Below are 57,004 nucleotides of genomic sequence, written 5' to 3'. Positions count from 1 at the left end.
GGTCTGGCCGCGCCGGCCGAAGCCGCCGCCGGGCATCACCTTGTGCACGTCGCACTTCTCCGCCGACAGGCCCGATGCTTCCAACGTGGCCGCGAAGGCCGCCTCGCCATTCTGCGTGCCGCACCAGACCTCGCACTTGTCCGCCGTGTAGACCGCCGTGGCGTTCATCGGCTCCATGGTGGCATGGTTCTGGTAGGGATAGCTGTAGACGGCCTCGACCTTCTTGGCGGCGCTGGCAATCGCCGCCTTCGCGTCGCCGTTCTTGTTGCCGACATAGGCCGGCTGCCCGTTGTCGAGGCCCTCGGTCAGCCATTTCGCGATCGACTCGCTCGAGACCTTGGCGTTGTTGCCCTCGTCCCAGACGATCGGCAGCGCCTCCAGCGCGGTCTTGGCGTGCCACCAGGTGTCGGCAACGACCGCGACCGCGGTGTCGCCGACCTTGACCACCTTCTTGACGCCTTTCATGCCGGTGATCTTGGCTTCGTCATAGCTCTTCAGCTTGCCGCCGAACACCGGGCAGTCCTTGATCGCGGCGTTCAGCATGCCCGGCAGCTTGAGGTCGATGCCGTAGATCATGGTGCCGGTGGTCTTCTCGGCGGTGTCCAGCCGCTTCACGCCCTTGCCGATCAGCTTCCAGTCCTTGGGGTCCTTCAGCTTGACGTCGGCCGGCGGCGTCAGCTTGGCCGCGGCCTCGGCGACCTTGCCGTAGGTGGTGGTCTTGCCGGACGGCGTGTGGGTGATGACGCTGTTGGCGGCCGTGCATTCCGACGCCGGCACTTTCCACGCCTCGGCGGCAGCCTGGATCAGCATCACGCGTGCGGTGGCACCGCCCTTGCGGACATAGTCTTGCGAAGAGCGGATGCCGCGGCTGCCGCCGGTCGAGAAATCGCCCCAGACGCGCTTGCGGGCGACGCTCTGGCCCGGTGTCGGATATTCGGTCGAGACCTTCGACCAGTCGCATTCGAGTTCCTCGGCGACGAGCTGGGCGAGGCCGGTGAGCGAGCCCTGGCCCATTTCGGAGCGGGCGACGCGGATGACGACGGTGTCGTCGGGCCTGACCACGACCCAGGCGCCGATCTCGGGGGAGCCGTCGGCCGCGCGGACCACGCCGGGGCCGCCAAAGGGGATATCGAGGCCGACTGCGAGACCTGCGCCGACCGCGGCGGCGCCGACAACGAAGGCACGGCGGTTCATCTTGGGAGAGACATGCTTGTTCATGGGGCGGCTCCTTACGCGCTTGCGATCGTGTGGATCGCTTCGCGCACCTGCTGAAAGGTGCCGCAGCGGCAGATATTGGTGATGGCCTCGTCGATGTCGGCGTCGGTCGGCTTCGGCTTCTCGCTCAGCAGCGCCGCCACCGCCATGATCATTCCACTCTGGCAATAGCCGCATTGCGGCACGTCCTGGGCAATCCAGGCTTCCTGCACCTTGTGCAGTGCGTTGCCGGAGGCGAGCCCTTCGATGGTCGTGATCTTCTTGCCTGCGGCCTCGGCGACTGAAACGCCGCAGGAGCGGGTGGCGACGCCGTCGATGTGAACGGTGCAGGCGCCGCATTGTGCGATGCCGCAGCCATATTTGGTGCCGGTCAGGCCCGCATTTTCGCGGATCGCCCAGAGCAGCGGCGTATCCGGCTCGACGTCGAGCGTGAAGGTTTTTCCGTTGATTGTTAGGTTTGCCATCGCAGTCCCCTGATTGGCCCAATCCACCAATTGGACTCAGGGGCGCAATGTGTCCGGCAAATTGGAAAGGTTCAAATCAATAGTCCGAGGGGTAGCCGGCGGGGATTCCTTCCCTGAGCACCCGCGGCATGGCTTGGGGCGACGTCTACCGGCTTCCGCGGGACGCCCATGGAACCGAGAGCGACAGTTTGTCCCTTTTGCCGGGGTGCAAGTCGACAATGCTCTGCTACAGTGGAATCAGCCAAAAAGAGGTTCCATGAACGTACCGCAGCCTTGCAAAGTCCTGATGCTCTATCCGCTGTTCTCGGCAGAGTCCTTCTGGAGCTTTGGCGAATCCTGCAAAGTGTTGGGCGTGAAGCGCCCCGCGGCCCCTTTGGGGCTGATCACCGTTGCCGCGATGTTGCCCGAGCACTGGACGGTCCGGCTGATCGATTGCAACACGGAATCCTTCAGCGACGAGGATCTTTCCTGGGCCGACGTGGTGTTCACCGGCGGAATGATGCCGCAGCAGGCCGACACGTTGCGCCTGATCGAAATTTGCCGTGCCGCGGGCAAGCCGGTGGTCGTCGGCGGTCCCGATCCCACCTCGAGCCCCCATATCTATGAGAGGGCCGACTTCCAGGTGCTCGGCGAGGCCGAAAGCGTTCTCCACGAATTTATCGCGGCATGGGACAGCGGCGCACGCTCGGGCGTCTTCACGGCGCCGAAATTCCAGGCCGACGTCACCAAGACGCCGGTGCCGCGCTTCGACCTGCTCAAGTTCGAGGACTACCTTTATCTCGGCGTGCAGTATTCCCGCGGCTGCCCGTTCACCTGCGAGTTCTGCGACATCATCGAGCTCTATGGCCGGGTGCCGCGAACCAAGACGAATGAGCAAATGCTGAACGAGCTCGACAGGCTCTACGCCATGGGCTACCGCGGCCATCTCGACTTCGTCGACGACAATTTCATCGGCAATAAGAAGTCGCTGCGGCTGTTCCTGCCCCAGCTCGCCGAATGGCAGCGCGCTCACGGCTATCCGTTCGAATTGTCGACGGAAGCCTCGGTCAATCTGGCCGACGATCCCGAACTATTGGAGCTGATGGGCGCGGCGAATTTCTTCGCCATCTTCGTCGGCATCGAAAGTCCCGATCCGGCGACGCTGGTCGCGATGCGGAAGAAGCAGAACACGCGGCGGAACATCGCCGAGAGCATCCACAAGATCTACGCCGCGGGCATGCTCGTCACCGCGGGTTTCATCGTCGGCTTCGACAATGAGAAGCTCTCGATGGCGGATGCCATGATCGACTTCATCGAAGAGGCGGCGATCCCGGTCAGCATGGTCGGCCTGCTCTATGCCTTGCCGAACACGCAGCTGACGCGCCGCCTGGAGCGCGAAGGCCGGTTGCATCCGGGCCACGATTTGGCGCCGACCATCGGCGCGGATCAGTGCACCGCCGGGATCAACTTCGATCCGGTGCGCCCGTTGCGCGACATTCTGACGGACTACAAGCGCGTGCTGGAGCACATCTACAGCCCGGCCGCCTATGCAAGGCGCATCGACCGTCTGATGACGCTGCTCGACCGCTCTCGCCAGCGCCAGGAGCTCGCGGAAGGCGATATCCGCGCCCGGATCGGCGCGATGGAAACGGTGCACAAGGTGGTCACGGCCCTTCCCGAGGCGCGCGGGCCGCTGTGGCAGACCTTCATGAACTGCGCCAAGCGCGACACCACATCGGCGCGGATCGCCGTGCAGATGATCGCGGCCTATGCGCATCTCGGGCCGTTCTCGCGCAAAGTCATCGCTGCCATCGATGAGCGTCTCGCTGCGCTCGACGAGGAGACGGTCGTTCCGGTGGCGACTGTCGAGGTAACGGCGGCCCGACATCTGGCCTGACGGTCTACTTCACCGCCAGCCGCAAAAAGCTCATCACGCTGCCGAGCGCGGCAAAGCCGGCGCCGAGTGCCAAGGCCACGACTGCGCCGTCGTGACCGGCCAGCGAGAAGCAGGCTGCGGCGAGCGCCGCCCCCGTCGTCTGCCCCGTCAGGCGCGCGGTGGCGACAATGCCGGAGGCGCTGCCGCTGCGATGCGGCGGCGCGCTCGACATCACCGCCTTCATGTTCGGCGCCTGGAAGAAGCCGAATCCCATGCCGCAGATCACCATCCGCCAGATGATGTCGGGGATCGCAGGGTTGGCTGGCAGCATCGCCAGCAGTGCCATGCCAAGGCCGAGCATCACGAGGCCGATGCCGCCGAGCAATCCCACCGCGTGCCGGTCGGAGAGGCGTCCGGCGATCGGCGCCATGATGCCGACCACCAGCGGCCACGGCGTCATGAAGAAGCCTGTCTCGACCTGCGAACGTCCCAGCACGTCCTCGAAATAGAACGGCAAGGAGACGAAGGCGAGGCCCTGCACCGCGAACGAGCACACGGCCGTTGCCGCCGACAGTGCGAACATCGGCCGGCTGAACAGGTCGATCGGCAGCATCGGCGCGGGATGGTCGGCGTGGCGGCGCGTCAGGATGAAGCCGAGCGCGAGAGCCGTGACCAGCTCGATGCCCACGACCACCGGTGAGAGATTATGCGCGGCACTGCCGATGCCCGTGATGAACAACCCGAGACAGGCCGACGCCAGGATCGCGCCGAGGAAGTCAAAGCCGTGATCGGCGCGCGGCGTCTTCGGCAGCATCGCAAATCCGATGCCGATCGCGACCAGGCCGAACGGGATGTTGACGGCGAATAGCCATGGCCACGGGCCGACCGCGAGGATGGCGGAGGCGATCGACGGGCCAAAAGTGAAGGCGGTCGCGACCACCAGCGCGTTGTGGCCGAAGCCGCGGCCGAGCATCCGGCCGGGATAGACGAAGCGCACCAGCGCCGTGTTGACGCTCATGATGCCGCTCGCACCCAGCCCCTGCAGCGTGCGCGCAACCAGCAGGCTCTCCAGCGACCACGCCACCGCGCAGAACAGTGAGGCGATGGTGAACAGGATCAGGCCGCCGAGATAGATGCGCTGGTGCCCGACGATCTCGCCGAGTGCTCCCAACGGCAGCAGCGTCGCCACCAGCGCGATCTGGTAGACGTTGACCACCCAGACCGATTGCTCCGGGCTGACATGCAGGTCGCCGGCAATGGCGGGCAGCGCGATGTTGGCGATCGCGGTGTCGAGCGAGGCCATCGCCAGCGCGGTGAAGATCGCGGCAATGGCCCAGCGCCGCTGTGCGGGCGGAAGGCCATCGGCAATGGGGTGGTCGGGCTTGCGCGCGGTGGCAGGTAACGTGATTGTCATTGCGTGGGCGCGTTGCTCCGGCGGCCGGCTCCAGGGGACTTTGGCATGTACTACGGCGCGGCCGCCTGCCACAGGCATATGCTTGCATGCAGTGTATGCGCGAAGGCTGGGCGATGATTCCGGGCGCCGGCGTATGATCACGCGAACTGCTGCAATGTCAGGGGAGCGCCATGCACATCGTCGTTTTGCCCGGTGACGGCATCGGGCCCGAGATCACGACCGCGACATCAGGCGTGCTGCGCGCGGCCTCCGAGCGCTTCCAGCTCAATCTGCGCCTGGAGGAGCACGCAGTCGGCCATGCGAGCCTCCAACAATTTGGCACGACGGTGCGCCCCGAGCTGCTCGGTATCGTCCGCGCCGCCAACGGCCTGATCCTCGGGCCGACCGCGACTTTCGACTTCAAGGACGAGGCCCATGGCGAGATCAACCCGTCGCGGTATTTTCGCAAGAACTTCGACCTTTACGCCAATGTCAGGCCCGCGCGCACCTATGCGGGGCGGTCCGGGCGGGTCGGCGATTTCGACCTCGTCGTGGTGCGCGAGAACACGGAAGGGTTTTACGCCGACCGCAACATGGAGCAGGGCAATGGCGAGATGCTGGTCACATCAGACGTCGTGATTTCGCTGCGCCGGATCACGCGCCTTTGCTGCGAGCGCATCGCGCACGCGGCGTGCCGGCTGGCGATGAAGCGGCGCAGGCATCTGACCATCGTGCACAAGGCCAATGTGCTCAAGCTCGGCGACGGCATGTTCCTCGAGATCTGCCGCGAAGCGGCGAAGGCCTATACTGGTCTTGGGGTCGACGACATCCTCGTCGACGCCATGACGGCGCATGTGGTGCGCAACCCCGACCGGTTCGACGTCATCGTCGCCACCAACATGTTCGGCGACATCCTGTCCGATCTCACCGCCGAGCTCTCCGGCAGCCTCGGCCTCGGCGGCTCGCTCAATGTCGGTCACAGCCACGCCATGGCGCAGGCCGCGCATGGCTCGGCGCCCGACATCGCGGGCCAGGATGTCGCCAATCCGGTGTCGCTGATCCTGTCGGCGGCGTTGCTGCTGGCCTGGCATGGCGAGAACAGCGGCGCGGTGCGCTACGAGGAAGCCGCACGTGCGATCGAGGCGGCCGTGGCGAAGGCGATCGGCGAGGGCAGGGCAACGCGCGACGTCGGCGGCGAGCTCGGCACGATCGCGGCGGGGGCGGCGATTGCGGAGATCTTGCAGGCGAGGTGAGTGGTCATGCGGGGTCTTGCGTGTTTTTTTAGGCGCCCAAAACAAAAAACGCGAAAACAACCCCATGCACAGTAGAAGGCCCCTTGATCGATAAGGGATTTTCGAATCGCGTCACGACGACATTTGCCGCTGCCGCGACGTTGACCCGTCGGGCAAAACACTGGCAGGATGTCAGGATTGCACCGGTCGGCAAAAGTCTATTGTCGGCTTCGAAGTGCTGAGTTTCATTTTTTCTTTTCCGCTGAATTTACTCGATCCATTTGCAGAGGTTTATTGCCATGAAGATGTCTGTGCCGATTTTGTGGGCAACCGTGATCCTCACCGCGACCGCTGCCTTGGCCCAGAATGGCCTTCCGGCCTGGGCGTTCTTGTGGGACCCGACCGTCAAGGTGCCCCCGGCTGACGACAAGCCCAATCAACTCGCCGGCAGTAGTGCCGCATTCAGCTGGAAGCAGGCGCGCGACCTTTTCTTTGCGCCTGATTGGCATCCGGATGACCATCCGGCCATGCCGGAGATCGTTGCCAACGGACGAAAGCCGGATGTCCGCGCTTGCGGATCGTGCCATCGCGTCGAGGGCACCGGCGGTCCTGAAAATGCGAGTCTGGCGGGCTTGCCGGCGAGCTATCTCGTTCAGCAGCTAGCCGATTTCAAAAGCGGCGCGCGAAAGATGTCGGGGCCGGAGAGGCCCTCCACACAATTGATGATGGCGTCAGTCAAAGGCATGACGGACGCCGAGGTGCGCGCCGCGGCAGATTATTTCTCTGCGCAGAAGCCCAAGCAGATCATCAAGGTCGTCGAAAGCGAGAGCATTCCAAAGACGGGCCCGTCCCGCTTGTTCTACGTCAAGAGCCCGGAGGGCGGCTCCGAAACTCTCGGCCCGCGCATCGTCGAGGTACCGGACGATGTAGATCAGTTCGAGCTTCGAGATTCCCGGGCGACCTTCACGGCCTATGTGCCGGTTGGAAGCCTGGCGAGGGGAGAAGCACTCGCCAAGACGGGCGGATCGGGAACAACCGTTGCCTGCGGTAGCTGCCACGGTCCGGAGTTGAAAGGCGTCGGTGATATTCCGGCAATTGCCGGGCGCTCGCCGACCTATATCGTGCGCCAGCTCCATGAATTCCAAAGCGGGGGGCGCGTGGCAAGCACAAGCTCCCTGATGCAACAGACTGTCGAAAAGCTGTCGCAGAACGACATGATCGCGCTGGCTGCCTACGTGGCGTCGCTCTCCCCATGATCCGAGCCGCTGCTGCGGGGGATAACGTCGCTCCTTGGCCCTAAGCGTCGGTTGGCGTGGGGCATCGGCAGGTCCGGAGTCTGGTAGAGCAGATGTCATCGCTCCGGTGCAGACTGCCGCCTTTCACCCGACCCGGTCATCGGCTCGCTTGGACCAACGTAGAATAATGGCTGTTCTCAGCCGGGTGTATGAGATTGGATTGGTAATGAAACGACGAGAATTCCTGACTCTGGTTGGTGGTGCGTCTGCGTTGCCTCTGGCAGCGCGAGCACAGCAAGCGAAGCGAATGCCGCGAATTGGCCTTCTCCTCCCCCCACCGCGGAATTTGGAAGTCGACGCGTTCCTCAAGGGGCTCAGCGATCTCGGTTGGGTTGACGGCGTGAACGTTCATGTCGAATACCGGGACGCCGGTGGCGACGACGCCAGGCTGCCGGCGCTTGCGAATGAACTTGTCGCTCTTGATGTTGACGTTCTCGTCACAGCCACATTTCCCGGGATTCTTGCCGCTCACAACGCGACGACAAAAATTCCGACGGTGATGATCGTGGGCCCCGATCTGGTGACCATAGGCCTTGCAGCCAGTATGGCTCATCCAGGCGGCAACATCACGGGGCAAACCTTTTTCCTGACAGAACTGGCTGCAAAGCGCTTGGAGATTCTCGCAGGCTTGGCTCCCTCGACGCGACGCGTAGGGGTGCTCATGCAGCGAGGAAATCCACTGAACAACGCTACAATGAGCACCATGAGGAACGCCGCGCAGGCATTGAAGATGGAGCTACTAGCTATCGAGGTCGACGTCCCCGGCGATGTCGAAAGCGCGCTGTCACTCGTCGGCTCTAACCCGATGGACGGCCTCGTGATCACGGACGCAAACGCGTTTGTCACCAACACGTCCATGGTGGCCGCGATTGTGGACAAGTGCCGCGTGCCATCGGTTGCCGCACCCATCGTCGCCTCCCGGGGGGCGGCCCTGATGGGTTACGGTGTGGACTTCACCGCAATGTTCCGCCACGCCGCTGTTTTCGTCGACAAGATATTGAAGGGTGCCAACCCCGCCGAGATTCCCATCGAGCAGCCGACGCAGTTCAAGACCGTCATCAACCACAAGACCGCAAAGGCGCTCGGCGTGGAGATACCTCCGTCGTTGCTGGTGCGCGCGGACGACGTGATCGAATAACAGTGGGGCCGCGGCGGCTCGCTCAATGTCGGTCACAGCCGCGCCATGGAGCAGGCCGTGCACGGCTCGGCGGCTGACATCTCGCCAATCCGGTCTCGCTGATCCTGTCGGGCGCTCTGTTGCTCAGCTATATGCCCGATTTGGTAAGTCGAGCCAGCGTAGCGAGTTGCCGCATCCATTGCATTCTAGGCCGGGCTGGATAGCCACCCCAGGTCGTTCCCGGGGGAACGTTGGTCATAACTCCCGATCCCCCTGCCACCCTTGCACCCTTGCCTATCGTGACGTGAGGAGCAATCGCAACTCTGCCACCAAGGACGACAAAATCTTCAATCGTAACGCTGCCACTAAGACCCGATTGTGCGACGATGATACAATTGCGGCCAATGACTACGTTGTGACCGATCTGACAGAGGTTGTCGATCTTTGTGGCTTCTCCGATGATCGTGTCTCTTATGCCGCCCCGATCAATCGTCGTGCCGGCCCCGATCTCTACGTCGTCACGGATAATGACTCGCCCGGTCTGCGGGACTTTTTGCCATCGGGCACCGGCGACATAGCCAAAGCCGTCCTGCCCAATATGGGAACCCGGATGGATCACGACGCGCTCGCCCATAAGCGTATGTGTAATCGAGCAGCCCGCGCCAATCGTGCAGTTGCGGCCTATCAGAACATCCGGGCCGATCACGGCCGTTGCGGAGATGATGCTTCCCGCTCCAATCTCAGCTCGGGGTCCGATCACGGCTCCCGGATCAACCGTGATTCCGCCAGCAAGGCGCGCAGTTGGATGGATCGTCGAGCCGGAAGCTATATCGCTGGCTTCGTAAACGGAGGTGGGCCGAAGAGATCGGGGGTAAAGTTCGGTATGGACGTCGACAAATGCTTGGTAGGGCTGCTTCGCAAGCAGCGAGATGAGAGTGCTTGGGGCGCGGCTTTCGAAGCGATGAAGCATCAGGCAGGCCCCGGCGCCCGTTCTGGTCAGCGCGTCGGCATACTTGCCGCTTTCGATAAAAACGAGGTCATTCGGCCCGGCGAGTTCGAGTGGCGCAACGTTTGTAATCAGATGTGAAAGTCGTGTCGCGTCGTGACATTCGGCGCCGGTTAGCGAGATAATTTTGGCTACCGTCAAGCCTGCGGGGCTATCGAAGAACTTGCCGTCTCGCATATCCCCTCCCTCATTGCAGAACGATCGCGAATAGGGTGAGGCGATATCGCTGCAACCTGAATCGCCGCTCTTGTTGGTCTTGCGTCCAACCTTGAAAAGCTCCGTAAGGGCAATTCAAAGGTTACGTACCAAGTCTGCTTCATCCTTTCTCCAATTGAAGCTCGATCGGTCGATTTCGGTACGATTGCTATGACCAGCGATTCGTTTGAGAGGAGAACGAACCGACCTGTGGTCGGTTGATTTAGATCAATGATCAAGGATCATCCGTTGTGGGGCCTCCAAAGAACTCGAAATGCTGCGTGTTGGGTAACTCGCTGGCGATACGGTTCCATCGCTGTCCAAAAGGCGAAGCTGCATTGCGACGGCATTGATCAGTCGCGGGCCGCTAGCTATGGCTTACGTTGGTTTCGGCCAAGCGGCGATGCCAAACGGGAACTATCCTGTCTGGCAGGACCTCACGCCGCACCATTCCAAGGCTGCTACCGGGCAGGCCGCTAGATCCTTTTGAGGTATGCAGATGATTGCGGCGGGTTCGTCTGCGCTCTGCTGGTGTCCTTAGCCAGCTCCTCAGAGCGAACTGGCACTTTCCGCTCCTCCTGAAGACAGTCCGGATAGGACTGCCTTCGGGGCTGATGGAGTCCGGGGATGATAGCTTCAGAACTGATACCTCCGCAGTCCCCCATCCACCGGGATCACCGTGCCCGTGATGTAGCGCGCCACGGGTGACGCCAGAAACACCGCGAGTGCGGCGAGATCTTCCGGCTCGCCCCAATAGCCGACGGGAATCTCTTCCTCCGCAAAGCGCTCGCGATAATCAGGCGCGTAGTTGCGGCGGATCTGTTCGCTCATGATGCGGCCGGGCGGGATGCAGTTGATGGTGATGCCGTGCTCGCCGATCTCGCGCGACAGGCCCTTGGCCCAGGCGTGCACGGCTGCTTTGGCGGCGAACGCGGCGTTGAGGCCTTCCGGCTCGGACTTGCCGGTGATGTTGACGATGCGGCCCCATTTGCGTTCGATCATCTGCGGCAGCAGCGCATGCGCGATGCGGCGGTAGCTGGTGAAATTCAGCGCGATCGCTTCGTCCCATTGGCTGTCCGGCGCATCGACGGGGAGGGGGCGGCTGCCGCCGGCATTGTTGATCAGGATGTCGACATGGCCGAGCTCGCTCACGGCGAAGGCCGAAATCCTCTCCGCCGCGTCCTTGGCCATCACGTCCTGCTCGAATGGCGTGATCAGACCGGAGCCGACTTCGCTCACCAGTTCGGCGAGCAGGTCGGTGCGCCGTGCCACGGCCACGACGCGCACGCCTTCGGCAGCCAAGCCCTTGGCGATGGCGCGGCCGATGCCGACGCTCGCTCCGGTGACGACGGCGGTTTTCGATGTGAGCCCGAGATCCATGGTGACACGCCCTCTTGTTTGCTTTTCTGCTTGTCGCTGTTGGTTTGGCTGATCGTTTTTCTGTTCGTTTCCTGCCCTGTCCCCGTCAGCCTGATTTGCCCGACCGGGACGAGCAGTGGTAACCAAGAGCCGCGTTGAAGGAAACACGAAAAAGAAAAGGCGCCGAGCGATGGTCTGGGATCCGCAGCAATATCTGAAATTCTCCGGCCACCGGCTCCGGCCCGCCGTCGACCTCTTGATGCGGATTCCGGATTCTGGTCCGCGTGCCGTTGCCGATCTCGGCGCCGGCGCCGGCAACGTCACCAAGCTGATCAAGGAGCGTTGGCCGGACGCGACGGTGACCGGTGTCGAGGGCTCAGCCGAGATGGTCGCCGCCGGTCGCAAGGCGGCGCCGGACGTGGAATGGTCACACGAGGACCTCGGCCATTGGCGCCCGACGAAGCAATATGACGTCGTCTATTCCAATGCCGCGCTGCACTGGCTGCCCAATCATGCGGCACTGTTTCCGTCGATCATGGAGAAGGTGACGCCTGGCGGGATGCTCGCGGTGCAGATGCCGCGAAACTTTCTAGCGCCCTCGCATGTGCTGATCGGCGAGACGGCGCTGAACGGTCCCTGGCGGTCGAAGGTCGAGCATCTCGTCACGCCGCCGCCGGTCGAAGCGCCGGCCTATTATCACGGTCTTCTTGCTCCGATGTCGGCCAATATCGACATCTGGGAGACCGAATATCTGCAGGTGCTGGAAGGCGAGAATCCCGTGAAGGAGTGGACCAAGGGGACCTGGCTCACGCGCTATCTCGATATCTTGCAGGGCGACGAGAAGGCCGCGTTCGAAGCCGCCTATGGGATGCGGGTCGCGAAAGCCTATCCGAAGAACGCCGCGGGACAGACGCTGTTTCCGTTCCGGCGTCTGTTCATGGTCGCCCAGCGCAACGGCTGATCGCACTACCGCAATGCGACATAAGCGCTCGCTTCCGGGAACGGCAGCAGGAGCCGGGTTGCGCAAGATAGCTTGGCTACGGCAAATTGGGCTTAGGTCTAGTTGTTCGGGTGGCGGATTGCTGTCAGTACTGAAATCGGAAAACAAAAAAGACCCGGTTTTAGAGGTTGTTGGGAGGTTCGTTCATGCGCAAGCTGCTTCTTGCGGTCGCCGCCGCAGCTGTTCTCCTGTGTCCCGCCGTCGTCGAGGCCCAGAGTCCGATCGTCATTAAATTCAGCCACGTCGTCGCCAACGACACTCCCAAGGGCAAGGGCGCCCTGAAGTTCAAGGAACTTGCGGAGAAGTACACCGACGGCAAGGTCAAGGTCGAAATCTACCCGAACTCAACGCTGTACAAGGACAAGGAGGAGATCGAGGCGCTGCAGCTCGGCTCGGTGCAGATGCTTGCCCCCTCGACCGCGAAGTTCGCACCACTCGGTATCAAGGAATTCGAGGCGCTCGACCTGCCCTGGTTGTTCAAGGACGACCAGACCTATTCGAACGCGATGAAGGGCACGATCGGCAAGTGGCTGTTCGAGAAGCTCGAGACCAAGGGCATCACCGGGCTCGCTTACTGGGACAACGGCTTCCACATGCTCTCCGCCAACCGTCCCCTGATGAAGCCGGCCGATTTCCAGGGTCTCAAATTCCGCATCTCCGGATCGAAGGTCGCCGACCAATATCTTCGGATCATGGGCTCGATCCCCCAGATCATGGCGTTTTCCGAAGTCTACCAGGCTTTGCAGACGGGCGTGGTCGACGGCTGCGAGAACACCGCATCCAACTACCTGACGCAGAAGTTCTACGAGGTGCAGAAGGACATCACCGTGTCCTATCACGCGCACCTGCAGTATGCCGTCATCGTCAATTCGAAATTCTGGTCCGGCCTGCCGCCTGATATCCGCGCCCAGCTCGAGAAGGCGATGAACGAGGCGACCGACTACACCAACCGGATCGCGCACCAGGAAAACGAGGATGCGCTGGCCGAGATCAAGAAGACGGGCAAGACCACGCTGCATTATCTGACTGACGCCGATCGCAAGGCGTGGCAGGAAGCGATGCAGCCGACTTACAAATGGGCGAAGGGGCGGGTCGGGCAGGAGGTGCTCGATCTCGTCGCCAAGGAACTCGACGTCAAGATGAACTGACGCGGGCGCGTTTTGAGAACAACCATGAACGGTCGGGGGTGATCGCACTCCCGGCCGTTGCTCTTGAATGATGAGCCAAGCTGAGGGGACCAAGTTGCTGCGTGCATTCAATCGTGTGCTCGATCATCTCGAGGAATGGCTGATCGCGACGATGATCGCGGCCGCGACATTGCTCATCTTCGTTGCCGTGCTGCACCGATATGGCGCCGGGCTGTCGATCGACATCGCCAAATGGGCGGAGGCGCGCAACCTGGCCTTGCTGGCCGTCCCCGCGCGAGCGGCGTTCGTCTGGCTTGCCGCTCTCGACCTGTCCTGGGCGCAGGAACTCTGCATCTACATGTTCATCTGGATGGCGAAGTTCGGTGCGGCCTATGGGGTGCGCACCGGCATCCATGTCGGCGTCGACGTCCTGGTCAACATCCTTCCCGGCGGATCGCGCCGCCGCGTCATCACGTTCGGCCTGATGTGCGGCGCCCTTTTTACGGCCATCGTGTGCTATTTCGGGGCCGCGTTCGTCGGCCAGATGTGGCAGACCGGCCAGCAATCCAACGATCTGGAAGCGCCGATGTGGCTGGTGTATCTCACCATCCCGCTCGGCTCCGGGCTAATGTGCTTCCGCTTCCTGCAGGTCGCCTGGTCGTTCTATCACACCGGCGAGCTGCCGCATCACGACATGGCCGGCGTCGAGGGCGTGGAAGTAGACCCGGTCCATCCGGCCCCGGTCACGCGCAGTCAAGTCGTCCGCGACGAACGCAGCCCGCTCGGCTGGGTCCTGATGTTGTTGCCGGTTCTGATCGTCGCCGTGTGCTTCGCCCATTCCGCGCACGTGATCACGCTGCCGCAGGGCCTGCGTGTCGCCGTCGTCTTCGGCCTTCTGCTGTCGTTGATGCTCACGGGCATGCCGATCTCGATCGCGCTCGGCCTGACCGTGCTCAGCTTCATGTTCACGTTGACCGACGTGCGAACGGAATCGGTGGCGCTGAAGCTGTTTACCGGCATCGAGAGCTTCGAGATCATGGCGATCCCGTTCTTCATCCTTGCCGGCAACTTCCTGACCCATGGCGGCGTCGCGCGCCGGATGATCGCGTTCGCGACTTCGCTGGTCGGGCATTGGTACGGCGGTCTCGCGCTCTCGGGCGTGGTCGCCTGCGCGCTGTTCGCCGCGATTTCCGGCTCGTCGCCGGCCACCGTGGTGGCGATCGGATCGGTGATCCTGCCCGCGATGGTCGCGCAGGGATTTCCGAAGAGGTTCGGGGCGGGCGTGATCACGACCTCGGGCTCGCTGGGAATTCTCATTCCACCCTCGATTCCGATGGTGCTTTTTGCCGTCTCTACCAACACCTCCGTCGGCAAGCTGTTCATCGCCGGCATCGTGCCGGGGCTCGTGCTCGCCATGCTGCTCGGCGCCACGACGTTCTATCGGGCCTGGCGTAACGACTATCCGAGGATGCCGAAAGCAACCTTCTACGAACGCTTCGATGCGTTCCGCAAGTCGATCTGGGGTATCCTGCTGATCGTGATCGTGATTGGCGGCATCTACAGCGGCCTGTTCACGCCGACCGAAGCTGCCGCCGTCAGCGCCGTGTACGCCTTCATCGTCGCAGTGTTCATCTACAAGGATCTGAAGCTGCGAGACGTGCCGCGCGTGCTGCTGTCGTCGGCAAATCTTTCGGCGATGCTGCTCTACATCATCACCAACGCAGTCTTGTTCTCGTTCCTGATGACCTACGAAAACGTGCCGCAAGCGCTGGCGCAATGGATGATCGACCAGGGCCTCGGCTGGATCGGCTTCCTCCTCCTCGTCAATCTCCTGCTGCTGGTGGCGGGCAACGTGATGGAGCCGTCCTCGATCATCCTGATCATGGCGCCGATCCTGTTTCCGGTTGCGATCAAGCTCGGCATCGATCCGATCCATTTCGGCATCCTGATGACGGTCAACATGGAGGTCGGGCTGTGCCATCCCCCGGTCGGCCTCAATCTCTACGTCGCCTCAGGCATCGCCAAGATGGGCATCACCGAGCTCACGGTGGCGGTGTGGCCGTGGCTGCTGACGATGCTCGCGTTCCTCGTGGTCGTGACCTACTGGCCGGGTCTGTCGCTGTGGCTGCCGAGATTGCTGGGCATGTAATCGGGCACAGGCGATGCATGGCTAACGCGCGGTAAATCCGCTCGCTCAAATGCCACTGCTGTGCGGTGCACGCATTTTTACGGATCTGCGGTAGAACCGTGCCAGCGGATGGGGCTGGCATGTTGTTCAACAGAATGGAATCCGGACGGGCGTCGATTTCCGACGCCGTCTACATGGAAGTGATCACGGGGCTGCACGGCACGACGGTGCCCACTATTCTCGCCGCCGTCTGCCAGGTGATGGTCGGCGCGATCACGACCTACGAGACCGGTGACGCGGTCACGGCAGTCCTTACGGCCGCCGGCGTCGTGGTGGCCATGATCCGCCTGTTCGAAATCGCGGCGTTCCGCCGTCGCCTCTCGCAGCCGCCGCAGCTGGATCGGGCCGAGGCCGCGCGTTGGGAACGGCGGTACATTTCCGGCACGGTCATGACGGCCATGGTGCTCGGCGTGTTTGCCGCGCGCAGCATCGTGCTGGGCGATGCGCTCTGCTGCGTGATGGCGGTCGGCATCGGTTTCGGCTTCGGTGCCGGCGTGGTGGCGCGGCTGGCGCTACGCCCGGTCGCAGCGCTGCTCGATCTGGTCGCGATCGCCGCGCCCGCCGCGATCGTGACGTTCATGCAGCCCGATCTGCGTCATGTCGGGCTCGGGCTCCTCATCCTGATGTATGTGGCCGCGAGCTTCGAGATGGTGCGGCTGAGCTTCAATGCCTCGATCAGACAGATCACGCTCAAGCGACAGTTTGAGCGGCTCGCGCGCTCGGACTCGATGACCGGCGTCTTCAACCGTTCGGTGCTGGCGGAGGATCTGCCGCGAATGCTGGCGGACGGAAATTCCAGCATGATCGCCATCCATGCGCTCGATCTCGACCGCTTCAAGGAGGCCAATGACCGCTTCGGCCATCCTGTTGGCGACGCGCTGCTCAAGCAGGTGGCCGGGCGGCTCAAGGCGCTCGCCGCACCTCATGATCTCGTGGTCCGGATGGGCGGCGACGAGTTCATCCTGGTGCAGCGCGCGGCGGCCGATGCGGAAGCGATGGCACGGCGGATCGTGCAATCGATCAGCGCGCCTTATGATGTCGACGGGCAGGTGATCGGGCTCGGCGTCAGCGTCGGCGTTGCCGTCGCGCCGCAGGATGGGCGCACTGTGGAGGGGCTGTTGTCACGCTCCGACCGGGCGATGTACCGCGCCAAGCAGGATGGCGGCGGCTACGTGCTCGCGCGGGAGCTGCGGATGGCGGACATGCGCGTCTCCGATAAGTCGGTGGCCGGAGGTTTGGCCGCGTAAGGACTTGTTGGAACCGCAATCGAGATGCGGTTAGATACCTCCCAAGAGACGAGCCGGGAGGGCATTATGAGCAGCATCGAAGCCAGCGACACGCCGAAGGGCGCAACGCCGTCCGTGATCGCGCAGCAAACGGCGATGCTGAACGCGCTGCCATTCTCCGACACGCGGGATTTCGACGACGCCGCGCGCGGCTTCCTCGGCACGATCGAGAACGCGGCGATCACCAACCCGCAAGGGCGGACGGTCTGGAGCCTCGAGCCGTACGGCTTTCTCGCCGCCGAGCAGGCGCCAGCCACGGTCAATCCGAGCCTGTGGCGGCAATCGCGACTCAACATGCAGCACGGCCTGTTCGAGGTCGTGCCCGGAATCTACCAGGTGCGCGGGCTCGACATCGCCAACATGACGCTGATCGAAGGCGACAGCGGCGTCATCGTCGTCGACACCCTGACCTCGATCGAGGGCGCGCGCGCCGCGCTCGATCTCTACTACAAGCACCGCGGCCAGCGGCCGGTTGCGGCCGTGATCTTCACCCACACCCACACCGACCATTGGGGCGGTGCGCGCGGCGTGCTGGAGGAGGATGCACTCGCGACCGGCCGCGTGCCGATCATCGCGCCGAACTTGTTCATGGAGCATGCCGTCTCCGAGAACATCATCGCGGGACCTGCGATGTTGCGCCGGGCGCAGTACCAGTTCGGGCCGCTCCTCGCCAAGGGCGCGCGCGGGCAGGTCGATTGCGGCCTCGGCAAGTCGATGGCGGCAGGTTCGGTGGCGCTGCTGCGGCCGACCGATTTGATCATGGCGACCGGCGACAGGCGCGTGATCGACGGCGTCGAATTCGAATTCCAGATGGCGCCGAACAGCGAAGCGCCGGCGGAGATGCATTTCTTCATCCCGCGCTACAAGCTGTTGAACCTCGCCGAGAACTGCACCCACAATTTCCACAATCTGCTGCCGTTCCGCGGCGCCGACGTGCGTGACGCGCTGGCCTGGTCGAAATATCTGGGCGAGGCCCTGCAGCTCTGGGACGGCAAGGCGGAGGCGATGTGTGGCCAGCATCACTGGCCGGTGTGGGGACGCGAACGCATCGGCACGATGATCCGGCAACAGCGCGACCTCTATAAGTTCGCGCATGACCAGACCATTCGCCTGATGAACCACGGCCTCACCGCAGCCGAGATCGCCGAAGCGATCCAGCTGCCCAAGAGCCTGGAGGGCGCCTGGCACGGCCGCGGCTATTACGGCCACATCCGGCACAATGTGAAGGCGATCTATCAAAAGTACCTGGGGTGGTACGACGCCAATCCGGTCAATCTCGACCCGCTGCCGCCGGTCGAGTCGGGCAAGAAGTATGTCGAGTACATGGGCGGCGCCGGCGCCATCCTCGCGCGGGCGCGTGTCGATTTCGACAAGGGCGAATTCCGCTTCGTGGCGCAGGCGCTCGGCCATCTCGTCTTTGCCGAGCCGGACAATCAGGCTGCGCGTGCGTTGCTGGCGGATACGCTGGAGCAGCTCGGCTACGCCGCCGAAAGCGCGACCTGGCGCAATGCCTATCTGTTCGGCGCGCAGGAATTGCGCCAGGGCATGCCGAAGGTGCCTTCGCGCCCGCCGATGCCGCGCGAGACGCTGGCGGCGCTGCGCACCTCACAGCTCTGGGACGTGCTCGGCATCCGCCTCAACGGACCGAAGGCGGAAGGAAAGCACATCGTGCTGAACTGGAGCTTTTCCGACACCGGCGAGACCTTCGTGCTCAATCTGGAGAACTGCGCGCTGACTTACACGGAGGGCATGCAGGCGGACAATGCCGATGCCAGCTTCACGCTGGCGCGGTCGACGCTCGATGAGGTGATCGCAAAACTGACCAGCTTCCCGGAGGCCGTGACTGCCGGCAAGGTCAAATTCGCCGGCAACCCGATGCGCCTCGCCGAGCTGATGGGCCTGATGGACGAATTCCCGCGCATGTTCGAGATCGTCGAGCCGAAGCGGGCGGTGGTGAGGTAGGGCAGCCGTCAGCGCGTTCTCATTGTCATCGCCCGGCTTGACCGGGCGATCCAGTATTCAGTGACGCCGCTGATCGAACCGAGAAGCCGCGGCGTACTGGATGCCCCGCCTGCGCGGGGCACGACAGTGGCTACTCCGCGCTGCTCACCAGCTTGATCCGCGGCGCCTGTTCCTCGCCGAGGCTGCGATAGGCCGCGAGATAATCCAGCGCCATGCGGCGCGCCGTGAAGCGCGTCTCGAACTGCTTGCGGATAACGGAGCGGTCGAGTTGCGGCAGGCGACCGACGACGCCGGCCGCGCTGAGGACGTCCTCGACGACGAAGCCGGTGAGGCCCTCGTCGATGATTTCCGGCACCGAGCCGCGGTTGAAGGCGATGACCGGCGTTCCGCAAGCCATGGCCTCGATCATCACCAGTCCAAACGGCTCCGGCCAGTCGATCGGCAGCAGCAAGCCCAGCGCGCCGCTCAAAAACTCCGACTTCTCGTGATCGCTGATCTCGCCGATGAATTCCACCAGCGGATTGTTCTCGATCATCGGCCGGATCAGCTCGTCATAGTAATCCTGGTCGGCCCGATCGACCTTGGCGGCGATCTTGAGCGGAATGCCGCAATGCGTCGCGATCTTGATGGCGCGGTCGACGCCCTTTTCCGGCGCGATGCGGCCGAGCACGGCGAGATATTCCTGTTTCGCCGGCTTCGGCGTCAGCAGGTTCTCCGGGAGGCCGTGGTGAATCGTCCTCACCCAGTTCGCCTGCGGCACCGGCCGGCGCTGCGCATTCGAGATCGAGACGACGGGGACCTTCGAGAAGGTCTTGAAGACCGGCTGATGCTCCGGCAGATCGAGCCGACCGTGCAGCGTGGTCAGGAACGGCGTCGGCTGCCGGTAGAACAGCGACCACGGATAATAATCGAGATGGAAGTGGAGGAAATCGAACTCCTCGTCGTCACATTTCTGCCGCACCCGCTCCAGCATCACCATGTGCAGCGCATTGGGATCGCGCACGGAACCGTCGAGGCGGAGCGCCCGCGGCCACAGCGCATCCAGCTTTGCCGAGGTTTGCGAGTCGCCGCTGGCGAATAGCGTTACGTCATGCCCAAGGGCCACCAGCTCTTCCGTCAACCAATGCACCACCCGCTCGGTGCCGCCATACAGCTTGGGTGGAACAGCCTCCGTCAACGGAGCTACCTGCGCGATGCGCATCTCACCATCTCCTCTGTGCGATCATGTGTAGGAAAGCCCCCGCCTGTTCAGCACCGGCATGCCAATCAAGGGAACGTTCCCGCACTTGCGAAGTTCCTCCCTCCGAACGTTACTTATTCGACACGTCGGATGCCCGTCGCGATGCTGCCATCACATCATCGCAGAACGCCCGCATCCGCATGTCGTGATGAGTGTGCCCGGGAACCGAGGCGAGTGGTCGATGTTCAGTCGGCTAACAACAAAAGTCTGAATCATCACGACGGGGTCGATAGTCACATGGATCATCTTTCTGGATATGCGCACCGGCCGTTTGCCTTTGTTTTGCGCTATCTTCGGCGTCGCCTCACGTCGCATCTCGTGATCCTGACCGCTGTGGTAGCGGCCGTCGCCTGCTCCGTAGGCACGCAGTATGGCGTCAAATCCCTCGTCGACAGTTTGTCGGCCGGCGCTTCGCATGGTGGAAGCGTATGGCTGGCATTCATATTCCTCATGACGCTGATCGCCGCTGACAATTTCCTCTGGCGGATTGCGAGCTGGACGGCCAGCTTCACCTTCGTCCGTGTCACCGGTGATTTACGCCGTGACATCTTTCGTCATCTGACCGGCCACGCGCCGAGCTACTTCTCCGACCGCATGCCCGGCATGCTGACGAGCCGCATCACGGCGACGTCCAATGCGGTGTTCACGGTCGAAAACATGTTCGTCTGGAATGTGCTGCCGCCGTGCATCGCAACGGTTGCGGCAATCGCGCTGATTGGAACCGTCAGCCCTTACATGGCACTCGGCCTGATGGTAATTGCCGGCGGCATGGTGCTTGCGATGTTCCGCTTGGCTGCCGCGGGCAAGCCGCTGCATGACGACTTCGCCGACAAGGCCGCCGTCGTCGACGGCGAGATGATCGACGTCATCAGCAACATGCCGCTGGTGCGCGCCTTCTGCGGCATCGGGCACGAGCATGAGCGGTTCGACGCGACTGTGAACCGGGAGCTCACCGCGCGCGGCCGCAGCCTGCGCTATCTGGAGAAGCTGCGGCTTATCCATGCCGGCGTCACAGTCGTGCTCACGATCGCCCTGATGGCCTGGGCGATCATGCTCTGGCAGGATGGCCGGGCGACCACGGGCGACGTCGTGCTGGTCTGCACCCTCGGTCTCTCCATTCTGAACGCGACGCGCGATCTCGCGGTGGCGCTGGTCGACGTCACCCAGCACGTTGCGCGGCTGACCGAGGCGATCGCCACGCTGCTGGTGCCGCACGAATTGCGCGACCACCCCGAGGCCGAGCCGCTGGTGAAGAGCGGCGCCGCGATCGCGTTCAACAATGTCACTTTCGGCTATCCCGGCGGCGAAAAGATCTTCGAGCGCTTCAGCCTGCGCCTGCAGCCCGGCCAGCGCGTCGGCCTGGTCGGCCAGTCCGGCGGCGGAAAGTCGACGCTGTTCACGCTGCTCCAGCGCTTCTACGACACCGACGAGGGTAGCATCACCATCGACGGCCAGGACATTTCCAAGGTGACGCAGCAGAGCCTGCGCGAGGCGATCTCCGTCGTGCCGCAGGACATCTCGCTGTTCCACCGCTCAATTCGCGAGAACATCCGCTATGGTCGCCCGAACGCGACCGACGACGAGGTGCTGCGTGCGGCGATCGCGGCGCGCTGCGATTTCGTCGAAAGCCTGCCTGGTGGTCTCGACACCATGGTCGGCGACCGCGGCGTCAAGATGTCCGGCGGTCAGCGCCAGCGCATCGCGATTGCGCGCGCCTTCCTGAAGGACGCGCCGATCCTGCTGCTGGACGAGGCGACCGCCGCGCTCGACAGCGAATCCGAGGAGGCTATCCGCGAGGCGTTGTCGCGGCTGATGCGCGGCCGCACGGTCATCGCGATCGCGCATCGCCTCGCGACCCTGCGCAATTTCGATCGCGTGGTCGTGTTGAGGGGTGGTAAGATCATTGAGGACGGGTCGCCCGAGCGTCTGATGCAGGGCCACGGGCCCTATCGTGAGCTGGTCACGCAGGAAATGAGCCGGCTCGCCCAAGCCGCCGCGTAAACCACAGTCGCGTTCGAGTCGGTTGCGTGTCGAAACAAGCGCAGGGGAGCTGCTGATGTCGGCTGAAGCCGTTACCCAATTCGTCTCCGTGACGCGGACCGTGGACCAGGTCGCGGAACAGCCTTTCTATATTCCGATGACGGGACCGTCGGCGCGGCCGCGGCGTTCGCTCAAGCACGACGACACCTTTATCGTGCTCGACAGCCATGGCGACATCGGCGCTTCGGCCGGTGGGCCCGATGGCTTGTTCCATCACGACACGCGCTACCTTGCGAGGCTCGAGCTCGTGCTAGACGATCTCCAGCCGTTGCTGCTGGGCTCGAACCTGCGCGACGACAATTCAGCCCTGACCGTCGATCTGACCAATCCGGACATCTACCGGCAGGGCAGCCTCGTGCTGCAAAAGGACCTGCTGCACATCGTGCGCACGATCTTCCTGTGGCGCGGGACCGCCTATCAGCGCATCGGCGTGCAGAACCACGGCGACCGCCCGACTGGCTTCGCGCTGACGCTGCTGTTCGACAATGATTTCGCCGATCTGTTCGAAGTCCGCGGCGAGCGGCGCCCGCGCCGCGGCATCGGCTCGAGCCGGCTGTTGGGACCGACCGACGTGCTGTTCGACTACCGCGGTCTTGATGACGCCGAGCGCACCACGGGCCTGCATTTCGATCCGCGCCCGACGAAGTTGTCGGTGAACGCCGCGACCTGGCAGCTCGAACTCGACCCTCATGAGTCGAAATCCCTGTTCGTGGCCGTGTCCTGCAATCGGCCGGTCGCGGAGAAGCCGGCGCGCTTTTTCAGAAGCCTGCTCGCCCACCGCCGCGAGATGCGCCGATCGACGATGGGCGCCGCCAGCATCGAGACCTCCAACAACATCTTCAACGAGGTGCTGTGCCAGGCCATGGCCGACCTCAACATGCTGATGACGGAGACGCCGCAGGGCCGCTATCCGTATGCGGGGATTCCCTGGTACTCGACGACGTTCGGCCGCGATGGGCTGATCACCGCGCTACAGATGCTATGGGTCGACCCGCGGATCGCCAAGGGCGTGCTGCGGCGGCTTGCCCATTTCCAGGCCAAGGCGGTCGATCCGCTCGCCGATGCCGCGCCGGGCAAGATCCTGCATGAGATGCGCGGCGGCGAGATGGCGGCGCTGCGCGAGGTGCCGTTCGCGCAATATTACGGCAGCGTCGATTCCACGGCCTTGTTCGTCCTGCTGGCAGGAAGCTATTTCGAACGCACCGGCGACGAGAAGACCTTGACCGAGCTGTGGCCGGCCATCGAAGCGGGGTTGGCCTGGATCGACGGTCCGGGGGACCCCGACAAGGACGGCTTCGTCGAGTATCAGCGCGCTACGGAAAAGGGCCTCGCCAACCAGGGCTGGAAGGATTCCTACGACGCGATCTTCCATGCCGATGGCCAGCTTGCGGAAGGCAATCTCGCGCTGGCCGAAGTGCAAGGTTACGTCTTTGCCGCCAAGCGGCTCGCCGCGCGCTGCGCGCTCCGGCTTGGCAAGCCTGATCTCGCCAAAAAGCTCGAGGCCGAGGCCAAGGCGCTGGCCGAGCGTTTCGAGACCGCGTTCTGGTGCGAGGAGCTCGGCACCTATGCGCTTGCGCTCGACGGCAAGAAGCGGCCCTGCAAGGTGCGGACCTCGAACGCCGGCCAGATCCTGTTCAGCGGCATGATCCGCGAGGACCGTGCGCGCCTCGTCGCCGCCGATTTGATGCGGCCGCATTTCTTCTCGGGCTGGGGCATCCGCACCGTCGCTGTCGGCGAGGTGCGTTACAATCCGATGTCCTATCATGACGGGTCGATCTGGCCGCATGACAATGCGCTGATCGCGCTCGGGCTCGCGCGCTACGGGCTCAAGCATTCGGTCGCGCATGTCTTCAAGGGACTGTTCGACGCCGCGACCTACATGGACCTGCGCCGGTTGCCCGAATTGTTCTGCGGCTTCCGGCGCGAAAAGCGGCGCGGCCCGACGCTCTATCCGGTCGCCTGCGCGCCGCAGGCCTGGGCCAGCGCAACGGCGTTCACGCTATTGGAGGCGGCGCTGGGCATCGAGTTCGACGTGGCGCGCGGCGAGATCCGGCTGCGCAATCCGCACCTGCCGGCGTTTCTGCACGAGGTGATATTGCGCGATCTGCGTCTGGGCGGGTCCAGCGTGGACCTGCGCGTCAGCCGCCATGGCGACGACGTGGCGCTGGAGGTGTTGCGCACGCGTGGCCAGATCCAGGTCTCGATCGTGCTGGCGCGCTGACGGCGTGCCGGGAGGAGGGTGCATGCGTACCGCCGGATGGTTGGCCTTGGGCGTCGTGATCGTCTGCGGAATGACGCTCGCGGTATCACGCGCCGCGGAGGAGTCACCCGCACCCTCGACCGAAGCGAATGCACCGCCGACGGCGCAGCCGCCGGCGTCATCGGTCCCCGTCACGCCAAAGAATGCCGCGCCGCCGCCGTCGGTCACGATCATCGGCGCGAGCGATGCGCACGGTGTGCTTGGTCGTGACGTGCTCAGCGCGGCGAACGAGGACATGGGCCGCATCGTCGACGTCATCGTCGACCGGAGCGGGCACGTGCGCGCCGCCGTGATCGATTTCGGCGGCTTCCTCGGCGTCGGCAGCCGCAAGATCGTAGTGGACTGGAACGCGCTTCGATTCGGCAAGATCACCAACAAGAAGGACAGCATCACGCTGGAATTGACCAAGGCGCAGGTCGCGGCCGCGCCGGAGTACAAGGAGGACACGCCGATGGTGGTGCTCGGCGCGTCCGGCAGCCTGCAGCCGCTGCAAGCTGTTCAGTGAGGCGCGGGGAGGGATGGCCGCCGGTGCTGTTGTCGAGGAAGCCGAATCATGCGGATCGCGAGGGCCGCGTTGAGCAGGACAAATTTGCGGCGCCGTTGCCCGCCGGCATTCCGGCGCCGTCGCGCCAGAGCCTGCGCGGCCTCGACTGGTTCATCTTCTTCCTCGCCGACGTGCAGACCGGATTCGGGCCGTTCATCGCGGTTTATCTGACGACCCAGAAATGGACCCAGGTCGAGATCGGCCTCGTGCTGTCGATCGGCGGCATCGTTGCCCTGATCGGCCAGATGCCGGGCGGCGCCATCATCGACGCCGCGAAATCCGAGCGGCTGGTCGCGGGCCTCGCGATCGCCACCATAGGCTGCTGCGCGCTCGCCTATGCGGCGATGCCGATCTTCCCCGTGGTGGTGGCTGCGGCCACCTTGCACGCCGCCGCGAGCTGCGTGCTCGGACCGGCGATCGCGGCGATCAGCCTCGGTCTGGTCGGCCCGCTCGCGATCGGCGAGCGTCTCGGCCGCAACGCGCGCTTTGCTTCGCTCGGCAACGGTGTTGCGGCCGCGGTGATGGGAACGGCCGGCTATCTGCTGTCGAGCCGCTCGGTGTTCCTGGTCACCTTCCTGCTCGCAATTCCCACCTTGATCGCCCTCTCTCGCATCCGCGAGCACGAGGTCGACATCGCGCGCTGTCACGGCGAGATGCCGCGCGAGGCGGAGGATCGCGGCGACACCAATATCTGGCATCTGATCCGGCAGCGGCCGCTCATCGTCTTTGCGCTCAGCGTGCTCCTGTTGCAGCTCGCGAACGCCTCGATGATGCCGCTGATGGCAAGCGCGGTGACGGCGCGATCGAGCGAGTGGGCGACGGTCCTCGTCGCCTTCTGCATCGTCGTGCCGCAGGCGATCGTGGCGCTGCTGTCGCCGAGCGTAGGGCGCAAGGCGCAAGCATGGGGCCGCAGGCCGCTGCTGCTGATCGGATTCGCGGCGCTGACGATTCGCGGTCTGCTGTTCGCGACCGTGCGCGATCCGTATCTGCTGGTGCTGGTGCAGGTGTTCGACGGCCTCACTGCGGCGGTGTTCGCGGTGATGATCCCGCTGATCGTGGCCGACGTCGCCTTCGGCAGCGGCCACTTCAACCTCGCGCAGGGCATCGTCGGCACGGCAATGGGCATCGGCGCGTCGCTGAGCACCGCGCTTGGCGGCTATGTCAGCGATAAATTCGGCAATGCGATGGCGTTCACCGGACTGTCCGGCATCGCGGCGACGGGACTTCTGCTTATTCTGCTTGTGATGCCGGAGACGCGGCGCACGGACATGATCGTAGCAAAAGAAATGGCCGGCTGAACCGATTCAGCCGGCCATGAGTGGATGGGAGAGAAGAGATCAGGCGTCGAGATTGTGCAGGCGTGCGCGGTTGCGCAGCACGATCTGGCGGGCGCCCGAGAAGCCGAGAATGCCCTGGGCGTGAAGCTGCGACAGCGCGCGCGAGACGGTCTCGAGCGTGAGACCGAGATAGTCGCCGATGTCGCGGCGGCACATCGGCAGCGCCATCATACCGGCAACCGCGAGGCGGCGGTCCATTTCGAGCAGGAAGGTTGCGACGCGCTCCATCGCGGTCTTGCGGCCCAGCAGCAGCATGTGGTCTTCGGCGTGGCGAAGCTCACCGGCGGTCATGGCCCAGAGCTTGCGGGCGACCTGGACGTCGGTGGCTGCGGCCTTCTCGAGGCTCGCGCGCTTCACGAGGCGCACCGTGGTGTCGATGATAGCTTCAGCAGCAAGGCGGTGGGTGGTGCCGGATTCGAGGCCGAATACGTCGCCGGGAAGGTGGAAGGAGCCGATCTGGCGGCGGCCGTCGGAGAGAAGCTTGTAGCTGCGCACGGCGCCGGTGACGACCTGATAGACATACTCGGCCGGCTCGTCCTCGCCATAGATCTCCTCTTCCTTGCGGTAGGAGAACTCGGTGGCAACGAGGCCGACATGGCCGGCGATCGCACCGAACTGGTCGGAGACGGGATAGCCCGGGGCGATCTTGCTGCCGTTGATCTGGGTCTTGATCGCCTGGGTGTTGATCGTCTGGGTCAGCATCTGCGCCATCTCCGTTGTGATGGCGCTTTGTTACGCGGTATCGGGTGCCTCGAAAATTTCGCGAGATATCTTAAGGGGGGTGCCTTACGTAGAATCCCGTAGGTCAGCTATGGACCCGGTTCTGGATGGCGTGGCGAATGCGTTTGACCAGGTTTTCGTCCAGAAGCGGCTTCAGAATCACTTCATTCACGCCTGCGGCCGCCGCCCGGGCCGAGATATTCGGGTCGGGATAGCCGGTGATCAGGATCACCGGGGTATCGCCCTCGGACTGGCGCAGTCGCCCGGCCAGCTCGATGCCGTTGATGTCGGGCATTTTGTAGTCGATCACGTAACAGTCTGCACCGGACGGGCTCGCCGCATTGAGCAGCGCTGTGGCATTCCTGAAGGTCCGCACGGAAAAACCGTCGGTTTCCAGCAAAAACCTCAGCGAGCCGAGCACAGCGGCATCGTCGTCGACCACATAGATGCTTGGCTTTGCTGGTGACGACATCGGGAGCCGCTCAGGATGGGAGCTGATCGCAATCATTCCGATCTGGTAGCACAGGGCGAGCGAGCGGTTTTGACTTGCCTCAATCCTGGTGACTTCAATCGTTGAGCATTCCGGCACGCATGGCCAGCCGCACCAATTCCGACAGGCTGTTGGCCTGCATCTTGGTCATCACATTGGCCCGGTAGACCTCGATGGTGCGCGGGCTGATGTCGTACTCGCGGGCGATCAGCTTGTTGGAGAGGCCCGCGATCAGCCCCTCCATGACCTGGCGTTCCCTGGGGCTCAGGGAAGCGACGCGAGCGGCGACATCCTGGGCGATGGCATCGTTCCTGGCCGCCGGCTCGCCCTCGCGGATCGCGGATTCGATCATGGCGACGAGGCGGTCATCTTCGAACGGCTTTTCCAGGAAATCCATGGCACCGAGCTTCATCGCCTCGACCGCGAGCGGCACGTCGCCATGGCCGGTCATGATCAGGATTGGAAACCGGCTGCGCTGCGCCTTCAGGCGCTTGAGAAGCTCGATCCCGTCGATGCCGGGCATGCGCACGTCGGAGACGACGCAACCGAAGGCGAGGCCGGGCAGGGCGTCGAGAAAACTCTGCGCGTTGTCGAACAGCGTGACGCCGAAGCCAGCCGAATCCAGCAGGAAGTTCAGTGAATCCCGCATCGCCTCGTCGTCGTCAATGACGTAGATGATTCCCTTGGTCGTCATGGATCAGTTCTCGTCGGCTGCCGGCAACGTGAAGCGGAATGTCGCTCCACCCGATGCGTTGCTCTCGGCCCACATCCGGCCGCCGTGAGCCTCGATGATCGAGCGGCTGATGGACAGTCCCACGCCCATGCCGGTGTCCTTGGTGGTGAAAAAAGTCTGAAACAGGTTTGGCATGACGTCGTCCTGGAAGCCGGAGCCGGTATCGGAGACCTCGATCTCGATCATGTCGTCGGCGACGCGGGTGTTGGTGACGACGAGCTCGCGCCGAGGCGACTGCGCCATCGCTTCCAGCGCGTTGCGGAACAGGTTGACCAGCACCTGCTGGATTTGCACCCGGTCGGCGAGCACGAGATCGGCATTGGGATTGAGGCTGAAGCGAAGCTGCACGTCCTGCTCGCGCGCGCCTGCCAGCCCGAGGGCGCCGGCCTCTTCGATCAGTCTGGACAGGCTCTCGACCCGTTTCTCCGATTCGCCGCGGGAGACGAAGTCGCGCAGGCGCCGGATGATCTGGCCGGCGCGCAGCGCCTGCTCGGCGGCGCGCTCCAGCGCGCTCTCGATCTTCGGCGCATTCGGATCCTGGCTTCCGGCGAGCAACCGCCGCGACCCCTTCATGTAGTTGCTGATCGCTGCCAGCGGTTGGTTGAGCTCGTGGGCGAGCGCGGACGCCATTTCGCCCATCGCGCTCAATCGCGAGACGTGGACGAGCTCGGACTGCAATTCCTGGAGCCGCGTCTGGGTTTTCTGATGCTCGGTCAGATCGCGGACGAAGCCGGTGAAATAGGGCTCGCCGCCCGACTGCATCTCGCCGATCGACAGGTGCATCGGAAAGGTCGTGCCGTCGCGGCGCTTGCCGGTCACGATGCGGCCGATGCCGATGATGTGTGGGTCGCTGGTGGTCCGGTAACGCGCGATGTAGCCGTCGTGACGTGAGCTGTCGGGCTCCGGCATCAGGATGCGGACGTTCTGGCCGATTGCCTCCGACTCGACCCAGCCGAACAGGCGCTCGGCCGCCGCGCTGAAGAGCTGGATGATGCCATGGCCGTCGATGACGATCATGGCATCGGGAATCGTCTGGAGGATCGAGCGGAGGTGACTCTCGCGGGTGCGCAGGGTTTCCTCGACCTGCTTCTCCTCATCGACATCAAGAAAGATGCCGCTGAGATGTCGGGCAGCGCCGGCGTCGTCACGAATCAGTCCCGCGCGGGCGCGGATCCACTGCGCTCTGCCCGACGCCCCCGTGACCCTGAATGACACGTCGAAGCTGCCGCCTCGTTCGGAGACGCGCCGGATCGCGATCTCGATCCGCTCGCGGTCGTTCGGCTCCAGCCGGGACAGAAACAGCGCGTAACTCACCGATTGGCCGGATTCGATTCCGAACAGGATTCTGGCCGTCTCCGACCACTCCAATTCCAGTGTCTTGAGATCGAGATCCCAGGTCCCGACGCCAAATCCTTCGATTCGAACGCGGAAATGTTCGCCCCGGCCGTCATCTTGCGGATGAATCACACGGGTCGGCGCCACACGATCACTCCCATTCTGATGCGGGGAACCGCACAGCGTTACCGTCGGCAATGTACCCAACGAGGGGCCAGAGGCAAGTTCCGATGTCTTATACCATTGGCAGATTTCGGGCCCGCGCGGTGATCCAAGGTTTTGATCTATCTCATCCTGCCAGCTGGCGACCGGCTTACGATCGGATCAAAGCTCATTGCCCCGGAGACTCCGATGACATACGCGACCGTGATGGTCAGCCTGGCGCTCGATCAGCCCAACGAGGCGCGGCTTCAGCTCGCGGGCGAGCTTGCCGAACGATTCGAGGCGTCGATCATCGGCCTTGCTGCGGCGCAGTTCGCCCCGCCGCTCTACTTCAGCGATGGCGCCGCAGCGCAGGGACTGATCGATGAGGGACAAGCCTCGGTCAAGCGACGCCTGGGCGAGCTCGAGGCGCAATTCCGCGCCGCGATCAGGAATCGCGGCGGACATGTGGAATGGCGTAGCGCCATGGATTTCCCGGCGCGCTTTACGTTCACCCAGGCGCGTTGCGCCGACATCATCGTCACCGGCGGGCAGAGCCCGGCCTTCTCCGACGCCTTCGCGCTCGCGAGCCCAAAGGATCTGGTGATGCAAGCCGGCCGGCCGATCCTGGTCGTGCCTGACGGCGTCAACTGGCTCGACCTGCGCAGCGTCCTCGTGGCGTGGAAGGATACGCCGGAAGCGCGGCGGGCGCTGGCCGATGCGCTGCCGATACTGCGCAAGGCCAGGGATGTTACCGTCGTCGCAATTCCCGAAGGCGACGACGATCGCCCAGCCGCGGTCGCTGGCGTGACCGACGTGACGGCGTGGCTTGCCCGCCACGGCGTGACCGCGATCGCGCGCGTTTCCGAAGCGGCCCGCAACGAAACCGTCGCCGGGCAACTGGAGAAAATTGCCGGCGATGTCGGCGCCAGCCTGGTCGTCGCCGGTGCCTACGGTCATTCGCGCTTCCGCGAACTGATCCTCGGCGGCGTCACCCAGTATCTGGTTACTCAATCTGCCCGCTGCGTGCTGCTGTCGCACTGACGCCGGAGCGATACAAGACGAATCGAAGAGGACGCGCCGTGTACAGATTCCTTGAACAGACCGTCGACGGCTACATGACGCACGACGTCAGGACGGTGAGGCGCGACCTCGACCTGCTCGCGCTGAGCGAGATGTTCGAACGCGACGATTTCAATTCCTATCCGGTCGAGGACGACGGGCAGGTCGTCGGCATCGTCACCAAGTTCGATATCCTGAAGTGCTTCGCCTTCACGCCGAGCCAGATGCTGCCGCGCTATCACGACCTGATGAGCCGCAAAATCGGCGACGTCATGACTCCCGACTTTATCTATGTCAGCCCCGACACGCGGCTGACGCGCGTGCTCCAGATCATGGTCGAGCACCGCATCAGGAGCATCATCGTGCTCGACGGTGCGCAGAAGCTGGTCGGAATCGTCGCGCGCGAGGACGTTATCGCGGCGCTCAAGGCGACGGCACGCGAGTGACGTTTCCCCTTCTCCCCTTGTGGGAGAAGGTGGCATAGGCGGCCTTCGGCCGCCGTTCTTGAGAACGCCGAAGCGAAGCTTCGGCTATGACGCCGGATGAGAGGTTTTCTCCACCGAAAGACTCTTTCGTGCGGGACCAACCCCTCGCCCAAGTGAGATTGCCGCGCCGTCCTCGCCGCCCTCTCCCGCAAGGGGAGAGGGCACTGCAACTGGCGCCGCATCACCCACATTAACAGAAATCCACATAGCTTGATTTCAATCAATTCCCCGCGAGGGCGAATGTGGTTTCTGGCCCTGTGTTCTTTCAGAGAGAATCCGCATGAGCCAGCCCTCCATCTCCAAGTCCATGACGTCAGGTGAAAGCGGCCTGGCTGTCGTGTTCGCGGTCACCGCCTTCCTCTGCGTGATTGCCTCGGCCAAGGCGCTCGATGCGCCCTTCGCCTTCCATGCCGCGCTGAGCGCGGCGGCGAGCCTGACCGCCGTCTTCTGCATCATCAACCGTTACCTCGATCGGCCGGCGGCGCTGCCGCCTGCGGAGATCAACGGTCGCCCGAATTACAACATGGGGCCGATCAAGTTCTCCTCCGTCATGGCGATGTTCTGGGGCATTGCCGGCTTTCTCGTCGGCCTCATCATCGCCTCGCAACTGGCGTGGCCGGCGCTGAACTTCGATCTGCCCTGGACCAGCTTCGGCCGCCTGCGTCCGCTGCACACGTCCGCGGTGATTTTCGCCTTCGGCGGCAACGTCCTGATCGCGACCTCCTTCTACGTCGTCCAGAAGAGCTGCCGCGTTCGCCTTGCGGGCGATCTCGCGCCCTGGTTCGTTGTCGTCGGCTATAACTTCTTCATCCTGATCGCCGGCACCGGCTATCTGCTCGGCGTCACCCAGTCGAAGGAATATGCCGAGCCGGAATGGTACGCCGATCTGTGGCTGACCATCGTCTGGGTCACCTATCTGCTGGTCTTCCTTGCCACGATCATCAAGCGCAAGGAGCCGCACATCTTCGTCGCGAACTGGTTCTATCTCGCCTTCATCGTGACGATTGCGGTCTTGCATCTCGGCAACAACCCGGCGCTGCCGGTCTCGGTGTTCGGTTCGAAATCCTACATCGCCTGGGGCGGCATCCAGGACGCCATGTTCCAGTGGTGGTACGGCCACAACGCGGTCGGCTTCTTCCTGACCGCCGGCTTCCTCGCCATCATGTACTACTTCATCCCCAAGCGCGCCGAGCGGCCGATCTATTCCTACCGTCTCTCGATCATCCATTTCTGGGCGCTGATCTTCCTCTACATCTGGGCCGGCCCGCACCATCTGCACTACACGGCGCTGCCGGACTGGACCCAGACGCTCGGCATGACCTTCTCGATCATGCTGTGGATGCCGTCCTGGGGCGGCATGATCAACGGCCTGATGACGCTGTCGGGCGCCTGGGACAAGCTGCGCACCGATCCCGTGCTGCGCATGCTCGTGGTCTCCGTCGCCTTCTACGGCATGTCGACCTTCGAGGGCCCGATGATGTCGATCAAGGTGGTCAACTCGCTCAGCCACTACACCGACTGGACCATCGGCCACGTGCACTCCGGCGCGCTCGGCTGGGTCGGCTTCGTCTCCTTTGGCGCACTCTACTGCCTGGTGCCATGGATCTGGAATCGCAAGGGCCTCTACAGCCTCAAGCTCGTCAACTGGCACTTCTGGATCGCGACGCTTGGCATCGTCCTCTACATCTCGGCGATGTGGGTGTCCGGCATCCTTCAGGGCCTGATGTGGCGCGCCTACACCTCGCTCGGCTTCCTCGAATATTCCTTTATCGAGACCGTCGAGGCGATGCATCCCTTCTACATCATCCGCGCAGCCGGCGGCGGGCTGTTCCTGATCGGCGCGTTGATCATGGCCTATAATCTCTGGATGACCGTTCGCGTCGGCGAACAGGAAGTCCAGATGCCCGTCGCTCTTCAGCCGGCGGAATGAGGAGTTTTCCATGTCGTTCTGGACACGCCACCAAATCTTCGAAAAGAACTCGATCATCCTGATCGTCGGCATCCTGCTGGTGATCGCGATCGGCGGTCTCGTCGAGATCACTCCGCTGTTCTACCTCAAGAGCACGATCGAAGCGGTCGACGGGATCAGGCCGTATACGCCGCTGGAGCTCGCCGGGCGCAACGTCTACATCCGCGAGGGCTGCTATCTCTGCCATTCGCAGATGATCCGCCCCTTGCGCGACGAGGTCGAGCGCTACGGTCATTTCTCGCTGGCCGCCGAGAGCATGTACGACCATCCGTTCCAGTGGGGCTCGAAGCGCACCGGTCCCGATCTTGCCCGCGTCGGCGCCAAATATTCCGACGACTGGCACGTTACCCATCTGACGAACCCGCGCGCAATCGTGCCGCAGTCGGTGATGCCCGGCTATCCATTCCTCAGCAAGACCGAGGTCGATCCGGACACGATCGCCGACCACATGCGCACGCTGCGGACGGTCGGCACGCCCTACACCGACGACCAGATCGCCAATGCGGGCGCCGACATGAAGGCCCAGGCCGATCCTGACAATGCAGGCTCCGACGCTTTCACGAAGCGCTACGCCAAGGCCGTGGTGCGCAACTTCGACGGCAAGGCCGGCACGCCGACCGAGATGGACGCGCTGATCGCCTATCTCCAGATGCTCGGCACGCTGGTCGACTTCAAGATCTACAACGAGAAAGCCAATCTTCGCTGAGAAGGCACCAACGATGAAAGCCATCCTGACCCTCGACAATCTCGCGTCCGGCCTCGTGACCACGATCTGGACGCCGGTGTTCGTCGCGATCTTCGTCGCGATCATCGCCTACGCATTCTGGCCCCGTAACAAGGCAGCTTTCGACGAAGCGGCACACCTGCCGTTGCGGGAGGAGTAAGAGATCATGACCGATCATCATAGCGACATCGATCCCGTCTCCGGCAGGTCCACGACCGGCCATGAGTGGGACGGCATCAAGGAGCTCAACACGCCGCTGCCGCGCTGGTGGGTAATCACCTTCTACCTCACCATCGTCTGGGCGATCGGCTACTGGATCGTGTATCCGGCCTGGCCGCTGATCTCCAGCAATACCACGGGCCTGTTCGGCTACTCGACGCGCGCCGACGTCGCGGTCGAGCTCGCCAACCTCGAGAAGATCCGCGGAGCCAAGATGGTTGCGCTGGGCGCGGCCTCGCTCGCCGACATCGAGAAGGATCCCGCGTTGCTGGCGCTCGCGCGAGCCAAGGGCAAAACCGTGTTCGGCGACAATTGCGCGCCATGTCACGGCTCAGGCGGCGCCGGCGCCAAGGGCTATCCGAACCTGAACGACGACGACTGGCTGTGGGGCGGCACGCTCGACCAGATCATGCAGACCATCCAGTTCGGCGCACGCTCCGGCCATGCCAAGGCGCACGAAGGCCAGATGCTCGCATTCGGCAAGGACGGCGTGCTGAAACCGGACGAGATCGTCACGGCCGCCAACTATGTCCGGGCACTCTCGGGCCTTCCGACCCGCAAGGGCTATGACGCGGCTAAAGGCGAGAAGATCTTCGCGGAGAATTGCGTCGCCTGCCATGGCGACGGCGGCAAGGGCAACCCGGAGATGGGCGCCCCCAATTTGACCGACAAGATCTGGCTCTATGGTTCGGACGAGGCGACGCTGATCGAGACCATCAGCCAGGGCCGCGCGGGCGTGATGCCGGCCTGGGAAGGGCGGCTCGATCCCGCCACCATCAAGGCGATGGCGGTTTACGTCCACTCGCTGGGCGGCGGAAAATAGCCAACCCGCAGCAAACGGGGGCGAACAAAAAACGCCCCCGCTTGCGCTGGATCAACTGACGCGGCGGCGTCGGGTCTAGGTTTAATCGCACCTCTCGAAAAGCTGCAGGCGATGAACAGGACCGTGAACCCAAAAGAGCTCCCATTAGACGATGACAACGGGCCGCTCTATGTGGCCCAGAAGAAAGTCTATCCTCAGAGCATCTCGGGCACCTTCCGCCGGATCAAATGGGGCCTGATGGCGTTCTGCCTCGGCGTCTACTACTTCCTGCCGTTCGTGCGCTGGAACCGCGGCCTCGGTGCTCCGAGCCAGGCGGTGCTGATCGATCTTCCCAACAGCCGCTTCTATTTCTTCTTCATCGAGCTGTGGCCGCAGGAGGTCTACTACTTCACCGGCCTGCTGATCGTCGCCGCGGTGGCACTATTCCTGATGAACTCGGTCGGCGGCCGCATCTGGTGCGGCTATCTCTGTCCGCAGACGGTGTGGACCGACCTGTTCTATGCAGTCGAGCGTCTGATCGAGGGCGACCGGCGCGAGCGGATGAAGAAGGACAAATCGTCCGACCCGATGAAGCTGGAGCGCATTTCCGAGATCGTGCTCAAGCATTCGATCTGGCTCTTGATCGGGTGGTGGACCGGCGGCGCCTGGGTGCTCTATTTCAACGACGCACCGACGCTGGTCAGGGAACTCGTCACCTTCCAGGCGCCGATGATCGCCTATATCTGGATCGGCATTCTGACGGCTACGACCTACGTGCTCGCCGGCTTCATGCGCGAGCAGGTCTGCACCTATATGTGCCCGTGGCCGCGGATCCAGGCCGCGCTCACCGACGAATGGGCGCTCAACGTGACCTATCGTTACGATCGCGGCGAGAAGCGTACGTCGGTCAAGAAGGCGATCGAGCTGCGCGCGCTCGGCGAGCAAGTCGGCGACTGCGTCGACTGCTATCAATGCGTCGCCGTGTGTCCGACCGGCATCGACATCCGCAATGGACCGCAGCTCGAATGCATCCAGTGCGGGCTCTGCATCGATGCCTGCGACAACGTGATGACGAAGATCGGCCGGCCGAAGCGGCTGATCGGCTACGACAACGACGTCAACATCCAGCGTCGCCAGGAAGGCAAGGCGCCGATCTACCGCATCGTCCGGGCCCGCACCGTCGCCTACAGCGCGATCATCGCGGCGGTCGGCGGCATCATGATCTATACGCTGGCGACCCGTAGCCTGCTCGACGTCAACGTGCTGCACGACCGCAACCCGGTCGCGGTCAGGCTCAGCGACGGTTCGATCCGCAATGCCTACACGGTGCGGCTGCTCAACAAGAGCGGTTACGACCGCGTCATCGCGATCGACGCGAACGGTCCCGTCAATGCGACGATCCATGTCATCGGGATCGATTCCGTGACGCCGGACCGGCCGATGATCGTGGTTCCGCGCGACTCCACCAGCGAACTTCGGCTGCTCGTGACCGCGCCGGTGGAGGGCAATCCGGAAAAGTCGATCCCGGTTCGCTTTCACGTCACCGATATCGGCCTCGGCGAAGTCGCCAGCGCCACCGACAATTTCGTCGCGCCCTAGGATCAGGAGCCCGCCATGGCAACCAAGCCGCTGACCGGAACCAAGGTGTTTCTGATGCTGGTCGCCTTCTTCGGCGTCGTGATCGGCGTCAACGTGACCATGATGAAGCTCGCGATCGCGACGCTGCCGGGCACCGACGTCGACAGCCCCTATGCCGCGGGCCTCACCTACGATCGCGAAATTTCGGCGGCGCAGGACCAGGCCGCGCGAAAATGGAAGGTCAGCGCCCATGTCGAGCGCCGAAGCGATGGCGGCGCCGTGCTTCAGGTCGAAGCGCGCGACGCGAGTGGCCAGCCGATCGCCGGACTGAAATTCGGCGGGCGCCTGGAGCGGCCGACCGACAAGCGCGCCGATCTCGCAATCGAGCTCTCGGAGGCCGGCATCGGCCTCTATCGCGGCAATGCCGCATCGGTCGCGCCCGGCCAGTGGGATCTCGTGATCGAGGGCGAGGCGCGGGGAACGCGCGTGTTCATGTCGCGCAACCGCGTGATCCTGAACTGAAGGATTTTGTCATGCACGTCTCGCGCGACTTCTCGCATTACGTCCGGACTGCGGGCGAGGGCGTCCAGCACATCGATCTCGCGGTCGAGGGCGTTCACTGTGCCGGCTGCATGGCCAAGATCGAGCGCGGTCTGTCCGCGATTCCCGACGTCACGCTGGCGCGCGTGAACCTCACCGACCGCCGCGTTGCGCTGGAATGGAAGGCGGGCACACTCGATCCGGCCCGCTTCATCGATCGCCTCGAAGAGCTCGGCTACAAGGCCTATCCTTACGAGACCGAGAGCGCGGAGGCGAGCGAGGTCGCCGAATCGCGCTTCTTGCTGCGCTGCCTCGGCGTCGCCGCGTTCGCCACCATGAACGTGATGATGCTGTCGATCCCGGTGTGGTCCGGCAACGTCTCGGACATGCTGCCGGAACAGCGCGATTTCTTCCACTGGCTGTCGGCGCTGATCGCGCTGCCGGCGGCGGCCTATGCCGGCCAGCCGTTCTTCCGCTCGGCCTGGCGCGCGCTGTCGGCCAGGACCACCAACATGGACGTGCCGATCTCGATCGGCGTGACGCTGGCGCTCGGCATGTCCGTCGTCGAGACCATCAACCACGCCGAGCACGCCTATTTCGACGCGGCGATCATGCTGCTCACTTTCCTCCTGGTCGGCCGCTTCCTCGACCAGAACATGCGCCGGCGGACCCGCGCGGTCGCGGGCAATCTCGCCGCGCTCAAAGCGGAGACCGCGGCCAAGTTCATCGGGCCTGACGAGATATCTCAAGTGCCGGTGGCCGCGATCTATCCCGGCGACATCGTGCTGCTGCGACCCGGCGAGCGCTGCGCGGTCGACGGTACCGTGATCGAGGGCCGCTCCGAAATCGACCAGAGCCTGATCACCGGCGAGACGCTCTATGTCACCGCCGAACAGGGCACGCCGGTCTATGCGGGATCGATGAACATCTCGGGTAGCTTGCGGGTGCGGGTCTCGGCCGCCTCCGAGGCGACGCTGCTCGCCGAGATCACGCGGCTGCTCGACAATGCGCTGCAGGCGCGCTCGCGCTACATGCGGCTCGCCGACCGCGCTTCGCGACTTTACGCGCCGGTGGTGCATGCCACCGCGCTCGTCACCATCCTCGGTTGGGTCATCGCGGGCGCCGGCTGGCATGATGCGATCGTGACCGGCGTCGCGGTGCTGATCATCACCTGTCCCTGCGCGCTCGGGCTCGCCATTCCGACGGTGCAGACAGTGGCCTCGGGCGCGATGTTCAAGGCGGGTGTCCTGCTGAATTCCGGCGATGCCATCGAGCGTCTCGCGGAAGCCGATCACGTCATCTTCGACAAGACCGGCACGCTGACGCTGCCCGATCTCGAAGTGATGAATGCGGCAGATATCCCCGCTGATGTCTTCGAGCTTGCCGGGCGGCTCGCGCTGTCGAGCCATCATCCGGTCGCGGCCGCGGTCGCGCAGGCCTCCGACGCCAGATCGCCGATCGTCGGCGCGGTCGAGGAGGCCGGCCAGGGCGTGCGCGCTGTGGTCGATGGCATCGAGATTCGCCTCGGCCGTCCGTCCTTCTGCGGCGCCGAGACGCTGGTCTCCGACGTCACAAGTCTCGATCCCCAAGCCTCCGTCGTGGCTTTCAGCAAGGGCAGCGAAAAATTCATCCTCTCTGTGCGCCAGGGCCTCCGTCCCGATGCGCAGGCTGTGATCGCGGCGCTGAGGGCGCGCAACATCGGCATCGAGATTCTCTCCGGCGACCGCGAACCGGCGGTGATCGCGGCGGCTCATGCTCTGGGCATCTCCGAATGGCGCGCCGGGGTGACGCCGGCCGACAAGATCGCGCGGATCGAGGTGTTGAAGCAGCGGGGCATGAAGGTCCTGATGGTCGGCGACGGTATGAACGACGCGCCATCGCTGGCGGCAGCGCACGTCTCGATGTCGCCGATTTCGGCCGCGCATTTGAGCCAGGCAACCGCCGATCTCGTCTTCCTCGGCCGGCCGCTGGCCCCGGTCGTCGCCGCCATCGACGCTTCACGCAAGGCGCTGCACTTGATGCGGCAGAATCTCTGGCTTGCGATCGGCTACAATGCCCTCGCGGTGCCGGTGGCGATCAGCGGCGTCGTGACACCCCTGATCGCGGCTGCCGCCATGAGCGGATCGTCGATCCTGGTGATGCTGAATTCGTTGCGCGCGCGCGGCGCCTCGCGGGAGATCGTGTGATGGAGATCCTCGTCATCCTGGTGCCGCTGGCGCTGATGCTCGGTCTCGCCGGTCTCGTCGCCTTCCTCTGGTCGCTCCGCAGCGGCCAGTATGACGATCTCGACGGCGCCGCCTGGCGCGCCATCGCCGACGACGAGCCGCCGCAGGAGGCGCCGGCCAAGCGCTAGCGCTTCAAGGCGAGCGTCAGCAGGGCCGCGACCGCAAGCGCCAGACCCACTCCGGCCACGCAGGCATACCAGCCATAGGCGTCGAACAGCCGACCGAGGACGGCGGTGCCGATGAGCCCGCCGCAGAAATAGCAGGCGAGATAGGTGCCGCTGGCGATGCCGCGGTTCTCCGCCGCAGCCCGTCCCACGAATCCTGTCGCAGCGGCTTGCGCGGAAAAGGTGCCGATTCCGACCAGAACCATCCCGGCGAGGACCGCGCCCAGGTATGGAGCCAGCATCAGCGGCAGGCCGATCCCTGCGATGGTGAGCGAGCCCCAGATCGTCGGACGCGTTCCGAGGCGCGGCGCCACTTTGCCGGCCAGCAACGTGGTGACCACCGACGGCAGGAAGACGAAGTAAACGAAGCCGAGGTCCATCATGCCCAGCGACAGCGGCGACCGAACCAGAACGAAATTTACGAATGTGAAGGTGCCGATGAATGCGAACAGGATGCAGAAGCCGATGCCGTAGGCGGCACGCAGCCGTGGATCGCGCCACTGCGCGATCGTCGCGCCAAGCGCCGACGCCGTCGGCGTCGTTGCACGCGTCGGCTGTACGCGCGCAATGGTGAAATAAACCAGTGCCGCGCCGGCGAGATTGAGGGCTGCGAAGAAATAGAAATTCCATGCCAGGCCAAGGCTATCGGCGATCGCGGCCGAGACCAGCCGGCCAACGAAATTGCTGGCGACGTTTCCCGTGATGTAGGCGGCAAAGGCGCCGCCGGAATCCACTGCGCTGCATTGCTCGCCGAGATGAGCCAATGTCAATGCGAAGGCGGATGCCATGCAGAGCCCCTGCGCGACTCGTAGGCCGGTGAAGACGGCAAGATTGGGCGCAGTCGCCAGCAGGCTCGTCGGAATCGCGAGCAGGGTCAGGCTGAGCAGGATGCCGGTCCGCCTGTCGATGTGCGGGCTGAGAAAGCCGACGACGAGGCCTGCGACGGCCATGCCGAACGTGCTGGCGTTGACGGCCAGGCTCATCGCCGCCGGGGTGACGCCGTAGTGACGTGTCAGCGAGGGCAGGATTGCCTGTGTCGCGAACAGGTCGACGACGGTCAGGAAGGCAGTGAGGCCGATCACGAGGGAGCGAAGCGCGAGACCTGGTGAATGCGCGTCCATCGTCATCGCGGTCGGTTTGATCGGCGCGGAAAGATCGGTCATGGCAGGCCTCCCTTGTGATGAATGTGGCGCCCGCATGCGGGGCAGCATGGGGATCGCGGGCGCCACATTCGGTCACGCGTGCGCTGGGGTCGCGCACCCGTTACATGTTGTGGTCATGCGGGTCCTTGCGGACGTCGCCGACGTAGAGGATGACCGTTTCCTTGCCGAGGTTCTTCCACCAGTGCGAGGTTCCGGATACCTCCGGGCGGATCTCGCCGGCCTTGTGCACGATCGGATCGACGCAGTTGGAGGCGTGCTCGACGATCTCGCCTTGCTGCACGAAGATCAGGGCAGGGCGATCGTCATGGCTGTGCCAGGGCACGATGCCGCCGGGCTCGATGGTCAGCTTGCGGAAGCGCAGCTCGCGACCTTCGATATGCGCCGGCTGCTTGCCGAGGTCGATGGCGCCGAGCGTGACGTCGGTGACGCCGACCGGCTTGTAGTCGACCATCTGCTGCGCGTTCGGCTTGATCTTGTCGGCCGGGCATTCGCCGGCGAAGACGGGCTGTGCCGAGAGCGTCAAAGCGCCGGCGACCGCAAGTCCCAGCCAGCTTGCGCGGGAAAGTTCGATAGTGTTGAACATCGGGAAGTCTCCTCTGTTGGCCGCGACCTCGAATGCCGTCGGCTATGATCTCAGTTTCCTCGAGATCATGTGTTCGTTGAAATGCCGTGTATCTCTCGAAACCATAGCGAGCCGCTATGTGCGTCCGAGCATGTGCTTGATGTCGGCGGAGAAGGTCGGATAGGCATAGACGTTCTCGTGGATCTGGCTCGCTGTGATGCCAAACTTGATCGCAAGCCCGAAGATATTGATGAGCTCCTGGCCGGCGTGGCCGACAAGGTGCGCGCCGATCACACGGTCGGTGGCGCGATCGACGATCACTTTCGACCAGGCGACGGTCTCGGCATAGGACCGCGCCGAGAACCAGTCGCACATGTCGTTGACGTGGACCTCGATGGCGGATCCGCTCTGCCGAGCCGCCGCCTCGGTCAGACCGACGGCAGCAAGCGCCGGGACGGTGTAGACCGCCGTAGCCATGCCCGTGTAGTCGGGCGCATGTCGTGGTCCGTCGACGATGTTGCGGCCCACGATGTCGCCTTCATAGGTCGCAACAGGCGAAAGTTGCGGAGCCATCGGGACGGCATCGCCGCAGACATGAACCCGAGGATTTGAGGTCGAACGCAAGTGGCAGTCGATGGAGATTCGTCCGTCGGCATGTTCGACCTGACCGGCCGCGAGGTCCAGCGAGTCGGTATTGGCAACCCGGCCGGCACCGTTGACGACACGATCGGCCTCGGCCGCCCGCTCGACCCCGTCTTGGGCAAAGACCACCCTGAACCCGTCGCCGGCCCGCTCGATCCTCTGCACGCTGACGCCGGTCCGGATATTGATGCCGATGCGTTCGCTCTCCACCGCCAGTTGGGCAACCGCATCGGTGTCCATTACCGGCAGGAGCTGAGTCAGCCCCTCGAGAATCGTCACTGCTGCGCCGGCGCGCGCGTAGATGTGAGCGAATTCCAGGGAGATTACGCCGCCGCCGATAAAGATAACCGAAGCCGGCAAGTCGCGATCACTCAATATCGCGTCCGAGGTGACCATGTACTGGGCGCCGGCGATCGGCAGCGGCCGCGGCTTCGAACCCGTCGCGACAACGACGTGTTTGGCCTCGAGCACGCGATCGCCGACGCGGATGGTGTTGGGTGCAACGAAGGCACCATACCCCTTGATCACTTCGACCTCGCGCCGCGCCATCGCGCGGGCGAGGTTGTCGGGGATATCCTTGATCATGTTCTTCTCGCGGTCGATCAGCGCCGCCCAGTCGAGCCTGGGCTTGCCGACCGCGATATGATGAGCGGCAGCACGCTCGATGTCGTGCAGCACCTGGCCGGCGGCGACGAGGACCTTCTTCGGCGTGCAGCCGCGATTCGGACAGGTGCCACCGAGATCGAGCGGCTCGATCATCGCGACCGAGAGGCCGGCGCGCCGGACGGGGCCGGTCACGCCGATGCCTGCATTTCCGCCGCCGAGGATGACGACATCGAATGTTTGGCGCACCATGGACCCTCGCTATTTGACGGTGATGGTGGCCGTGATGGACTTGACGACCATGGTTGCCATCTTGAACTGCGCCTCGCGATTTCGGATGTTGTGCCGCCTTGCGATCCAGTCGAAATCCGTCCACACGGCCCAGACGTCGCCATTGTCGTCCTGGGTCAACAGCAGGCGGACCGGCCAGTCGAGGCCGGCGTTGGGGTTGGCGGTGATGAACTGGGTGCCGAGCGGCGGATTGCCGAAGACCAGCAGGGTGGAGGGGCGAAGCTTGATTCCGGCATCGGAAGCAAGCTTGGACTGATCGACTTCGAAGAAGAATTTGATGCCCTTTGCGGCAATGTCTGCCTTGATGCGACTGATCGCCTCCGACAAGGGGATGGCGCTTTTGACGCGGACAATGCCGTCATCGCTATCGGCTCGCGCAACCGCTGTTGCGGCCGATAGCAGCAGGAACAGCAGCAGAAGCGAGGTGGCGAAATTGGCAAGACGCGATGCGATGTGACGGCTCATGGCGGTCCTCCTGTGAGTAGCAGCTTGGATAGCAGCCAGGATGGACGCGGCGCTCCGCGGAGTGAAATGCGAAACGCCTCTGAACGCGATAGCCCCGCGCTATGGCGGCCCGATACGCGCTTGCTATCGAACCGATTGGAGATCGGCATTTCCGCCTTGGCGGCTTCCGCCGTTTGATGGCAGGGCGCCCGATTGGCGGGCGTTTACGTCAATCCGGAGGAACATCCCGTGACGAAACTGTCCAAGACTCTCATTGCCACCGCCGCCTTCGCGGTTATCGCCACATCTGCCTTCTCGGAAGCCGCCTGGGATTTCAAGGTCGGCATGGCCTACATCTATGGTGGGCCCGGCAAGATGTCGGCGATGGCCATGGCCTCGACCGAGAAGAACCATGAGTCCATGATGAAGAACGCCAAGAAGGTGCCTGAGCACACCGTCTTCTTCATGGACAATGGGTCGCTGTACTACACGCCGGGTCGGCTCGATCCGACCGGCAATTTCTACGTGAACTAGGTCGATCCCCGCGTAGCGGCCGCCCCTTGCGGGCGGCCGGACCAGGAAACTAGTATTGGAACCGAAAGCCGGAGCGCAAAATGACTGCCCTTTCGACAACCGATGCCGAACGGCTCAAGGTCGCCTTCCAACGCTGTCGGGACATGGAGGGCACGCTGAACGAGCAACTCCGCGCCTATGCAGATGCGGGGCGTGAAATCTTTCCGGCGTATGGCGAAGCCGTCGACCGCCTCGTCACAAGGCTAGGCCAGAACGGCGGCGGCGATAACGCGCCGCGACCAGGCGAGGCAATGCCGCCTTTCATGCTGCCTGACGAGACCGGACGGCTGGTCTCGCTGCCGTCGCTACTGACGAACGGCCCGGTCGCGGTGATGTTCTTCCGCGGCCATTGGTGTCCCTATTGCCGGCTCAATGTCCGCGCCGTGATCCAGGCGCAGGATCGCATCGCGGCAATGGGCGCGCAGATCGTGGCGATCATGCCGGAAACGCAGGAGTTCACCGGCCTATTCAAGGCTGATTCGAGTGCGCCGTTCCCGGTGCTTACCGATCTCGATAACGGCTATGCGTTGTCTCTCAACCTGGCGATCTGGCTCGGGACGGAGATCCAGCAGCTGCTGTCCTACCAGGACATGGCGAGATTTCACGGCAACGATGGGTGGATGTTGCCGATCCCCGCCGTATTCGTGGTCGGCCGCAATGGTCTCGTGAAAGCCCGCTTCGTCGATCCTGATTTCCGCAAGCGCATGGAGATCGACGATCTGCTCGAGGCGCTCGAAAGCGCGAGCCGTGAACACTGAGCTTCGTGCGAGGTGAGCTCTGTTCCTTCCCGTAGGGGGACAGCAGCCCGCAACACTATCCCGCAATCGGTCGCCAGTCCGCGCCGCGCAGCATGCGCATCACGGCGTTGGCGACCGCCGTGCGCTGGCGGCCCGCGACGCCATAGAGATTGACGGTGCGCCGCGCGTCCAGCCCTGAGACGGCGGTGCGCTTCAGGCTGTCCGGGACCGGTGAGGTGTGCGGCAGCATGGCGACGCCGATATCGGCCTCGATCAGTTCGATCAGATCGCGTTCGCTCGAAATTTCGTGGCCGCGATCGAAGTCGATGCCGTGTTCGCGAAGGCTCGCCCCGATACGCTTGGCGTGCTCGCAATAGTTGCGGACGAGCAATTGCTCGGCGCGGAGGTCATCCAATTCGATGCTGCTGCACTCGGCGAGCCGATTCTCTTTGCTGACGACGAGCTCGAAAGGTTCGGTGAACAGCGGCCAGACGTCGAGACGATCCCAGGCTTCGTCGATCTCGGCGGCGATGCCGAGTTCGGCTTCGCCTTTTTTCAGGAATTCGCCGACCTCGCGGCTCGAGCCGCGCAGGAAACGGAGTTCGAGCCGGTTGAACTGTCGCTTGATTTCGTTGAGGTGCGGAATGAGCAGCGCCAGATCAATCGAATGCGTCAGGGCGACCCTCAGGGCGCCGATCTCGCCGCTTCGAAACGAGGAGGCGAGCGAACGCGCGCCAGCGGCGGCATCATAGCATTGCTTCAGCAGCGGATGCATGCGCTGGCCAAGCTCGGTCAATTGCGCCGCGGGGCGTTCGCGGCGAAACAGATCGCCGCCGAGCTCGGCCTCGAGCTGCTTGATCGCACGCGTCAGCGAAGGCTGCGTCACGTTGCAGTCCTCGGCAGCACGCGTGAAGTTCAAGAGTTGCGCCACCGCGAGGAAATAGCGGACCTGGTGCATTTCCATGGATCGGCTCCTGGCAAGATCGACCGGAACCTAGCCGATCAGCCAGGCGAATGACATCCCGACCGTGATAGCGCGCGGGCATGGTTTCGGAAGCCAACGGGCATTTCCTTAAAGATGGGTCATCCCCCAGAGTTGGCGAAAGCCAGGGTCCGCGCGGCGCGGGCCTCATTGGAGGGATTTGCACCATGAATATTCCGGTCAAACCACAAATCTCGGTATCCTCACGCGCGCTCGCCGGCAAGATTGCGCTGGTGACCGGTTCGACCAGCGGTATCGGGCTCGGCATCGCCCGAGCGCTTGCCGCGGCCGGCGCCGACATCGTGCTGAACGGCCTTGGCGCCGCTGACGAGATCGGCAGGACGCGCGAACAGATCGCGGCCGATTTCGGCGTCAACGTCAGCTTCTCGCCGGCGGACATGACGAGGCCGAAATCCATCGCGGAGATGATTGCGGCCACGATAGCTCAATGCGGCCGGCTCGACATCCTCGTCAACAATGCCGGAATCCAGCATGTGGCGCCCCTCGATCAATTTCCGGTCGAGAAGTGGGACCAGATCCTGGCGATCAACCTGTCGTCGGCCTTTCACACCACCCGAGCTGCGCTACCGGCCATGCGTCAGAACGGCTTTGGCAGGATCATCAACATTTCCTCGAGCCATGGCCTGGTCGGATCGCCCTTCAAGGCCGCCTATGTCGCCGCCAAGCACGGCATCCTCGGCCTGACCAAGGTGACGGCGCTGGAGACCGCGGAAGAGGGCATCACCTGCAACGCGATCTGCCCCGGCTACGTCTACACCCCGCTGGTCGAGGCGCAGATCGATGGCCAGGCGAAAGCACACGGCATCTCGCGTGACCAGGTGATCCGCGACGTGCTGCTGGCGCAACAGCCCAACAAGCGTTTCTCGACGGTCGAGGAGCTCGGTGCGCTCAGCGTATTTCTGTCGACCGACGCGGCGGCCACGATCACCGGGATTGCGTTGCCCGTGGACGGAGGCTGGACCGCGCATTGAAGGCGAGTGCGTAACAAAACATCGCGAGGAACGAACATGGCAAGGATACGGGCTCTCAGGGAGCAGGATATGAACGGCGTAAAGCGCGATAGCAGCGTGTCGAAGGATCTGCCCGGTCAGGTGGTGCTGGTGCTTCAGGGCGGCGGTGCGCTCGGGTCCTATCAGGCAGGGGTGTACCAGGCGCTGCACGAGGCCGGCATCGAGCCGGACTGGATCATCGGCACCTCGATCGGCGCCATCAATGCCTGCCTCATTGCGGGCAACGCGCCCGACCAGCGGCTGGAGCACCTGAAGGAGTTCTGGAAACGGATGGAGCAGAATCCGGTCTGGAATCTGCGCACCGCGTTTCCCGGCTTCAACGAAAAGCTCGCCTATTGGTCGACCGTGACCCACGGCATTCCCGGCTTCTTCCGTCCCAATCCATTGGCGCATGCGGGCGATTCCTATCCGCTCGGAGCCGATCACGCCGGCTTCTATTCGACGGCGCCGCTGGAGCGGACGCTGCTCGAGCTCGTCGATTTCGGCCGGATCAATCGCTGCGCGCCACGGTTGACGGTCGGCGCCGCTCACGTCCGCAGCAGCCAGATGCGCTATTTCGACAGCCGCGACGGCGAGCTGACGGTGAAGCATGTCATGGCGTCAGGCGCGCTGCCGCCGGCGTTTCCGGCCGTGCGCATCGATGGCGAGCTCTATTGGGACGGCGGCATCCTGTCCAACACGCCGACGGAAGCGGTCTTCGACGACAATCCGCGCAAGAATTCGCTGATCTTCGCTGTGCATTTGTGGAATCCCGTCGGCGCTGAGCCGACCACGATGGCGGAAGTGCTGAACCGGCACAAGGATGTGCAATATTCCAGCCGGATCGCGAGCCAGATCACGCGCCAGCAGCAAACCCATCGCCTGCGCCACGTCATTAGCCAGCTCGCCGCGCGACTGCCCGAGGGCGAGCGCAGCGATCCGGCCGTGAGGGAGTTGACCAGCTACGGCTGCCCGACCAGGATGCATGTCGTGCGCCTGCTTGCGCCGCAGCTCGACCGCGAGAGCCACACCAAGGATATCGACTTCAGTCCGTCCGGCATCATGCGGCGCTGGGATGCCGGCTATTCGCACACCAAGTCCGTGCTGGAGCGAAGGCCGTGGGTTGGCGAGTTCGATCCGCTCGCGGGCGTGGTGCTGCACGAACATATGGACGTCATGCCGATTGCGGCGGAGTAAGGGCTTCGTCCGTCATTGCTTCTCGCAGTGACGATTTCACGGGAAGGCAGTCCGGGTTATTGTCGCCCGCTGTCTTCGTCGCGAGGCCTTGCAATTGGTCGCTGAGAGAGATCTGGAATCTGCCCTCGATCAGGTTCGTGCTGATATGGCAGGACCCGTTGCCGGCGTGTTCGGTCCTGACACGGTGACCTGGCAGATCGACCGCGAGGCCGTGATCTTTCTCGGTGCCGGCCGGGCGCTGCTCCTTCAACTCGCGCATCCCTGGGTCGCCGCCGCCATCGCCGAGCATTCGAAAACCTTTGCTGATCCGATCGGACGATTTCACCGCACCTTCGACATCGTCTTTGCCATGGTGTTCGGCTCGCTTGACCGCGCGCTGTTGTCGTCGCGGCAATTGCACCGGCGCCACGGCATGATCGTCGGCGAGATGCCGCAGACCGTCGGTCCGTTCGCGGCAGGCTCGCGCTACTGTGCCAACGATATCCCGTCGCTGCGATGGGTTCATGCCACGCTGGTCGAGACCGCGCTGATGGCGCACGACCTGGTCTTGCCACCGCTCTCGATAGACGAGCGCGAACGCTACTGGACCGAGAGCCGGACATTCGGCGCCCTGTTCGGGCTGACGACGAACAATCTGCCGGCAGACTGGTCCGGCTTCGCCGCCTACACCGCGGCAATGACGGAGTCGGACACGCTGACCGTCAGCCCGGCCGCGCGCGAGATTGCGAGGCAGATTTTTAGCGGTGCCCGTCCCTGGTTGCGGCCGCCGCGGTGGTATCGCGCACTCACGGCGAGCCTGCTGCCGGAACGCCTGCGTGTGGGGTTTGGGTTCGAGCTTGATGAGCGCGACAAGAGGGCCGCCGACAACGCGCTCCGATGGATACGGCGCGTTTATGCCAAATTGCCCGATCGGTTGCGCCATGTCGGTCCCTACCAGGAAGCGCAAGCGCGGCTGCGCGGCGAGCCGCAGCCGGACTGGATGACACGGTGCCTCAACAGGGTCTGGATCGGCCGGCCGCAGATGGATCAGCGCCGCTAAGAAGCACCTCTCGCGTGTCCCGGACAAGCCGCAGCGCGTGAGCGTTGCGGCGCAGAGCCGGGATCCAGGGCCACGAACTCTGTGCAACATGGGCCCCGGCTCTGCAGCGCACCGTCGAAGAGACGCTGCGCTGTGTCCGGGGCACGAGGGAGTGCGCGCTCAAACCGCCGCCAGCTTCCGGTACAACGCGTTGTAGCTGCCGGCCGGGATGCTCCAGGAGAACGACCGTCCCATCGCACTGCGACGCATGGTGTCGAGCTGGTCCTGCGCCACGAAGGCGGAGAACGCGCGGCGGACGCCGCCGAGGAAGGATTCGTGCGAAGGTTTTGAGAACAGGAAGCCGGTTTCGCCGTCGGTGATGGTCTCGGCGAGACCGCCGGTCTGGTGGCCGATCGGCAGCGAGCCGAAGCGCTGGGCGTACATCTGGCTGAGCCCGCAGGGCTCGAAGCGTGACGGCATCAATGTGAAGTCGCTACCGGCGAAGATGCGGCGCGCCTGGGCCTCGTTGAAGCCGATCACGACCCCGATCGCGTCAGGCCGCCGGCGATGCGCGTCGATCAGCGCCTGCTCGAGCGCCGGCTCGCCGGAACCGGTGACCACAATCTGCCCACCGGCATCGACGATCTCGTCGGCCGCCGCCAGCACGAGGTCGATGCCCTTCTGGTGCACCAGCCGGGCGACGATGCCGAACATCGGACCGCGCGACACCGCAAGTCCGAACTGCTTGCGCACATAGTCCGCGTTGGCTTTCTTGCCGACCCAGTCGCCGGCGCCGAACTGTTGGGCAAGCTGAGCGCAGGAACGGGGATCCCAGCTTTCGTCGATGCCGTTGAGAATGCCGGTGAGCTCGGCCGCGTCGGAGCGGACTCGAAGCAGGCCTTCGAGACCGCAGCCGAATTCATCCGTGGTGATCTCCCGCGCGTAGGTGCCACTGACCGTGGTGAGATGCGAGGCGTAGACTAGCCCGGCCTTGAGGAAGGAGAGCTGGTCGTAGAACTCGACGCCGTCGATGTGGAAGGAGCTCTCCGGTGCGCCGATCCGCCGCAGCGAGTCCTTCGGGAAGAGGCCCTGGTAGGCGAGGTTGTGAATGGTCAGGATCGACGGCAGCTTGGAGCCGCGCCAGGCGAGGTAGGCCGGCACGAGCGAAGCCTGCCAGTCATTGGCATGGATCAGGTCTGCTGCCCAATCCTTGTCCAGCGTGCCCATCGCGAGCTCAGCGGCGGCCGAGGCAAAGCGCGCAAAACGGATGTCGTTGTCGGGCCAGTCGCGCCCGGACTCGTCGCCATAGGGGTTGCCGGGCCGGTCGTAGAGTTGCGAACACAACAGCACATAGACCGGCAGGCCGTCCTTGGTCGCGGCGCGGCCGAGCGAGCAGGCCGGCATCTCCGCGAACGCCGGACAGCGGCCAACGACCTGAATATGCGTGAGTTGTTCGATGATGTCGCGATAGCCGGGCAACATGACCCGGATGTCGGCGAAAGGACGGAGGGCTCGGGGGAGTGCAGCGGAAACGGCTCCAAGTCCGCCGACGCGGACAAAGTCGTCCATTTCTGTCGTAACGAACAAGACCCTCAAGAACTGCTGCCCTCTGCCGGAGCCCGATTGCTGCTATGCAAGAACGGGTCCAGTTGCCCTGGAATTCCAAGCCCGCCCGCGAGACGTGTCTGTTCGGTAAAGACTTTCCTACTCAGCCGCCGCCCTCTAGGGTCGGCGCACCAACGACAGAGAACTTCGATAAGTTCCTAAGTGACTCAAGGACGCAAGCAGGCATGCAGCTATCAGATAAGCATGAGGGGACCACGACAAAGGCCTTCGCCGGTCTCAGGGTCCTGGATTTTTCGACCACCATCGCCGGTCCCCATTGTGCGCGGATGCTCGCCGACATGGGCGCCGAGGTCATCAAGATCGAGACCGACGGCGGCGAGACGATGCGGACCCGGCCGCCGCTGCGCAAGGGCTGCAGCACCGTTTTCGGCCAGCTCAACGTCGGCAAGAAGAGCGTCGTGCTCGACCTCAAGTCCGAGGACGGCAAGGAGGCGGTCCGCCGGCTGGCCGCGACGGCCGACATCCTGGTCGAGAACTTCCGCCCTGGCGTGATGCACCGGCTGCGGCTCGACTATGACAGAATGCGCGCCGTCAACCCGAAGCTGATCTACTGCTCGATCTCCGGCTACGGCCAGAGCGGCCCGTCGGCCGAGCTGCCGGCCTATGCGCCGGTGATCCATGCAGCCTCCGGCTACGACATGGCGCATCTCGCCTACCAGCCCGGCCGCAGCCGCCCGGATTATTGCGGCATCTACCATGCCGACGTCGTCACCGGCACCTACGGGTTTGGCGCGATCGCGTCGGCGCTCTACCAGCGCACCCTGACTGGGCTCGGCCAGCACATCGACGTTTCCATGCTGGAATCGATGCTGACGCTGACGTTGATCGAGTTGCAGAACTCGCAGTTCACCGTGAAGCCGCCGCCGCGCCCGATGTTTGGGCCGACCGAGACGGCGAGCGGTTACGTCATGATCACGGTTGCCAGCGAGAAGACGTTTCAGGGACTGATGGGCGTGATCGGCCGTCCCGAATGGATCTCCGATCCGCGCTTCTCCACCTATGCCGCGCGTCGCGACCATTGGGCCGACTTGATGGACGGTGTCGAGGCGTGGTCGCGGCAGCTCTCGACCGATGTCTGTCTTGTCGCGCTAGGTACGGCCGGCGTGCCGGCCTCGGCCTACCGCACTGTGTCCGAAGCACTGGCCGATCCGCAGCTCGCGCACCGTGAGGCCCTCTCGTCTGTCGAGGATGAAGGCGGCTCGTTCCAGGTCCTCAATCTGCCGTTCCGGATGACCGGTGCCGATACGACACCGGGCAAGACGATGGCCGTGCTTGGCGAGCACACGGACGGACTGCGCGCGGAGATCGGGCTCACCGACGATGCGCCAATTCCGTCTGGCAAAACAGCCGTGCAAGGCTGAGGGCAAGTCTGACGGCAAGTCTCACGGATACCACGCTGCGGCAAGCAATGCGGCCGTGCGCGTGGCCGGCTTGCCATCATCCGTCAGCCTAAACTAGACAGGTCCGAGTTTGTCTCGTCCTGCCGCCCATGCCATGGTGGCGGCGACAAGAAAAGTATCCGGGAGGACGCCGATGAAAAGTTTCAAGGTCGCCGATTTCAAGGCGCCGCTGCAGGAGTTCGACGAGGCAACGCCGCAGCCGTCCGGCACGCAGGTGCTGATCAAGGTGAAGGCCGCCGGCGTCTGCCATAGCGACCTCCACATCTGGGAAGGCGGCTACGATCTCGGCCACGGCCGCAAGCCGCTCTCGCTGAAGGACCGCGGCATCAATTTGCCGCTGACAATGGGGCACGAGACGGTCGGCGAGGTCCTCGCCTTCGGCCCGGACGTGACGTCGTCGGACCAGGGCGACGTGAAGATCGGCGATGTCGGGCTGGTCTATCCCTGGATCGGTTGCGGCAAATGCCCGACCTGTCTCGCCGGTGATGAGAACATGTGCCTGACGCCGCGCTCGCTCGGCGTCTATTGCGACGGTGGTTATTCCGACCACATGCTGGTGCCGCATCCGCGGTATTTGCTCAATCTCAAAGGCCTCGATCCCGCGTCGGCTGCACCCTACGCCTGCTCGGGCGTCACGACCTACAGCGCGCTGAAGAAGCTCGAGCAACACTTCGACACGCCGATCGTGATGTTCGGTGCCGGCGGACTTGGCCTGATGGCGCTGTCGCTGCTCAAGGCGATGGGCGGCAAGGGCGCGATCATGGTCGACATCGACGCGAAGAAGCGCGAAGCCGCGGAGCAAGCGGGCGCGCTCGCGACCATCGATCCCAAGGCGTCGGACGCGCTGGAGCAGCTTGCCAAGAAAGCCGGTGGTCCCATCCGCGCGGTGCTCGATCTCGTCGGCAACGCCGCCACCACGCAACTCGGCTTCGACTGCCTGACCAAGGGCGGCAAGCTCGTCATCGTCGGCCTGTTCGGCGGCGGTGCGACCTGGGCTCTGCCGCTGATTCCGATCAAGGCGGTGACGATCCAGGGCAGCTATGTCGGCAATTTGCGCGAGACGCAGGAGCTGCTCGACCTGGTGCGAGCGAAGAACATAGCGCCGATCCCCGTGACGCGGCAGCCGCTCGCGAAGGCCAACGACGCGCTGGTGCAGTTGCAGCAGGGCGCGGTGGTTGGTCGCACGGTGCTGACGCCGTAACAAGCGCTCCACCCTCCGTCATTGCGAGCGTAGCGAAGCAATCCAGAAATCCCTCCGCGGACGCAGTCTGGATTGCTTCGTCGCAAGAGCTCCTCGCAATGACGAGGCCACACCTTTCGTCATTTAGGAACTCCCATGTCCGCAAATAACGCCTTCCACATTGCCGTGCTCGCCGGTGACGGTATCGGTCCCGAAGTCATGGCGCCGGCCATCGAAGTCCTGCGCAAGATCGAGACCAAATCCGGCTTGAGCTTCCGCTTCACCGAGGCGCCGGCGGGCGCCAACCATTATCTCGCCACCGGCAAGTCGATGCCTGATACCACCGTCAAGCTGTGCGAGGAGGCGGACGCGATCCTGCTCGGCGCCTGCGGTCTGCCGTCGGTGCGCTACCCTGACAATACCGAGATCGCGCCGCAGATCGAGCTGCGCTTCATCTTCGATCTCTATGCCGGTGTGCGCCCGGCGCGGCTCATTCCGGGCGTGCCGAGCCCGATCGTCGGCGCCGACCAGCGCGGCATCGATCTGGTCGTGATCAGGGAGTCCACCGAAGGCCTGTTCGCCTCGATGGGCAAGGGCATCGTCACCCATGAGGAGGCGCGCGAGACCATGGTGATCACGCGCAAGACGTCCGAGCGCCTGTTCGAGTTCTCGTTTCGCCTCGCCGAGCGGCGCAAGGCGCGCGGCAAGCCCGGTGCGCTGGCCTGCGTCGACAAGGCGAACGTGTTCAAGGCCTTTGCGTTCTTCCGCGGTATCTTCGACGAGATCGCCAAGCGTCATCCGGAGGTGAATACCGACCGGCTCTATGTCGATGCCTGCTCGGCGATGCTGGTGAAGCGTCCCTGGGATTTCGACGTGATGGTGATGGAGAACATGTTCGGCGACATCGTCTCCGACATCACCGCGAGCCTGATCGGCGGCCTCGGCATGGCGCCGTCGGCGGACATCGGCGACAAGTATGCCGTGTTCCAGCCGTGCCACGGCACCGCGCCCGACATCATGGGGCAGGGCAAAGCCAATCCCACCGGGATGATCCTGTCGGCGGCGATGATGCTGGACTGGCTTGCCGACAAGCACGGCGTCGAGGGCGCGGCCGAGGCCGGCGAGACCATCGAGCGTGCGGTGGACAAGGTCTATGCCGGCGGCCTCAAGCCGATGGAATTCGGTGGCAGCAATGGCACGGCCGACATCACGAAGGCGGTGCTCGCGGCGCTGTAGTCAAGCAAGAGGGGGCCTCGCGGCCCCTCGCAGTTCACCAGCGACGCCAGTGGTGGCGGTGGCCCCAGCCCCACGGACGTGGGCCGTAGAAGCGTCGCGGGCCGCCGTAAAAGCCGTAGGCGCCATAATAGTTCGGACGCCAGAAGCAGCGACCCCAGGGGTTGCAGACCCAGCGCACCTGATCGACGTTGGCTGCCGGGCCGCTCGCGATACGGTCGGCCTGCGGAATGCCGTTCGGCATCGCTGCGAGTGCCTGTCCTGACATGAGCGCTGCGCCGCCCAGGGCAGCCAGACCAACAACAGCAAATTTCAGTTTCATCGCAATCTCCCTCTTTTGATGGCGAGAGAACTTCCAGCAAATCAGCTGGTTGCTATGGTGTTGCAGGGGCGTGGGAATTTAATCTTCCTGAATGCATGTTCACGTTGGCTGCCGTCATCGCGAAGAGCCAGGCGACGAAGCAGGCAGAGGCACTCTGGATTGTTTTCATTTTGCTCGCTGACGACGGAATCACCGTCCCTGGAACTGCGGCTTGCGCTTTTCCATGAAAGCCTGCCGGCCCTCGCGAAAATCCACGCTGTCCATGCAGGCGTTGCCGATCGCCTTGATCGCGTCCATGTCGCGCGCGCTTTCGTCCTTCAGCACTTGCGCGATGGTGAGCTTGGCGGCCTTGATCGCGAGCGGCGCATTTTGCGAGATCGTCTCGGCGGTCCCCATGGTCTCGCCCCAGAGCTGATCCTCGGGAACCACGCGCTCGACCAACCCGATGCGCAGCGCTTCGGTGGAATCGATGCGCATGCCCGTGTACATCAGGAGCCGGGCCCAGGACGGTCCGACCAGCGACACCAGGTGCTTTAATCCATCATATCCGTAGGCGATGCCGAGCTTCGCCGCGGGAATGCCGAACTGGCTGCCATGGGAGGCGATGCGGATGTCGGCGAGCATCGCCACCTGCATGCCGCCGCCGAGGCAAAAGCCCTGGATACAGGCAATGGTCGGCTTGGGATAATCGGCAAGCAGCGCGCGCTGGGCGGCGCTGCGTTTGCCATATTCCTCGGAAGCGGCCGCGTTGTGGCGCGTCTTCTCGAACTGGCTGATGTCGGCGCCGGACACGAAGGCCTTGCCGCCGGCGCCGCGCAGGATCACCACGCGCACGGCAGCGTCATCGCGTAAGGCTGTCAGCGCCTCGCCAAATCCCTCCCACATCTCCAGCGACATCGCGTTGCGCTTGTCGGGATTGTTGAATGTGATAACGCCGACGCCACCGGCTGTGTGCTTGAGGATCTTGCCGTCGGCGTAGGGAATTTCGGTCGTGCTGGACATGTCGGACATCGCGCTCGCTTTCGTTGGCGAGGCGCAATGTTCGGCCGGGGCGAGGCCAGGGTCAACCGCGACAACGGACGTGGCTTTGCAGCCGCCTGTGCCGCGATTGCATGGCGCGACCTATCTCGTCATATGCGCGGTCAGCGGATGGCTGCCGGCATTGCTGAAGAAGGCCGCCTCTTCGGCGGTCGCCTCCAGCAGCTGCTCGTCCTGGCTATAGACGTCGTTGCGGAACTGGACGGTCTGGTCTTTGGTCATCCATGCGGTGAGATAGATCCAGGCCACCGGCACTTTCTTCACCATGGCGACGTCGAGATGCTGGCCGCTGGCGATTTCTGCGTCGATCGCGGCGCGGCTCCATTTCGGCTGGTCCTTCAACAGCCAGGCGGCGAGATCGCGCACATTGTCGACGCGCGAGCAGCCATGGGAATCGAAGCGGTAATCATCGCTGAACAGATTGCGCTGGTTGGTGTCGTGCATGTAGACCGAATAGGAATTCGGCATGTCGATCTTGACCGCGCCGAGCGCGTTGAACGTGCCGTTGTGCTGGCGCACGGTGAAATTCGGCGTGTGCGTGCCCGACCAGTCGACTGAATTCGGGTCGATCGGATTGTCGTGGGCGTCGAGCACCTCCATGTGCATGCGCGACAGATAGGTGGGATCCTTGCGCATATGCGCGGAGATCTCGGTCTTGGCGATTGAGGAGGGCACCGTCCAGGTCGGATTGAGGACGACGCTGCTGATCTGGGCCGTCAGCGTCGGCGAGGGCTTTTCGGTCTTGCCGACGATCACGCGATAACGCCGCACCACGACGTCGTTCTCGACCGCTTCGGCGAAGGCGGCGGGAATGTTGACCACGACATAGCGCTGGCCGAAGCCGAAATTCATGTTCTCGAGCCGCTGCAGCGAAGCTTCCAACTGTCGGATGCGCTTCTGGACCGGCACGTTCATCGCCGCGATCGTACGCGGGGTCATCGTTCCGGTCGGCGCGAGGCCGTGGCGGGCCTGGAAGCGTTTCACGGCGTCGGCAAGATCCTGGTCGAAGGCGCCGCTCGCCTTGTCGGCGGAAAGATCGCCGGAGACGACCAGCCGCTTGCGCAGGAGATCGTCATTGGCGCCCTGGGCGCCGGGCGCGAATTTGGCGTCTGCCGGGATCGCCGGCCAGCCACCGCGCACGGCGAGATCGGAATAGCTCAGCGCCGCATCCTTGATGCGCTGGGCGGAGCCTTCGTCATAGGTCGGCTCGTGCGTCAGCGCGAGCGCCGCGGCCGAGCGGCTCTCTGCCGTCGAAGCGGACACCGGCGCAGCAGTTTTCGGTGCGGCTGCGTGGGCCGGATTGGCGGTGGCCGGCACCGTGCCAGCCGCAGTCGCCGGCTTGGACCCGGCCTGTCCAATGGTCTCGGTCTGTGCAAGCGCGGAGGCGCTCGCAAGCATGCCGACAGCAATGATCATCGCATGGCGTTTCGACATGTGTCCCATCTTCCCCTGAGAGCGAGGCCCGGACAGGCGCTCGCGTCGGCAATTCCGGTCGTCGTGCTGATTCGAGAAATCGGCGGCAGGCTAGCGCCTCCCGGTTGCGGGTCCCTTAAGCACGGCGCATCGCGAGCCCCGCACGTCGGACGGCGGTCTCTGGATTGGGTCGCGACAGGGCCGGAATGGGTTCGCGAAAACGCGGGCGACGGCGGAAAAAATGGACAACAAAAAGGGGCGGTCATGC

General features: G+C 64.0%; 50 protein-coding genes and 2 pseudogenes (1 of these 52 running past the window's edge). 33 read left to right on the top strand and 19 right to left on the bottom strand.

Features of this window, described 5'->3' with window-relative positions:
- A protein-coding gene (locus AC0L3C_RS15180; protein WP_473408362.1) for a xanthine dehydrogenase family protein molybdopterin-binding subunit crosses the window boundary here: on the bottom strand, positions 1-1,218 show its 5' portion. Its footprint begins 969 nt before the window's first position; 1,218 of the gene's 2,187 nt are visible here — the first part of the coding sequence; the start codon lies at positions 1,216-1,218; the stop codon falls past the left edge of the window.
- Between the two features lie 11 nt (positions 1,219-1,229).
- On the bottom strand, positions 1,230-1,679 hold the full coding sequence (locus AC0L3C_RS15175; protein WP_473281308.1) for a (2Fe-2S)-binding protein: 450 nt from the start codon (positions 1,677-1,679) through the stop codon (positions 1,230-1,232).
- A gap of 256 nt (positions 1,680-1,935) precedes the next feature.
- Between AC0L3C_RS15175 and AC0L3C_RS15170 the strand changes: the two genes are divergently transcribed.
- Entirely contained in the window at positions 1,936-3,555 is a 1,620-nt protein-coding gene (locus AC0L3C_RS15170; protein WP_473408361.1) for a B12-binding domain-containing radical SAM protein, read from the top strand.
- A gap of 4 nt (positions 3,556-3,559) precedes the next feature.
- Here AC0L3C_RS15170 and AC0L3C_RS15165 read toward each other — a convergent pair whose 3' ends face one another.
- Entirely contained in the window at positions 3,560-4,948 is a 1,389-nt protein-coding gene (locus AC0L3C_RS15165) for an MFS transporter (protein WP_473408360.1), read from the bottom strand.
- Positions 4,949-5,118: 170 nt separating this feature from the next.
- On the opposite strand from AC0L3C_RS15165, the gene AC0L3C_RS15160 reads away from it, so the two are divergent.
- From AC0L3C_RS15160 to AC0L3C_RS15145, 4 genes and pseudogenes are all read left to right on the top strand, one after another.
- Positions 5,119-6,180 (top strand): isocitrate/isopropylmalate dehydrogenase family protein, encoded by a 1,062-nt coding sequence (locus AC0L3C_RS15160; RefSeq protein WP_473408359.1) that lies wholly within the window; start codon positions 5,119-5,121, stop codon positions 6,178-6,180.
- A 311-nt stretch (positions 6,181-6,491) separates the two neighbouring features.
- The gene (locus AC0L3C_RS15155; protein WP_473263451.1) at positions 6,492-7,415 is read left to right on the top strand and encodes a c-type cytochrome; all 924 of its coding nucleotides are present in this window, start codon (positions 6,492-6,494) and stop codon (positions 7,413-7,415) included.
- 166 nt (positions 7,416-7,581) lie between these two features.
- Positions 7,582-8,592, top strand: a complete 1,011-nt coding sequence (locus tag AC0L3C_RS15150; protein ID WP_473263452.1) for an ABC transporter substrate-binding protein — start codon at positions 7,582-7,584, stop codon at positions 8,590-8,592.
- A 6-nt stretch (positions 8,593-8,598) separates the two neighbouring features.
- A pseudogene (locus AC0L3C_RS15145) lies at positions 8,599-8,723 on the top strand (isocitrate/isopropylmalate dehydrogenase family protein); the annotation flags it as partial.
- Here AC0L3C_RS15145 and lpxD read toward each other — a convergent pair.
- Both lpxD and AC0L3C_RS15135 read right to left on the bottom strand, forming a co-directional pair.
- Positions 8,720-9,754: a UDP-3-O-(3-hydroxymyristoyl)glucosamine N-acyltransferase gene (gene lpxD, locus AC0L3C_RS15140; RefSeq protein ID WP_473263453.1), complete on the bottom strand. Its 1,035-nt coding sequence runs from the start codon at positions 9,752-9,754 to the stop codon at positions 8,720-8,722. The pseudogene AC0L3C_RS15145 and the gene lpxD sit on opposite strands and share 4 nt — an antisense overlap.
- A gap of 654 nt (positions 9,755-10,408) precedes the next feature.
- Positions 10,409-11,152: an SDR family NAD(P)-dependent oxidoreductase gene (locus AC0L3C_RS15135; protein ID WP_473263455.1), complete on the bottom strand. Its 744-nt coding sequence runs from the start codon at positions 11,150-11,152 to the stop codon at positions 10,409-10,411.
- 169 nt (positions 11,153-11,321) lie between these two features.
- On the opposite strand from AC0L3C_RS15135, the gene AC0L3C_RS15130 reads away from it, so the two are divergent.
- From AC0L3C_RS15130 to AC0L3C_RS15105, 6 genes and pseudogenes are all read left to right on the top strand, one after another.
- Positions 11,322-12,092 carry a methyltransferase domain-containing protein gene (locus AC0L3C_RS15130; RefSeq protein WP_027568788.1) on the top strand — a complete coding sequence of 257 codons (771 nt, stop codon included), beginning with the start codon at positions 11,322-11,324 and terminating at the stop codon, positions 12,090-12,092.
- A gap of 185 nt (positions 12,093-12,277) precedes the next feature.
- Positions 12,278-13,279 (top strand): DctP family TRAP transporter solute-binding subunit, encoded by a 1,002-nt coding sequence (locus tag AC0L3C_RS15125; RefSeq protein ID WP_473263456.1) that lies wholly within the window; start codon positions 12,278-12,280, stop codon positions 13,277-13,279.
- Positions 13,280-13,346: 67 nt separating this feature from the next.
- Positions 13,347-13,904: pseudogene (locus AC0L3C_RS15120) on the top strand (TRAP transporter small permease); the annotation flags it as partial.
- 222 nt (positions 13,905-14,126) lie between these two features.
- Positions 14,127-15,407, top strand: coding sequence for a TRAP transporter large permease (locus tag AC0L3C_RS15115; protein ID WP_342761046.1), 1,281 nt, complete (start codon positions 14,127-14,129; stop codon positions 15,405-15,407).
- Positions 15,408-15,526: 119 nt separating this feature from the next.
- A complete protein-coding gene (locus AC0L3C_RS15110; RefSeq protein WP_473408358.1) occupies positions 15,527-16,693 on the top strand; it encodes a diguanylate cyclase domain-containing protein in 1,167 nt (388 codons plus the stop codon).
- 66 nt (positions 16,694-16,759) lie between these two features.
- Positions 16,760-18,694, top strand: a complete 1,935-nt coding sequence (locus tag AC0L3C_RS15105) for an alkyl/aryl-sulfatase (RefSeq protein ID WP_473408357.1) — start codon at positions 16,760-16,762, stop codon at positions 18,692-18,694.
- A 130-nt stretch (positions 18,695-18,824) separates the two neighbouring features.
- Here AC0L3C_RS15105 and AC0L3C_RS15100 read toward each other — a convergent pair whose 3' ends face one another.
- A complete protein-coding gene (locus AC0L3C_RS15100; RefSeq protein ID WP_473263461.1) occupies positions 18,825-19,895 on the bottom strand; it encodes a glycosyltransferase family 4 protein in 1,071 nt (356 codons plus the stop codon).
- Between the two features lie 276 nt (positions 19,896-20,171).
- Between AC0L3C_RS15100 and AC0L3C_RS15095 the strand changes: the two genes are divergently transcribed.
- Genes AC0L3C_RS15095 through AC0L3C_RS15080 form a run of 4 tightly spaced genes read left to right on the top strand, consistent with a single transcriptional unit; the run spans position 20,172 to position 26,076 of the window.
- Entirely contained in the window at positions 20,172-21,935 is a 1,764-nt protein-coding gene (locus AC0L3C_RS15095) for an ABC transporter ATP-binding protein (protein ID WP_473408356.1), read from the top strand.
- Positions 21,936-21,990: 55 nt separating this feature from the next.
- Positions 21,991-24,195, top strand: coding sequence for an amylo-alpha-1,6-glucosidase (locus AC0L3C_RS15090; RefSeq protein ID WP_473408355.1), 2,205 nt, complete (start codon positions 21,991-21,993; stop codon positions 24,193-24,195).
- Positions 24,196-24,217: 22 nt separating this feature from the next.
- The gene (locus tag AC0L3C_RS15085; RefSeq protein ID WP_473263465.1) at positions 24,218-24,739 is read left to right on the top strand and encodes a PRC-barrel domain-containing protein; all 522 of its coding nucleotides are present in this window, start codon (positions 24,218-24,220) and stop codon (positions 24,737-24,739) included.
- Between the two features lie 23 nt (positions 24,740-24,762).
- Entirely contained in the window at positions 24,763-26,076 is a 1,314-nt protein-coding gene (locus tag AC0L3C_RS15080; RefSeq protein WP_473408354.1) for an MFS transporter, read from the top strand.
- A gap of 39 nt (positions 26,077-26,115) precedes the next feature.
- Here AC0L3C_RS15080 and AC0L3C_RS15075 read toward each other — a convergent pair whose 3' ends face one another.
- The 4 genes from AC0L3C_RS15075 to fixL all read right to left on the bottom strand — a co-directional run bounded on the left by AC0L3C_RS15075 (position 26,116) and on the right by fixL (position 29,540).
- Complete coding sequence (locus tag AC0L3C_RS15075) at positions 26,116-26,817, bottom strand: helix-turn-helix domain-containing protein (RefSeq protein ID WP_473263467.1); 702 nt, start codon at positions 26,815-26,817, stop codon at positions 26,116-26,118.
- 103 nt (positions 26,818-26,920) lie between these two features.
- Positions 26,921-27,343, bottom strand: coding sequence for a response regulator (locus tag AC0L3C_RS15070; protein ID WP_473263469.1), 423 nt, complete (start codon positions 27,341-27,343; stop codon positions 26,921-26,923).
- A gap of 58 nt (positions 27,344-27,401) precedes the next feature.
- Entirely contained in the window at positions 27,402-28,019 is a 618-nt protein-coding gene (gene fixJ, locus AC0L3C_RS15065) for a response regulator FixJ (protein ID WP_473263470.1), read from the bottom strand.
- A gap of 3 nt (positions 28,020-28,022) precedes the next feature.
- The gene (fixL, locus tag AC0L3C_RS15060) at positions 28,023-29,540 is read right to left on the bottom strand and encodes a sensor protein FixL (RefSeq protein ID WP_473408353.1); all 1,518 of its coding nucleotides are present in this window, start codon (positions 29,538-29,540) and stop codon (positions 28,023-28,025) included.
- Between the two features lie 204 nt (positions 29,541-29,744).
- Here fixL and AC0L3C_RS15055 point away from each other — a divergent pair, with 204 nt between their 5' ends.
- The 10 genes from AC0L3C_RS15055 (at position 29,745) to ccoS (ending at position 39,266) form a co-directional block, all read left to right on the top strand.
- Positions 29,745-30,578 carry a universal stress protein gene (locus tag AC0L3C_RS15055; RefSeq protein ID WP_473408352.1) on the top strand — a complete coding sequence of 278 codons (834 nt, stop codon included), beginning with the start codon at positions 29,745-29,747 and terminating at the stop codon, positions 30,576-30,578.
- Between the two features lie 38 nt (positions 30,579-30,616).
- A complete protein-coding gene (locus AC0L3C_RS15050; protein ID WP_456765398.1) occupies positions 30,617-31,042 on the top strand; it encodes a CBS domain-containing protein in 426 nt (141 codons plus the stop codon).
- 319 nt (positions 31,043-31,361) lie between these two features.
- A complete protein-coding gene (gene ccoN, locus AC0L3C_RS15045) occupies positions 31,362-33,011 on the top strand; it encodes a cytochrome-c oxidase, cbb3-type subunit I (RefSeq protein WP_473408351.1) in 1,650 nt (549 codons plus the stop codon).
- A gap of 10 nt (positions 33,012-33,021) precedes the next feature.
- A complete protein-coding gene (gene ccoO / locus AC0L3C_RS15040) occupies positions 33,022-33,756 on the top strand; it encodes a cytochrome-c oxidase, cbb3-type subunit II (RefSeq protein WP_247288469.1) in 735 nt (244 codons plus the stop codon).
- Positions 33,757-33,769: 13 nt separating this feature from the next.
- A complete protein-coding gene (locus AC0L3C_RS15035; protein ID WP_007594016.1) occupies positions 33,770-33,934 on the top strand; it encodes a CcoQ/FixQ family Cbb3-type cytochrome c oxidase assembly chaperone in 165 nt (54 codons plus the stop codon).
- A gap of 6 nt (positions 33,935-33,940) precedes the next feature.
- On the top strand, positions 33,941-34,816 hold the full coding sequence (ccoP, locus tag AC0L3C_RS15030; RefSeq protein WP_473281277.1) for a cytochrome-c oxidase, cbb3-type subunit III: 876 nt from the start codon (positions 33,941-33,943) through the stop codon (positions 34,814-34,816).
- Positions 34,817-34,927: 111 nt separating this feature from the next.
- The gene (gene ccoG, locus AC0L3C_RS15025; RefSeq protein ID WP_473408350.1) at positions 34,928-36,394 is read left to right on the top strand and encodes a cytochrome c oxidase accessory protein CcoG; all 1,467 of its coding nucleotides are present in this window, start codon (positions 34,928-34,930) and stop codon (positions 36,392-36,394) included.
- Between the two features lie 15 nt (positions 36,395-36,409).
- On the top strand, positions 36,410-36,895 hold the full coding sequence (locus AC0L3C_RS15020; RefSeq protein ID WP_473408349.1) for a FixH family protein: 486 nt from the start codon (positions 36,410-36,412) through the stop codon (positions 36,893-36,895).
- 11 nt (positions 36,896-36,906) lie between these two features.
- Positions 36,907-39,099 (top strand): cation-translocating P-type ATPase, encoded by a 2,193-nt coding sequence (locus AC0L3C_RS15015; RefSeq protein WP_473408348.1) that lies wholly within the window; start codon positions 36,907-36,909, stop codon positions 39,097-39,099.
- Positions 39,099-39,266 (top strand): cbb3-type cytochrome oxidase assembly protein CcoS, encoded by a 168-nt coding sequence (ccoS, locus tag AC0L3C_RS15010; protein WP_007607689.1) that lies wholly within the window; start codon positions 39,099-39,101, stop codon positions 39,264-39,266. Before AC0L3C_RS15015 ends, ccoS begins: the two co-directional genes overlap by 1 nt.
- Here the strand turns inward: ccoS and AC0L3C_RS15005 are convergent.
- The 4 genes from AC0L3C_RS15005 to AC0L3C_RS14990 form a co-directional block, all read right to left on the bottom strand.
- Entirely contained in the window at positions 39,263-40,465 is a 1,203-nt protein-coding gene (locus AC0L3C_RS15005; RefSeq protein WP_473408347.1) for an MFS transporter, read from the bottom strand. The two genes, ccoS and AC0L3C_RS15005, sit on opposite strands and share 4 nt — an antisense overlap.
- A gap of 100 nt (positions 40,466-40,565) precedes the next feature.
- Positions 40,566-41,048 carry a cupin domain-containing protein gene (locus tag AC0L3C_RS15000; RefSeq protein WP_473263480.1) on the bottom strand — a complete coding sequence of 161 codons (483 nt, stop codon included), beginning with the start codon at positions 41,046-41,048 and terminating at the stop codon, positions 40,566-40,568.
- Positions 41,049-41,162: 114 nt separating this feature from the next.
- Complete coding sequence (locus AC0L3C_RS14995; RefSeq protein WP_473408346.1) at positions 41,163-42,524, bottom strand: dihydrolipoyl dehydrogenase family protein; 1,362 nt, start codon at positions 42,522-42,524, stop codon at positions 41,163-41,165.
- Between the two features lie 9 nt (positions 42,525-42,533).
- On the bottom strand, positions 42,534-43,028 hold the full coding sequence (locus tag AC0L3C_RS14990; protein ID WP_473408345.1) for a DUF302 domain-containing protein: 495 nt from the start codon (positions 43,026-43,028) through the stop codon (positions 42,534-42,536).
- Positions 43,029-43,256: 228 nt separating this feature from the next.
- Between AC0L3C_RS14990 and AC0L3C_RS14985 the strand changes: the two genes are divergently transcribed.
- Positions 43,257-43,541, top strand: coding sequence for a hypothetical protein (locus AC0L3C_RS14985; protein ID WP_473408344.1), 285 nt, complete (start codon positions 43,257-43,259; stop codon positions 43,539-43,541).
- 80 nt (positions 43,542-43,621) lie between these two features.
- Positions 43,622-44,338 (top strand): peroxiredoxin-like family protein, encoded by a 717-nt coding sequence (locus AC0L3C_RS14980; protein WP_473408343.1) that lies wholly within the window; start codon positions 43,622-43,624, stop codon positions 44,336-44,338.
- A 55-nt stretch (positions 44,339-44,393) separates the two neighbouring features.
- Here the strand turns inward: AC0L3C_RS14980 and AC0L3C_RS14975 are convergent, their stop codons facing one another.
- Positions 44,394-45,281: a LysR family transcriptional regulator gene (locus tag AC0L3C_RS14975; protein WP_063993255.1), complete on the bottom strand. Its 888-nt coding sequence runs from the start codon at positions 45,279-45,281 to the stop codon at positions 44,394-44,396.
- Positions 45,282-45,466: 185 nt separating this feature from the next.
- Between AC0L3C_RS14975 and AC0L3C_RS14970 the strand changes: the two genes are divergently transcribed.
- The 3 genes from AC0L3C_RS14970 to AC0L3C_RS14960 all read left to right on the top strand — a co-directional run bounded on the left by AC0L3C_RS14970 (position 45,467) and on the right by AC0L3C_RS14960 (position 48,545).
- Positions 45,467-46,291, top strand: coding sequence for a 3-hydroxybutyrate dehydrogenase (locus AC0L3C_RS14970; RefSeq protein WP_473408342.1), 825 nt, complete (start codon positions 45,467-45,469; stop codon positions 46,289-46,291).
- Positions 46,292-46,360: 69 nt separating this feature from the next.
- Positions 46,361-47,506: a patatin-like phospholipase family protein gene (locus AC0L3C_RS14965; protein WP_473263487.1), complete on the top strand. Its 1,146-nt coding sequence runs from the start codon at positions 46,361-46,363 to the stop codon at positions 47,504-47,506.
- A gap of 94 nt (positions 47,507-47,600) precedes the next feature.
- Complete coding sequence (locus AC0L3C_RS14960) at positions 47,601-48,545, top strand: oxygenase MpaB family protein (protein ID WP_473408341.1); 945 nt, start codon at positions 47,601-47,603, stop codon at positions 48,543-48,545.
- Positions 48,546-48,704: 159 nt separating this feature from the next.
- On the opposite strand, the gene glgA is transcribed toward AC0L3C_RS14960, so the two are convergent.
- Positions 48,705-50,120, bottom strand: coding sequence for a glycogen synthase GlgA (gene glgA, locus AC0L3C_RS14955; protein ID WP_473408340.1), 1,416 nt, complete (start codon positions 50,118-50,120; stop codon positions 48,705-48,707).
- Positions 50,121-50,314: 194 nt separating this feature from the next.
- Between glgA and AC0L3C_RS14950 the strand changes: the two genes are divergently transcribed.
- The 3 genes from AC0L3C_RS14950 (at position 50,315) to AC0L3C_RS14940 (ending at position 53,966) form a co-directional block, all read left to right on the top strand.
- Complete coding sequence (locus AC0L3C_RS14950) at positions 50,315-51,511, top strand: CaiB/BaiF CoA transferase family protein (protein WP_473263491.1); 1,197 nt, start codon at positions 50,315-50,317, stop codon at positions 51,509-51,511.
- Positions 51,512-51,683: 172 nt separating this feature from the next.
- Entirely contained in the window at positions 51,684-52,751 is a 1,068-nt protein-coding gene (locus tag AC0L3C_RS14945; protein ID WP_473408339.1) for an alcohol dehydrogenase, read from the top strand.
- A 135-nt stretch (positions 52,752-52,886) separates the two neighbouring features.
- Complete coding sequence (locus AC0L3C_RS14940) at positions 52,887-53,966, top strand: isocitrate/isopropylmalate dehydrogenase family protein (protein ID WP_473408338.1); 1,080 nt, start codon at positions 52,887-52,889, stop codon at positions 53,964-53,966.
- Positions 53,967-54,000: 34 nt separating this feature from the next.
- On the opposite strand, the gene AC0L3C_RS14935 is transcribed toward AC0L3C_RS14940, so the two are convergent.
- The 3 genes from AC0L3C_RS14935 to AC0L3C_RS14925 form a co-directional block, all read right to left on the bottom strand.
- Positions 54,001-54,285 (bottom strand): hypothetical protein, encoded by a 285-nt coding sequence (locus tag AC0L3C_RS14935; RefSeq protein WP_027516669.1) that lies wholly within the window; start codon positions 54,283-54,285, stop codon positions 54,001-54,003.
- Between the two features lie 189 nt (positions 54,286-54,474).
- Complete coding sequence (locus AC0L3C_RS14930) at positions 54,475-55,296, bottom strand: enoyl-CoA hydratase (protein ID WP_473408336.1); 822 nt, start codon at positions 55,294-55,296, stop codon at positions 54,475-54,477.
- Between the two features lie 111 nt (positions 55,297-55,407).
- Positions 55,408-56,757: a L,D-transpeptidase family protein gene (locus AC0L3C_RS14925; RefSeq protein WP_473281255.1), complete on the bottom strand. Its 1,350-nt coding sequence runs from the start codon at positions 56,755-56,757 to the stop codon at positions 55,408-55,410.
- Positions 56,758-57,004: the final 247 nt, after the last annotated feature.

This window comes from Bradyrhizobium sp. WSM4872 (assembly GCF_055811715.1).
The sequence above is the reverse complement of the archived record's forward strand: the minus strand, read 5'-3'. Positions and strand labels throughout refer to the sequence as shown.

Excerpts from the sequence above, each read along its gene's own strand:
- AC0L3C_RS15110 (WP_473408358.1), top strand. The coding sequence starts at position 15,527 with ATGTTGTTCAACAGAATGGAATCCGGACGGGCGTCGATTTCCGACGCC.
- AC0L3C_RS15070 (WP_473263469.1), bottom strand. The coding sequence starts at position 27,343 with ATGATTGCGATCAGCTCCCATCCTGAGCGGCTCCCGATGTCGTCACCA.
- AC0L3C_RS15125 (WP_473263456.1), top strand. The coding sequence starts at position 12,278 with ATGCGCAAGCTGCTTCTTGCGGTCGCCGCCGCAGCTGTTCTCCTGTGT.
- fixJ (WP_473263470.1), bottom strand. The coding sequence starts at position 28,019 with ATGACGACCAAGGGAATCATCTACGTCATTGACGACGACGAGGCGATG.
- AC0L3C_RS15165 (WP_473408360.1), bottom strand. The coding sequence starts at position 4,948 with ATGACAATCACGTTACCTGCCACCGCGCGCAAGCCCGACCACCCCATT.
- AC0L3C_RS15090 (WP_473408355.1), top strand. The coding sequence starts at position 21,991 with ATGTCGGCTGAAGCCGTTACCCAATTCGTCTCCGTGACGCGGACCGTG.
- AC0L3C_RS14995 (WP_473408346.1), bottom strand. The coding sequence starts at position 42,524 with ATGGTGCGCCAAACATTCGATGTCGTCATCCTCGGCGGCGGAAATGCA.
- AC0L3C_RS14975 (WP_063993255.1), bottom strand. The coding sequence starts at position 45,281 with ATGGAAATGCACCAGGTCCGCTATTTCCTCGCGGTGGCGCAACTCTTG.
- AC0L3C_RS14990 (WP_473408345.1), bottom strand. The coding sequence starts at position 43,028 with ATGAGCCGTCACATCGCATCGCGTCTTGCCAATTTCGCCACCTCGCTT.
- ccoP (WP_473281277.1), top strand. The coding sequence starts at position 33,941 with ATGACCGATCATCATAGCGACATCGATCCCGTCTCCGGCAGGTCCACG.
- AC0L3C_RS15085 (WP_473263465.1), top strand. The coding sequence starts at position 24,218 with ATGCGTACCGCCGGATGGTTGGCCTTGGGCGTCGTGATCGTCTGCGGA.
- AC0L3C_RS15135 (WP_473263455.1), bottom strand. The coding sequence starts at position 11,152 with ATGGATCTCGGGCTCACATCGAAAACCGCCGTCGTCACCGGAGCGAGC.
- AC0L3C_RS15015 (WP_473408348.1), top strand. The coding sequence starts at position 36,907 with ATGCACGTCTCGCGCGACTTCTCGCATTACGTCCGGACTGCGGGCGAG.
- AC0L3C_RS14970 (WP_473408342.1), top strand. The coding sequence starts at position 45,467 with ATGAATATTCCGGTCAAACCACAAATCTCGGTATCCTCACGCGCGCTC.
- AC0L3C_RS15175 (WP_473281308.1), bottom strand. The coding sequence starts at position 1,679 with ATGGCAAACCTAACAATCAACGGAAAAACCTTCACGCTCGACGTCGAG.
- AC0L3C_RS14945 (WP_473408339.1), top strand. The coding sequence starts at position 51,684 with ATGAAAAGTTTCAAGGTCGCCGATTTCAAGGCGCCGCTGCAGGAGTTC.
- AC0L3C_RS14965 (WP_473263487.1), top strand. The coding sequence starts at position 46,361 with ATGAACGGCGTAAAGCGCGATAGCAGCGTGTCGAAGGATCTGCCCGGT.
- AC0L3C_RS15095 (WP_473408356.1), top strand. The coding sequence starts at position 20,172 with ATGGATCATCTTTCTGGATATGCGCACCGGCCGTTTGCCTTTGTTTTG.
- AC0L3C_RS14940 (WP_473408338.1), top strand. The coding sequence starts at position 52,887 with ATGTCCGCAAATAACGCCTTCCACATTGCCGTGCTCGCCGGTGACGGT.
- AC0L3C_RS15160 (WP_473408359.1), top strand. The coding sequence starts at position 5,119 with ATGCACATCGTCGTTTTGCCCGGTGACGGCATCGGGCCCGAGATCACG.
- AC0L3C_RS14950 (WP_473263491.1), top strand. The coding sequence starts at position 50,315 with ATGCAGCTATCAGATAAGCATGAGGGGACCACGACAAAGGCCTTCGCC.
- AC0L3C_RS15055 (WP_473408352.1), top strand. The coding sequence starts at position 29,745 with ATGACATACGCGACCGTGATGGTCAGCCTGGCGCTCGATCAGCCCAAC.
- AC0L3C_RS15150 (WP_473263452.1), top strand. The coding sequence starts at position 7,582 with ATGGCTGTTCTCAGCCGGGTGTATGAGATTGGATTGGTAATGAAACGA.
- AC0L3C_RS15000 (WP_473263480.1), bottom strand. The coding sequence starts at position 41,048 with ATGTTCAACACTATCGAACTTTCCCGCGCAAGCTGGCTGGGACTTGCG.
- ccoO (WP_247288469.1), top strand. The coding sequence starts at position 33,022 with ATGTCGTTCTGGACACGCCACCAAATCTTCGAAAAGAACTCGATCATC.
- ccoG (WP_473408350.1), top strand. The coding sequence starts at position 34,928 with ATGAACAGGACCGTGAACCCAAAAGAGCTCCCATTAGACGATGACAAC.
- AC0L3C_RS15130 (WP_027568788.1), top strand. The coding sequence starts at position 11,322 with ATGGTCTGGGATCCGCAGCAATATCTGAAATTCTCCGGCCACCGGCTC.
- AC0L3C_RS15005 (WP_473408347.1), bottom strand. The coding sequence starts at position 40,465 with ATGACCGATCTTTCCGCGCCGATCAAACCGACCGCGATGACGATGGAC.
- AC0L3C_RS14935 (WP_027516669.1), bottom strand. The coding sequence starts at position 54,285 with ATGAAACTGAAATTTGCTGTTGTTGGTCTGGCTGCCCTGGGCGGCGCA.
- AC0L3C_RS14925 (WP_473281255.1), bottom strand. The coding sequence starts at position 56,757 with ATGTCGAAACGCCATGCGATGATCATTGCTGTCGGCATGCTTGCGAGC.
- AC0L3C_RS15100 (WP_473263461.1), bottom strand. The coding sequence starts at position 19,895 with ATGCGCATCGCGCAGGTAGCTCCGTTGACGGAGGCTGTTCCACCCAAG.
- AC0L3C_RS15020 (WP_473408349.1), top strand. The coding sequence starts at position 36,410 with ATGGCAACCAAGCCGCTGACCGGAACCAAGGTGTTTCTGATGCTGGTC.
- lpxD (WP_473263453.1), bottom strand. The coding sequence starts at position 9,754 with ATGCGAGACGGCAAGTTCTTCGATAGCCCCGCAGGCTTGACGGTAGCC.
- ccoN (WP_473408351.1), top strand. The coding sequence starts at position 31,362 with ATGAGCCAGCCCTCCATCTCCAAGTCCATGACGTCAGGTGAAAGCGGC.
- AC0L3C_RS15035 (WP_007594016.1), top strand. The coding sequence starts at position 33,770 with ATGAAAGCCATCCTGACCCTCGACAATCTCGCGTCCGGCCTCGTGACC.
- ccoS (WP_007607689.1), top strand. The coding sequence starts at position 39,099 with ATGGAGATCCTCGTCATCCTGGTGCCGCTGGCGCTGATGCTCGGTCTC.
- AC0L3C_RS14980 (WP_473408343.1), top strand. The coding sequence starts at position 43,622 with ATGACTGCCCTTTCGACAACCGATGCCGAACGGCTCAAGGTCGCCTTC.
- AC0L3C_RS14930 (WP_473408336.1), bottom strand. The coding sequence starts at position 55,296 with ATGTCCGACATGTCCAGCACGACCGAAATTCCCTACGCCGACGGCAAG.
- AC0L3C_RS15170 (WP_473408361.1), top strand. The coding sequence starts at position 1,936 with ATGAACGTACCGCAGCCTTGCAAAGTCCTGATGCTCTATCCGCTGTTC.
- AC0L3C_RS15075 (WP_473263467.1), bottom strand. The coding sequence starts at position 26,817 with ATGCTGACCCAGACGATCAACACCCAGGCGATCAAGACCCAGATCAAC.
- AC0L3C_RS15105 (WP_473408357.1), top strand. The coding sequence starts at position 16,760 with ATGAGCAGCATCGAAGCCAGCGACACGCCGAAGGGCGCAACGCCGTCC.